Genomic DNA, 57671 nt, shown 5'->3' with positions numbered 1-57671 from the left:
TGCTTTCTCAATAAAGCGGCTTGCATAGCGGATAATGACTTCAAGGGACACCATAACGAGAAGCAAGAGGATGTTTTGTAGCAGGATGTCATATGAAAATAGTCGGTTTGAGAAAAAGGTTTCATCCGGCGCAGTATTTTGGAGAGCAAATATCGTGTATTGACAGGTAAGCGCTAGTATACATAATACCCAATACACATTGAGCATAATGCGATACCAGCTTGATGAATCATGGCGGGGTAATGAAGATAGACTGAACATATTTGCCTCTTTTCCAAAATGGTGCCTTCGTTAGATGGCTAGCTGAATAGCTTCGACAGACCATTCCTGCTATCCTGCAAATTCGACACTTATTCATGCGAAATTTAGAGGATTGCTGTTGAAAAATGCTTATTAAGGTAAAATGAACCTTGTAAACCCGTAAAATGGGCACAACTGTTTTCAAAATAAGGTATTGACAGCATTTACAAGCGGTGTTAAAGTGGCAGAAGATTAAACAACTTGAAAGGAGGATTATGACTCATGCGTAAATTTACTGCACATCTCACAACAGAGTTTGATTTTGTAAATAACAATTTAATGAGCGTAATCCATCCGTGCGTTAATTCTCTTTGATGAATAAGGGAGCTTTCCCATAAATCAAAGGCGTATGGTTGCGTTCGATGCAGCCGTGCGCCTTTTTCAATGCCTTCGACCCGCTAGAGGTCGATGATGCATGCGAAGGAAGCGTATCGTGTAACCGATGCGTTTCCTTTTTTTGTGGGAAAAATAAACGTTTGGATGGATATGGGGAGGTATCAAAGCAGCGCTATGTTTATCGTACTTAAGAAGCTTGGATGGTTTTTCAAAATGGATTGGAAGCGCTACGCGATAGCGGGCGTGCTGCTCATTTTGGTTGGCGTATTGGATATTATTCCGCCTTGGATGACGGGCTATGCCATTGATGGCATTTCGCAGGGATCACTTGCTGACAAAGAGTTTTATTTCATCATTGGCGGCTGGATTGCCATTACAATTGTAGGTTATATCATGTCCTATATTTGGTTTTATCAATTATTCGGCGGTTCCTTCCTTTTGGAGCGCATTATGCGTTCCCAACTGATGAAGCATTTTATGAAAATGTCGCCGACCTTTTTTGAGCGTAATCGTACTGGCGATTTGATGGCTCGGGCAACGAATGACTTGAAGGCTGTCTCTAACACAGCAGGCTTCGGCATATTGACGCTCATTGACTCGACCTTCTTTATGTTCACCATTCTCGCGGTGATGATTGCGACAATCAGCTTCAAGCTGACGCTTGCTGCACTGCTGCCACTGCCGCTTATGGCGCTGGCGATGAGCTATTTCGGCGGCAAAATTCACAGCCGCTTCATGGAGGCGCAGGATTCCTTCGGCGAGCTGAATGACCAGGTGCTGGAGGCGGTGTCTGGCGTGCGCGTCATTCGTGCCTTCGTACAGGAGGAAGCGAGCCAGCAGCAGTTCAGCCGCAAGACGGACGAAGTTTATGAGAAAAATATTGCGGTTGCCCGCATCGATGCGCTGTTCGAGCCGACGATGAAAATTCTTATCGGCCTCAGCTATTTGATCGGCTTATGTTATGGCGGCTACATGGTGTTCAAAAGTGAAATTACACTGGGCGAGCTGGTTTCGTTCAATATTTACTTGGGGATGCTGATCTGGCCGATGCTGGCGATCGGAGAATTGATTAACGTTATGCAGCGGGGCAATGCTTCGCTTGATCGGGTTAACGAATCACTAAACTACAAACCGGATGTAAAGGATGCTTCAGAAGTAGTTGCAGTGGAAGAGCCAGAGACGATTTCATTCCGTAAGGTGACCTTCCGTTATCCTTCGTCGAAGGTCGATAATTTGGTTAATGTCTCCTTTTCGATTCGCAAAGGCCAGACGTTAGGTATTGTTGGCCGCACAGGAAGCGGCAAAACGACATTGCTCAAGCAGCTGCTCCGCGAATATCCAATTGGACACGGAAATATTTCCGTCTCGGATGTTCCCATTGAGAAGCTCGAAATTCAGCGCTTGCTCGGCTGGATCGGCTATGTGCCGCAGCAGCCCGTGCTGTTCTCCCGTTCAATCCGCCACAATATATGGTTTGGGAAGAAGGGCGAGGCGAGCGAAGCGGATTTGCAGCGTGCGCTGGAACGGGCTTCCTTTGCGAAGGATATTCAGTTTTTGCCTGAAGGCTTGGAAACGATGGTCGGTGAGAAGGGGGTTGCCCTTTCAGGCGGGCAGAAGCAGCGTGTGAGTATTGCGCGTGCGCTCATCGCCGATCCGGAAATTTTAATGCTGGATGATGCGCTGTCTGCCGTAGACGGCAAGACGGAGGCGGAAATTATCGAGGGCATCCGCACAGAGCGTGCCGGCAAAACGACGCTTATTACGACGCACCGCCTGTCCGCGATTCAGCATGCGAATTGGATTATTGTGCTCGATGAGGGCCGCATTGTGCAGGAAGGCACTCATGAGGAGCTGCTGCAAGCGGGCGGCTGGTACAAGGAGCAATATGATCGCCAGCAGCTGGAGTCGATTATTGAGTCCTAATATACAACGTAAGAAAAGCAAAGGAAATGGGGGGCGCTAGGGACAATGGGCTTAACAGGTAAACGATTGTTTCAATACGCCATGCTATATAAGAAGCCGATTATTGGAGCTCTTGTGCTGCTGCTGTTAGCGGTAACCGCAGAGCTCGCGGGACCGTTCATTGCCAAGCGCATGATCGATCAAAACATACTTGGCATTGAGAAGACATGGTATGAGACGGCGAAGCAGGACAGCTTCGCGGTTGAGCATAATGGAAAATGGTACAAACGCGTGGATCACCTGTCGGCTGGAGAGCCGCAGGGTGATAGTGTGCGGATATTGCAGTCGGGAAGAACGTTTTATTGGCTTGAAGGGAAGCTGCCCTTCGAGGATGGAAAACGTAAGGTAGAGGGGCAGCAGATGACCCTTACAAGCAAAGCGACAGGAGAGATGGTTACTTTCCCTGTAACCGCCTTGTCCGCAAAAGAGCTGTTCGCCTTCTACAAGCCGGAAACACCGGGCATTATTAAGCTTGCGGCGCTTTATTGCGTGCTGCTGCTCATAGGCGGATTTTTGACTTATGGCCAAAGGCTGCTGCTGCAGACGTCAGCGAACAGCATCGTCCGCCGCATGCGTAATGATGTATTCGAGCATACGCAGCGGCTGCCCGTCAATTATTACGATACACTGGCCGCAGGTCAAGTCGTATCACGCATTACGAATGACACCGAGGCGGTGCGAGAGCTGTATGTTTCGGTATTGGCGAACTTTTTCTCAGCCATCATTTATATGTCGGCGATCTATGTAGCATTGTTCTTTCTCGACTGGCGTCTGGCGCTGTTCGCACTGCCGCTTGTGCCGCTGCTGCTCGTATGGATCAAGGTATATCGCCGCTTTGCGGCGCATTACAATAAGGTAATTCGAGCTAAGCTCAGCGAAATTAACGGCATGATCAATGAGGCCATTCAAGGGATGCCGATCATTCAAGCTTTCCGCCGCCAGAAAGAGACGCTGGAGGAATTTGATGAGCTGAATAATCATTATTTTAAATATCAAAACAAGCTGCTTCATTTAAATTCCATCACCTCGCATAATATGGTTCAGGTCATCCGCAACATTATGTTTTTGGTTGTCATTTGGATGTTCTGGGGCAATTGGTTCGGCACAGTGCTGCTCGTCGGTACGCTGTATGCTTTTATTGATCTCATGAACCGGATGTTCCAGCCGATTGTCGGCGTGGTGAACCAGCTCTCCAATCTGGAGACGGCACGCGTTTCAGCGGAGCGTGTATTCAAGCTGATGGATGAAGAAGGCATTGACGTTGCAAGCGGTAAAATCGAGCGTTACAAGGGCGAAGTGCAGTTCAAGGACGTGACCTTTGCCTATAAAAAAGAAGATTATGTGCTCAAGAACATTTCCTTCGTCGCTCGCCAGGGCGAGACGGTAGCGCTTGTAGGACACACTGGCTCCGGCAAAAGCTCCATTCTCAACCTGCTGTTCCGGTTCTATGACTTAAAGCAAGGCAGCATCTTAATTGATGGACGCGATGTGCGGGATATTCCGAAGCAGCAGCTGCGCCAGCATATGGGCATCGTGCTGCAGGACCCGTTCCTATTCACGGGAACGATCGCGTCAAACGTCAGTCTAGGCAACCCGGAAATTAGCCGGGAGCGGGTAGAGCAGGCGCTGCGCGATGTTGGCGCCTACGAGATGTTTATGCAGTTTCCCGGCGGCATCGATGCGCCGGTTATCGAGAAGGGCAGCACGCTGTCCGCGGGCCAGCGCCAGCTGATTTCTTTTGCCCGGGCGCTCGCGTATGACCCGGCGATTCTGATTTTGGATGAAGCGACTGCGAGCATCGATACCGAGACAGAGGCGATTATTCAGGAGGCGCTTGATGTGCTCAAAAAAGGGCGCACGACGTTCGTTATTGCCCATCGCCTGTCGACGATACGCCAGGCCGATCAAATTTTGGTGCTGGATCATGGCGAGATCGTTGAGCGGGGCAGCCATGATCAGCTGATGGAGCATAGCGGCAAATACTTCGCGATGTATCAATTGCAGCTGGGAGCGCCTGTAACGGCGTAGGGCTGAAAGCTTTATTTTCGAAAATGAGCATGGAGCAGGATCGTATAGGATGCAGGGCGGAGCTGATGAGGCTCCGTCTTTTTTTGTGCTTTTTTCTGAATAAATCCTCATGATTTTCAGGTAATATTCAGCTGGGTTTATAACTGAGCTAAGAATGGATGCCTATGATAGGAAATGTAAGGCAAATTCAACTGAAAGGTGGAATACAGTCATGAAGGGTACGAAAACGATCGTCGCAAGCGCAATTGCATTATCGCTGGTTTTAGGCGGAGGTGCGCTGGCCATACCGGCTATCCATGCTGCTTCAACGGATACAAACACGCAAAGCAATGCGGATGGAAGCGGAAAAACGCGTGAAGCAGGCAAGCACAGGGGCGGATTTTTCGGTTTTGGACAGTGGAAAACGCAGCTTGCTGAATATTTGAAGCTTGATGAAGCGACGCTGGGTGCGCAGCTCCAAACGCAAACGCTTGCCGAGGTCGCTTCCGCTCAGGGCGTAGACCGCGAGACGCTGAAGGCCAAGCTGGTGGAATGGATTGATGCAGCTGCTGCTGCTCGCCAAGAAAAGCTTCAAAGTGAAAATTCAGACAAGACGCTGGGTACGACAAAAGCAGACAAGCAATGGGATAGCTCGGCAATAGCTGATAAAATATTGGATTCGAATGGCCAAGCTGGCCTTGGCGGTGAAGGCGGCCAACGTGGCGGCGGCAAAGGAGGATTCGGCAAAGGCGGCTTCGCAAGCGAGGAAACAGCGGCCGTTATTGGTGTGACAGTCGATGAGCTAAAAGCAGAGCTGAAGGATGGCAAATCGCTGGCGACTATTGCGACTGAAAAAGGCGTAGACGTGCAAAAAGTGATTGACCAAAAGGTAGCGGAGGAAAAGACGCGTCTCGATCAAGCCCTCACGGATGGCAAGCTGACACAGGAGCAATATGATGAGAAAATCGCTGCCCTCACGGAGCGTGTTACCCAGTTTGCTAATGGCGAGTTCAAGAAGCCGGAAGGCGATGGGAAGGGACGTCTAGGCAAGCACGGGAAGCATAATGCGGCAGCAGAATCTACGGATGCAGCCGCAACAGCTTCTGCCGATCAAACAGCTTAATAAGGTAAACAGTGTAGGGCAAAACTTTGATAATAGGCTGTGTGAAGGTTCATAACAGGACCTTCACACAGCCTATTTGTTAATGAGGAATAGAAATTTATTCTTTTTGAATAAGTATTCCAGGGCGTGTATGCAAAAGTAAATGAATCAGATCATGATAGAAGCCAGCGATAAACGTATCGCGTCTCCTACTGGGAATGTCACACCTTCTGATTGAATCCTACGCACCGAAAGGCTACTTCATGCTCTTCGTTTCAAGGATCTACTCCCTGCACAAAGATAGACTTGGTGGACACAGCAGCCGCTATTTCAACCGGATTACGGGTTAAGGCACAGGCATCGGACTCAGGAGCCGCTAACGCGCTGCAAATGACCATTTTGCTGGGATGATAAGGGCAATAACGAATCTCCTGTCCGCTTACAGCTTGAAATCGGATCAAAAGACAAAATAGCGGAATCTCAGTCCTCCAAAAAAGGAATGAGCGTCCCAGGCTGCGGGGTCTCAGCAACAATCGCATGTTGCGGCTCCCCAGCCTTGATTCGTCAAAGGATGGAATGTGTCTTTATTTGATGAAAAGAAAGGATAAAATTGGAATGTGATGGTATAATTGAAAGGGCGTATTTTTCTTGATTTCCAAATCAAGTACTATTATTAATTTGTATGACGGATTGTGAAGCCGAATGCGACATCTTTGCTTTTTCCACTACCAGAAACGGCCGACCTTCTCCGTCGGATAAAAAAGCGGGGGATATATAAATGAAAATGTATAATTTAATATGGATTATATTGTTATGTTTGATAGGCTGTCAAACTGCAAATAAAGGGCCTCAAGAAGAGCAATCCTTAAAGGTGCTTGCCTTTAATAGTCAAGCTTTTAACCAAACCTACGGAAACTTTTTCTTGGCAACCCATCCAAACTACACATTAAATGTTGTGTCGATAATGGAAAGGCTTGAAAATAATAAAAATATAACAGACACTATTCAAGAGCTGATCTCCACAGAAAATCCGGATGTAATAGCAATTGATATGGACTCTTATGCCATTCTCTCTGATCAAGGCGAGCTATCCACTTTGGAAGGTTTTGTTCAAAAAGATAAATTTGATCTTACAACATATACCCCTGCGGTGATTGATTTTTTAACTGATGATCAAAATCAGTTGTATGGGCTTTCAGCAGCTTTTACAGGGAAAGCGTTGTACTATAACAAAAAGCTCTTTGATCAAAATGGCGTCGCTTATCCGAATGATCAAGTAACGTGGGATGATGTTTTTGAGTTGGCACAGCGGTTCCCCGGCGAAGAAGGTCAAGAAGATCGCCAGACGGGCTTATATTATAAAAGCATATCTACACCTTTTATGATGGCGCTAACTATTGGTGAAAGCAGTGGGTTATCCTTTTATAATCAGAATACCTTTACATTGAGCTCCCCTTCTTGGGAGAAAATATTTGACGGGGTCACAAAGTGTTTCAAGAATCAGGTTTGCTATGATGGAAGTCAAAGCGTAAGCAGCAACTCAACGGTAATTAGTGAAATGGAGAAACAGACCTACCCTTTCCTTGTTGGAAACATTGCGATGGCAATTGATGAATCGACCATGCTTCAGACATTAATGAAAAATAAAAATTCTGATAATCAGTTCGAATGGGGGGTTGTACCCTTTCCAGCTAGCCCAGAGAACCCTGGTATGGGGAATGGAATATACATGAATGCGATTTTTTCCATACCTAAAAACTCCAATAAAGTTGATCAGGCATGGGAACTTATAAAATATATTGCCAGCAACGATTATGGGAAGATTCTTCCTCAAATCAATGTTACAGAACTGCCCGCTAGGATTATTGGTGAAGAACAGGATGAAAACATAGCGGCATTTTATAAGCTTACTCGTGTAAATAACACGTTAATTAATCAATTTCGCGAACTTCCACTTCCACTAATATCTAAATTGGATGAAATTGCACCCACATATATGTCTGACATTGTCGCTAGTGACATAAGCGTTCAGGACGCATTAAAAGCATTCGAAGAAGAACTGAATGGGTCGCTAAGACAGGTGGATGCTAAATGAGGGTTTTGAATAAATGAGGATTATAGTAGCAATGTCGAAATCTCTCGGAAATGTCGAGGCCACTGAAAAACCTACCCTTCCCCGAAGATAGGAAGCAAACACATCAATAAAGACGACATTATTCGGAGCTTTGCGAATGAATGTCGTCTTTTTTAGCGTTAGCGTTGCTAGGTTGCAAGCTCCTTTTAGCTTATGAGCTTCAAAATTCGTTTCAGATTCACGGGAAATATCGCTATCGCTCCTTGTATTTCCTTGCCAATCGGATCGGTAGAGGTTTGTAAATGCTCCACACCGTACGTCCTGTTCAAGCACCGCAACTAACTGCTGAGATATGTAAAAGCAAGTCAAGAGCTAAATGGATGAAATTGATTGGTAAAAAATACTCTTGGAATCATTCTTTTTCGGAAAAGTTATAACATTTTTTGTTATAATAAATAATTATAACTAGACAATATTCTGTTTTTTTCGACAGTCATTTGCGAAGAATTTCTATTGGCTCAAACATAGTAATATATAATCTGAGTATTTGGATTTAGACATTAAAAATACTTAATTAAAATTGGAAAAATGGTTGACAGTTCCTTGAATTTGTAATAATCTTAATTATGAAGTTAATGGAAAAAATACTAAAAATATGTGGAGATGACTGATATTTCATTGTTGGTATGGCTCAAGTGGAGGCTGAAAATTCGTTGGAGAAACGAATGGAGTAAAATAACAATTAAATTTGTACTCATTCTATTTTTAGAATTATTTAAAATTTGTTTCAATCTTACTATTTACCTTGCTGTGATATTTATTTTTATTCTTCATAGCGACAATTTAAAAGAAGTAGTTACTTTTTTGAACAATGAAGAAATTGAAAATCTTATTAATGGAATTAGTGCATTAACTGTTCAAGAAAAAACGAACGTAATTTGGACAATTTTTTTCGTTCAATTTTGTATTTTTTCGATTTTTTCAGGTATTCAGGCTTCGAAATGGGAACTCAATAACGGTGATGATTATCTTTTTCAGAATGTCTTCTGGAATAATCAAGATAAGAAATTTATTTTGTTTTATGAACAGATGGTTTGGAATATTAAACGCTTATTTACAAGCCTGGTCCCCTTTTTAATCGCAATAATCGTTGTGACAAGGCCTTCATTTTTACAAGGTTTAGTTACATTTTTGATCATTATAGTTACATATATTATCCAAACACAGCTAATAGCTATCATTCATAATTACTTGACTATCAGGAAAACAAGAAATGAAAGATACTTTAACTATTTAATTATACAATCCTTAATATTGAAAATAGCCATTTTGACAGCTGGTTATTTTTTTGGGAAGGCAGTATCGCCTTGGATAAATACTTTTCCTATTTTAGGAAGAGTAATAAATCAAAAAGCATATGAGGAATGGCTATTCGAAGGGAGACGGATTTTACAACAAGGATTAAATTATATTTTCGACCTATTTCTTTGGAAATATTGGCCGCACAATTTCATGTCTCGAATAGCTGTTGCTAGCAGTGAATTAATCAGCTGGATATATTGGAGCGCATGGATTATTACGTCTATATTTGTTTTATTTCTATTAGCTAGAATGGCTGAAAGGCAAATTTCTACGAGAGTTATTGAAAAACCAATTTGGCTGGAAAAAATGTTTTTGGTTCTTGCAAAAGGACTTGTTCGGTTGAATAAACAAATCATCATTGCACGAGTTAAAGTTTTTTGCCGGGATTCCTATACGCTGCAGCGTGCTTCCGGATTGTTTGGGGGAATGTTGATTTGGGGGTTAATTGGGGTATGTAGTTCCTTAATCAGATATACGGAATCGGATAAAGTCTATTATTTAGTAACAACTATGGTTTCATACATAATCATATTCCAGTTGTCTGCGCTATTGTTCGATTCGTTTCTGGGGCATTTTTCTTTGGACAGTGATGGAAAAAAACTTTCGTTGTACTTATCATCAGGCCAAACCATATGGAACTTGTTTATGCAGAAACTCCAATTATTTTTAATTATTTCTTTACCGCAATTTGTTTTGTGCGAGCTTGTGTTTATTATCCTTGGAGGTCATGCAGGATATTTAATGATGATTTTTGTTCATATCGTTAATTACTTATGCTTCGCGGTCGTCCATCAAATAGCTGGCTTTATCAGTCCGCATTACAATTTCATCAATAAAGAGCAGTTAGATGAGTTTGCAGACAGGACAACAGTGAACACGATAGTTAGAATGTGCATGCTTAGTTTTGTTATTCCTTGTCTATTGCTGCCGTTGGCATTTTATATTGCAGATTATATGGATAAAACGTCTTTTCTCATTATCCAGTTTGTCATTTCTCCAATCACGATACTAGCAGTATTGATAGGAAGCTTGTTTTATGTCAAAAGAAAGCACGACCGTCGGCTTTATATTGATGATTTTAATTTATAAAAAAATAGGTGAGTATCATGAGCTTGCAATTGTCTAATGTTAATAAAGTAATGAATGAGAAGACGATCGTGTCTGATTTGTCTTTAACCGTTCCTAACGGGAAAATAATCGGGTTTCTAGGGCCGAATGGTGCTGGGAAGACGACAACCTTGCATATGGCAGCGGGGCTAATGAAGCCAACGTCAGGAGAAATCTTAATTAATGGAATTTCTATACATGAAAATTGGAAAAAAGCAAAGAGTCAAGTATCAATAATTGCAGATTACCCGCTATTGTATGATGAATTGAGCGGGATGGAATATATTAAATTTTCAATGGAATTATTCGAGTTGAAAATGACAGATAGTCAGCTAGCAGCGGAAATTGAGAGATTTCGGTTTACAGAAGAAATTCCCAAGAGAATCAAACACTATTCGCTTGGCAATAGGAAGAAGCTAGCGTTACTTGTCGCATTATTGAAGCAACCTAAAATATTATTATTGGATGAGTACATATCGGGGTTAGATCCGCATAATTCAATATTGGCCCGTGAAATATTTATTGATTACGCTGCTAAAGGAGGAGCTGTTTTGCTATCAACGCATCAACTTGAGATTGCCGAGAAATTTTGTGACGAAGTAATCTTAATTAAAGAGGGGCGTTTATTAGATAAAAGCAGCTTATCCGAGGTGTTGGAACAAAGCGATTCTTTAGAACAATACTATGTGTCTCAAATCAAGACATAAAGGAGAATTCATATGAGTAAAGCAAAATCGAAAAATACAAAAATACTGATATATATTATGATCTTATTGTTGGGATTACCGCCTCTGGGGCTGCAAATTTACCAAGGCCATTGGTTATATGCATTATTTTTGATTGTTTGTATCGTAGTATTGATGGGTTTGTCCGGAAGGACCTTTAAAGACAAATAAGGATCAGACAGCTAATGGCTATGAAGGGAGGTGAGAAATATGTTGGAATTATTGGTTGCTAACCTGGCTGCTTATGCAGGTATATCTACTGCATGGGCTACAGTTATCGTTACCGCGATAAATGCTGGAGCCACTGTTGTCGCACTAGTTTCGATTTTTGCTTCTGCTGGAATCAGCGCAGGCCTTATTGTTGCTATTAGAACAGCTACGATGAAAATGACGACTAAAGCTGCAGTTGCATGGTAATTAGGGTTACCATGCGCGGCTAACAACCTTTTTCGAGTTGGGGTAAGATAAATGATTTTTTAATTTATCTTACCCCATATTTTTTAGTATGTAAAGTATGGTGAAAAATCTTGAAAATAGAAAATTTGAAATTTCAATATTTTTTTTGGGGTGCTTTTTTCTTTTTTTTAATGGGAGCAGTGAGCGGGAGCATCGTTGTTTATTCTATGCATGATAAAGACTGGTTAGAATCCTCTGAAATTTTAGTGAACCATAAAGAAGGATTTGAAGCTTCTCTTGGTATCTTTATGCGTAATATCGGTGTTGCTGTGATTTTGGCATCCGGTTTATTTCTATTTGGATTGCCTACTCTAATCGTTTTATTCATTAATGGGCTTTGGATAGGGACTGTTATTGCTAGCAGGCTAGCAGAAGGCGTCTCATTAGCCACCCTTCTATTAAAGCTGCTTCCGCATGGTGTGCTTGAACTGCCAGCATTATTACTTGCGGGTGCTATTGGTTTAAAAGGATTTATTTTTTATTATGAATCAAAGAAAGATTGGCGTTTTTACTTTAGGATGACGGGATGGATCATATTGATGTTATCAGTCGCTGCATTAATAGAGGGTTTTGTGACCTCGGCAGTTAGATAAAGGCTATAAGAAAGCATAAATTAGGAGTGAGCGTGGTGAGCATTAATCAAGCTTCAATTACACCGGAAAACGCAACAAAAAAACAAAGCTTATTTGATCTAATTAAAGTTGTATATTCTCCAGCTGAAGTATTAGGTACAATACAGCCTACATATCGCATGAAAGGTATTATATTTGTTTTTTTTATTTTGTATTATGCCTTCAATTATTTTGTATCCAATAAGCTCATAATGACGGACGAAGTACAGAAAATACTTGGAGAAAGTGGCTTGGAAATGCCAGCCTCTGTTATGCAATTGATGCAAATCATTACAACCTTTTTTTCGACCATTATTGCATTCGTGATTCTGTTGGTCACATTTGTTTTATTGCGTATTAGTACGAAACTATTTAAATTATCATTTAGTAAGAAACAGCTTTTTTTGGTTTTATTATATGCGCAGGTACCTATTTTAATTGGCAAGGGATTGAAATTGGCATTTATGAATTGGGGAGATTTAAGTTTGTCTAGTCCTGTTTCTACCGGGACGATTACCAATTTGGGATTGCTTGCGAGTCAGATCACCACCAATGAATTTTTAATCAATTTGTTATCAAGCATAGATTTGTTAGAGGTGTGGAGCTATTTTTTAATTGGATTAGGAATTTCATTTATTGGTCATACGACGATGAAAAAAGGTGTGTTATCATCCTTTGCAATATGGGGATTTTTATTCGTTATTAATGTCGTTGTTGCACTGATTTAGAGGAGGGGATTCGCTACGGCATCATGAAACGAAACAGGATTGTTATAGTCGTAAGCCTTATTATAGCTGGGATTATTGCAGGGAATATCTTTATACTTAATAGAACCGGAACTTCTCATTCTGAAATGATCCATGTGGATACGATAAAGGCGGCCGCGCAACCCATATCAGAGACATTAATGGCTTCGGGTATTGTTATCGCTAATGAAAAAGCGGAAATCTACAAGGACACTACCAAGGGAGAAATTAAAAAATGGCATGTTGAGGAAGGTGCCCAGGTTGAAAAAGGGGATCCTTTATTTGAATATTCCAATGATGAATGGCTCCTAAACCTTGCGCAGCTAGAGAATCTCCAAAGCAGTCTGCGGCTCACTCTGCAAGAGAAGCAAGAAAATTTAAATGAAATAGAAAGCGAGTTTAGGCAGGAGCTAGCAGAAGGAATTGATGTGGAATTAGCTAAAAAAAATGCTGAAAAAAAGATTTCAGCGCGCAAACGTGAAATCCAATTTACAGAGCTGGAAATAGAGAGTAACACGATGAAAATGGCGGCTTTGAAAAAAAAGGAAGCTGTTTTTAAAGTTACAAGCCCAGTGGCAGGCATGGTTAAAATAAATAATCCAAAGAATATTCTTGAATATCATTCTGAAGGACCGCTGATGAAAATTATAACTGCTCAACCGCCGGCAATAAAAGGGATATTAACTGAGTTTGATGCAACCAGTGTTAAAGTTGGTCAAGCGGTTAAAATCCATGCTAAAGCAATGCCTGAAGAAGAATGGTTGGGGGTTGTCGAAACGCTCAGCTTTACTCCCATTCAATCTATGGATGGCCAATCCAGTGCGGTAACCTCTTATCCTTTTCTAGTCTCAATAAAAGACAATGACAAGGATTTGCCAGAGGGTTTTCATGTATCTTTGGAAATTGAGTTAAACACGAAACAAAATGTTGTTGCTATACCTTTTGATGCAGTGCTTGTTGAGAATGATAAGAATTATGTGTATGTTGTCGAACAGAATAGAATCCGTAAGCGAGAAGTAAAACTTGGCCTAATAGATGACAGCTGGGAAGAAGTTGTATCTGGCATTCAAGTAGGGGAAGCAGTGGTTAGAAACCCTCAGGCGGATTGGATCGAAGGAATGGAAGTGAAATGGAATGCTGTCCCTTAACAATGTCCATAAATCCTATTTGTTAAGTTCAAATGAAGTTCCTGTATTAATGGATATTAATCTTTCCATTGAGTCTGGTGAATTTGTAGCGATCATGGGAGCCTCCGGGTCTGGAAAATCAACATTAATGCACTTATGCGGGCTTTTGGATTTGAAATTGATGTCAGGTGACTATCATTTTTTTGGCCATAATGTATTTTCTCTTAGTGAAAATGCACGAGCACGGCTGCGCAATCAGTACATTGGATTTGTATTTCAACAATTCCATCTGCTTTCTAAACTAAGCGCGATTCTTAACGCTGAGCTTCCATTGGTATATTCAGGAGTGAGCAAACGTGTGCGGAAAGAAAAAGCACGGGCAGCTCTGCATAAAGTGGGTTTAGGAAATCGGGAGGATTATTATCCCAACCAGTTATCAGGTGGACAGAAACAAAGAGTAGCTATCGCAAGGGCGATTATCAATGACCCAAAAATTATTTTTGCTGATGAGCCAACAGGAGCATTGGATTCTAAAACGAGTGAGCAAATAATGGAGCTGTTTGCGATGCTGAATAAAGAGGGAAGAACGATAGTGATGGTAACCCACGATAATCATGTAGCAGCATATGCGGATAGAAAGATTGTACTGAAGGACGGGGTAATTATTGATGATAGAAGAATAAAATCATGTTAATAAAGGAAAGTATAATAATGGCTTTCTCTGCCCTATACGCACATAAGTCAAGGTCAGTGCTTACAATGCTTGGAATCATTATAGGTGTAGCTTCCGTTATAGCTATTGTGGCGATTGGTGAGGGAGGAAGTGCATCCCTTAAAACTTTTTTTGTAGGAAACGGAAATAATACATTAGAAATCGTATATCAATCTGTAGATGAAGAAGGAAATATTCTCTCTGAAGAACCGGGTGAACCGGCTTTTAAAGAAAATGACGTGCTAGCTTTGGAAAAAATCCCTGAAATCGAAAGGGTTATCGCTAATAATAGGACCTCTTCTACTTTAAATTACCTTGATAAGACATTAATGGTTCAGTTGAATGGTACATCTGAATCTTATTTTAGTTTAAATCAAACGGAGTTATTATCAGGCCGTAACATTGCAGCCAGAGAGTTTGAAAAGGCCCGCAAGGTAGCGCTTATTGGCGAGGAAACGGTGAAACGCTTAGATCCGAATAACGCTATGGTTGGAAAAATTATTGAACTGGAAGGTACAGCATTTAAAGTGATTGGCACGTTTAAGGAGCAAAAAAGTATTTTTAATATTGGAGCGTATCAGATCCTGATTCCTAATGCCGTTTGGCCATCTTTATTTGGCGAAAGTAAAATAGATTCGCTGACCATTCAGGCTCGAAGTGCAGAGGTTCTGCAATTGGCAGGAGAAGCCTCAGTAGAAGTGCTGAACTCTCTGAATCAGGAAAAGCATGGTCGAGGGGAATATATGGTTTTAGATATGCAGGAAATTCAAGATTCAGTTGCATCTATTACGAGAATTATGACAGCGATTATAGGTTCAGTAGCCAGCATTTCCTTGTTTGTCGGGGGCGTTGGTGTCATGAATATTATGCTCGTTTCGGTGACGGAACGGACAAGGGAAATTGGAATTCGCAAAGCGTTGGGTGCAACAAGAGGGAACATTCTGCTGCAGTTTTTAATTGAATCGGCGGTTTTGACTACCTTTGGTGGAATTATAGGGATAGGATTGGGAGTTGGCGGAGCAAAGCTAATCTCGCTAGTTACGAATTTGCCATTATTCGTTCCCATGTATGTGATCGTTGGCGGTGTTCTATTCTCGATGCTGATTGGCATCGTTTTTGGAATGCTTCCGGCTAATAAGGCGTCGAAGTGGGAGCCTATGGATTCTTTACTGTTTGAATCCTGAAGCAATAATTTTAATCTCTAAACGAAGACCGTACGTTTAAATGATTCCTGAAGCCCATGCGATTGCGCACGGGCTTATTTGATTTAGTGTTTTACTTTTTTTATAAAATCAACTGCTTGACGCTTTCGGGTGGTTTTTGATATAGTTCTATCAGTGAACTATTTCATTGTAGAACCTTTTAAAGAGAGAGCATAAATGGAAAGGAGGAAGTGGGATGGTAGATCAAAAGCTGTTGCTGGACATTATTGCGCGGTATGAGGCGACCTATTTTGCCGTCAATCGTCAAATAAACAGCTTGTTCCGGGAAGCGATGCCGGAGGGGCTTACGGTCGAGCAATATTCGGTGCTTCGTTATTTGCGGACGCAGGGAAAGACGAACTCGTCCGAGCTTGCGGATACATTTTGCGTGGGACGTAGCTCCATTACGGCACTAACGACACGTTTATTCGATAAACAGCTCATTGAACGGCAGCAGGACCCGAAGGACAGGCGAGTTACCTATTTGAAGCTTTTGCCGGCGGGTGAGCAGCTGACCGATCAGTCTGAATTGAAAATTCAAGAGATGCTGGCCTTGCATATCCAGCATTTTGATGAGCAGGAAGCACTGCAGTTTATTACTACCTATGAGAAGCTGGCTAAAGTTATGTCTGGCACGCACGGGATAGAAGGAGGAGAAACAAAGCAATGAAGACGGTAATAAAACTAAGATGGGTACTCATGCTTGTATGGCTGCTTGTCACAGTCGGTTTAATGGTGAGCGCGCCGAATATGGAAGGGCTCGTTCGTGAGAAGGGGCAAGTGTCTGTTCCGCAAGGGTATTCTTCTACGATTGCCGAGAAAATGATCGAGGAGATTGGCGGAAAGGATGCCGGAAATGGCTCTTCCACCGTGCTTGTGTTCCATGATCCGGAAGGCTTATCCGATGCGGACTTGGCAGCCGCCAAGCAAGGTGTGGAGAAGCTGAAGGCTGGAAAGGAACAGTATCATATTACCTCGATTACGACGCATTTTGATACGGAAGAGCTTAAAAAACAAATGCTGTCGGAGGATGGCAAGACGCTGCTTGTGCTTGTGAAGGTAGACACATCCAGTGGTGATTTGTCGGGAATACGAGAGGGGCTGTACAGCGCCGTTTCGGATGTTCCATTGACGCATTACTACACAGGCGGCTGGATTATCGGTGACGATGTCGCGACAAGCGCACAAGAGGGCTTGAAGAAGACGGAGTTTATAACCGTTGGCTTTATTTTGATTATATTATTCCTAGTGTTCCGTTCGGCCGTAGCGCCGATTGTACCATTACTGACGGTGGGCTTTACTTATTTGCTATCCCAATCCATCGTCGCGTTTCTTGTGGAATATTTTGACTTTCCACTTTCGAACTTTACGCAAATTTTCCTAGTTGCTGTTCTATTCGGAATTGGTACGGATTATTGCATTCTGCTGATCAGCCGCTTTAAGGAAGAGCTGGCGCATCGGGGCGGAGATATTCAGGAATCGATTTTGGCAACCTACAAAACAGCGGGCAAGACAGTATTGTTTTCTGGTCTTGCGGTATTTGTTGGTTTTGCCTCTATCGGCTTTTCAACCTTCGTGCTGTATCGTTCGGCGGTTGCAGTAGCGATTGGCATCGCGATTTTGCTGATTGCCTTGTTTACGATTGTTCCGTTTTTCATGTCGGTGCTTGGCGCTAAGCTGTTCTGGCCATCCAAAGGCTCGCTTGAGCATAAGGAGAGCGGGCTCTGGGGAGCTGTTGGCAGCTTCTCGCTGCGCAAGCCGCTGTGGGCACTGGTTGTCGTTATGGTGCTGACGGTTCCTTTTCTAGTGGCGTACAAGGGCAATGTTTCCTTTAACTCGCTCGATGAAATTGGCGACAAATATGATTCGGTTAAAGCATTTAACCTCATTTCGGAAAGCTTCGGGCCTGGTGAATCGCTGCCTTCTACGGTTGTGGTGAAAACAGCGGTACCGATGGATACAACGGATGGACTGGCGGCCATTGAGCAAATTACCCGTGAGCTTTCGAAGGTTGAAGGTGTAGCGCTTGTTCGCAGTGCGACCCGCCCAACAGGCGAAGAGCTTGACGATTTAATGGTATCTGATCAAGTAGGTACGCTGAAGGATGGCCTCGACAAAGGCGAGGAAGGCCTTGGGAAAATAAGCAGCGGCCTTGCTGAAGCCAGCACCAAGCTGAGTGAAAACGGGCCAAAGCTTAATGAAGCGGCGGAAGGCGCAGGCAAGCTCGCTGCGGGAACGAAGGATTTGAAAAGCGGCATTGTGCAGCTTGGAGATGGCTTGAAACGCATTCAGCAAGGGCTGAATGATGGCTCCGCTGGAGCAGGTGAGCTTGCTGAAGGCTTGAAGCAGGCGAAAGCTAGCGCTGATCAATTGGCAGCGGCCAGCAAAGAGCTATTGATGAACTATGAGAAGATGGAAGCGGGCGTCGGCCAGCTGTCACAAGCCTACGGCGGCATTGCGGCTGGGCAGCAGCAGTTGGCAGGCGGACTTGCGGATCTTCACAAAGGCATTAGCGGCTTAGGCGAGAAGTACCCTGAGCTGGCAGGCGATGCTGATTATGCGCAGGTATTAGGCGCAGCTTCCCAAATGGAGCAGTCAGCGAGCATGCTCAGCGAGCAGCTGACGCAAATTAATGGACAACTGGGCGGCATTAATGAAGGGCTGAAGCAGGCGAATGCGGGACTTTCCCAAGCGTCAGCTGGCCAAGGCGAGCTTGCAAAAGGTTTGGAGAAGCTGGCACAAGGCATTTCCCAGCTTCAGCAGGGCATCGCGCAGGCCGCGGCTGGCCAAGGCCAAATTGTAACGAAGGTTCCTGACATAACGAAGGGGGCTGACCAACTGGCAAGCGGGCAATCCGAATTGCAAGCAGGCTTTGCCGATTTGAACGGCCAGCTCAGCCAGCTGACGGACGGACTTGATCAAAGCGTGGATGGCATTACGCAGGTTAGCGACGGGCTTGGGTCAGCGAAAAACTATTTGAGCGAGCTTGGTTCCTCGCCAAACAAACAAATGACGGGCTGGTTTATTCCAGAGGAAGCAATCGTGAAGCCCGAATTCCAGCAGGCTCTGGATGTGTATATGTCCGAAGATCGTATGAGTGCTAAATTCGATGTCATTTTCAGCGGCAATCCGTATGATATGGCGACAATGGAAAAAATCGACGATTTGAAAGCCGCAGTTGGCCGTGCTATTCAAGGCACCGCCTATGCACAGGCGGACTATGAAGTAGGCGGAGTGACGAGCTCCAACCATGATTTGAACAATATTTCGAAAGAGGACTATTCTCGTACAATGATGCTGATGCTGATCGGCATTACGATTATTCTGATCATCTTGTTCCGCTCTATTGTTATGCCGCTTTATTTGATGGCATCACTTTTGTTGACCTTCTATACCTCTATGGCGATAACAGAAGTGATTTTCGTCCGCTTGCTCGGCAACTCGGGCATCAGCTGGGCGGTTCCGTTCTTCGGATTCGTTATGCTGGTCGCGCTGGGCATCGACTATAGCATTTTCCTAATGGACCGTTTCCGGGAATATCGCGATCTTTCGCCGACCCAGGCGATTTTGAAGGCGATGAAGAGCATGGGAGGCGTCATTATGTCGGCAGCCATTATTCTTGGCGGTACTTTTGCAGCGATGCTGCCTTCTGGGGTTATGTCCCTGCTGCAAATTGCGACACTCGTATTGTGTGGACTATTCATGTACGCACTCATTATGCTGCCACTGTTCATTCCAGTCATGGTGCGCATGTTCGGCAAAGCCAACTATTGGCCGTTTATGAATGAGAGCGAGCACGAGGTTCGTTATTCACCGACGAAGGATATTTCGCATCATTCTTAAGATTAAGCTATGAACCATTCACTAAGCCTCCTTATCCATCGGATAAGGAGGTTTTTTTTGTATTGGCGGCAGAGAAATTGCTATTTTGGCAGATGCAGCGGGTGGCTCCTCGTTCAGAATGCGTTCAGAGGCAATTGGTATAATTAGGGTGAAAATAATTGGATTTGGATCGGAAAAAGCATAAGGATAAGGAGAGGAAAGCGTGAAGAAGAAGGGATTCATAGGTTTATTGACTGCTATCGTAGCCATCCATTTTATATTTGGTGGACTATATGGAACTGGAACGGTGCATGCAAGCTCCTTGGCCGGACCGCCGCTGGCGTCTATAGCCGGGCATGATTTTACGTATGGTGCTTATGTAGGAGCTCCTTATTATATTGGTATTCAACATAGCGGAACCAAGGAATATCACGCCTATTTGAGGTTCAACAAAACCGCAAACGTACCTGCAGGGTATAAGGCGTATTTGAAAATCAAAGTAGGCAACGACTATGGCACAGGCCTGGAGGATCGGGCAATTCGCGGTACTCCGATTGCCAAGGTGTGGGCGTACAAGTCAGCTTCTATCCCGACCAGTAACGATCAAATGCATACGGGCTGGCCGACCATGAATCAGGTGCTAAACACCCCAAGCACCTATGAGCTGCTGGATAGCCATCTGGGATCGATTGCTGCCGGTGATCTGCTCTCCCTTGATATTACTGACTATTTCAATCAGGCTTCAAACGGCATGCTTACCTTTTTTCTGACAGGTGCGGAAAGCTTGATTGGTGATATACCGGATGAAGTTCACCGGTACCGGTTTGATGCCAATCCATATATTGTATATGAACAGGCTGTTACGAATGAAGTGCCAACGGTACCTGACTATACAGAATGGGTTAATGAGGATGAATTCGTGACTGGTAACATTGTTGGCTCCGACAATGATGGCGACATGCTGACCTATTCGGTGTCGCAGCAGGCAGCGAACGGGATGGCAACGGTCGATGCGTCAACGGGGGCATGGGAGTATACTCCGAATGCGAATTATTACGGTCAGGATGTATTTAAGGTCTTGGTAAGTGACGGCAAAGGGGGGACGGCAACCAGCACGGTTGCAATCACCGTCGATCCGGTGAATGATCCACCTGTCACGAGCGACGACACCGCGACAACGAATAAAAATGAGACGACGACGGGTCAAATGACGGCAAGCGATGTGGACGGCGATACGCTGACCTATTCCATTTGGCAGCAGGGGGCTTATGGTTCGGCAGCCGTTGATCCGGTGACAGGTGCATGGGAATATTCCCCGATGGACGGTTATTATGGTCAGGACGTATTCAAGATCGAGGTTAGTGATGGCAACGGCGGCACAGCAACGAGCACAATAAGTGTAACGATTGTGAACATAAATGTAGCTCCGACAACGTCGGACGATACGGCAACGACCGATGAGGATACAAGTACGACTGGTCAGGTAACGGCAATGGATATGGATGGCGACATGTTGGAATATTCGGTGTCGCAGCAGGCAACGAACGGGACGGCTACGGTCGATGCGTCAACGGGTGAATGGGAATATACTCCGAATACGAATTATCACGGACAGGACGTATTCAAGATTGAGGTTAGCGATGGCAATGGAGGTACGGCAACCAGCACCATTACCGTAACTGTGACGCCGATGAACGATCCGCCTGTCACGAGCGACGACACCGCGACAACCAATAAAAACGAGAAAACGACGGGCCAGGTGACGGCAAGCGATGTGGAAGGCGGTACGCTGACCTACTCTATTTCGCAGCTGGCAGCTCATGGTTTGGCAACGGTCGATCCGACAACCGGAGCATGGGAATATGACCCGGATGAGGGCTATCATGGTCAAGATGTTTTCAAAATTGAGGTTAGCGACGGCAATGGAGGCACAGCAACGAGTACGATAAGTGTAACGGTTGTGAATATAAATGTAGCTCCGACAACGTCGGACGATACGGCAACGACCGATGAGGATACAAGCACGACCGGCCAGGTGACGGCATCGGACGCGGATGGCGACACGCTGACGTATTCGGTATCGCAGCAGGCAGCCAGCGGAACAGCAACGGTCAATCCATCGACCGGAGCTTGGGAGTATGCTCCTAATGCGGATTATCACGGACAGGACGTATTCAAGATTGAGGTTAGCGACGGCAATGGAGGCATGGCGACCAGTACCATTACCGTGACTGTGACGCCGGTGAATGATCCGCCAACAGCTGTGGATGATTCCGTAACGACTGATGAGGACACAGCGGTTACCGGACAAGTATCGGCAAACGATGTGGAGGGTGACACGCTGACTTATTCCCTTTTGCAGCAGGCTACCCATGGAATTGCAACGGTTAATGCGACGACCGGAGCGTGGGAATACACTCCGGACGCTAATTATTACGGTCAGGATGTATTTAAAGTTGAAGTAAGTGACGGTAACGGAGGCACAGTGGTCAGCACGATATCGGTCACCATCACTTCGGTAAACGATGCTCCTGTAATGACGGGAATTGCCGCCGCTCCATATGAGCTGTTGGATACGGAGACGGAACAGCCCTTTACTGGTGTATCCATAGAGGATGCGGACCCTGGACAGACGCTGACGGTCAGCATTTCACTCGATACTGCGGCAAAAGGCGGATTTACAGCCGTCTCCCTTCAAGCAGCCGGCTTCGGTCTGGTCGGCAGTCAATATAAGGCGAGCGGAACAGCTGATGATTTGACGACAGCCATTCGCCAATTGGTATTTACTCCGGAGGCGAACCGGGTTGCTCCGGGAACGACGGAGACTGTTGTTTTAGCGGTGACGGTAGATGATGGGATAGCTGCACCAGTAGTAGACAGTCAGACGTCCCTGATTGTGACATCGGTGAATGACACCCCTACGGTAAGTGCGATTTCCAATCAAAGCATAGGTAAAAATACAGCTACGCAGGCTCTAAGCTTTACCATTACTGATCCTGACGCAGAGCCGAGCGATTTTGCAGTAACTGCCGAATCGAGCAATACCGCTCTTGTTCCGCTCAGCGGAATTACACTAGCAGGCAGTGGCAAGCAGCGCACGGTTACAGTGGAGCCGGCTCAAGGAATGCAAGGCTCAGCTGCCATTACAATTCATGTATTGGACAGCAGTCTGGCGGAAGGCACATCCAGCTTTACGGTGACTGTGGGGAACAGCAAGCCCGTTGTAACGGCGATTGCTCCTCAGCAAATGGATGAGGACGATGTATTGAGCCTGACGCTGTCGGGTACGGATGAGGATCTGGATACGCTATCCTTTCTGGTCGATGCTCAGGCGGAGCACGGTCAAGCGGTTATTGCCAATGGCAATCAGCTGACATACACGCCTAATCAGGATTTTAACGGAGACGACAGCTTTGCAATAAAGGCCTTTGACGGGGTAGATGAATCCGATCCGATTACAGTCCAAGTGACGGTCACGCCGGTGAATGACCGGCCGATAGCTGAGAATGCAAGCTACGATGTAGAAAGTCTGACATCTTTGACCCAAAAGCTGCATGCAACTGACGTGGACGGAGATTCATTGACCTTCCGTATACTCACAACCGGTGCGAAGTCCTCCAGCGTGACGATTATTAACGGCGATGAGTTTGTTTATGTGCCGAGCCCGGGTCAGCTAGGGACAGACAGCTTCACCTATGCAGCTTCGGATGGACAGGAGGATTCCGATCCAGCCGTTGTTACAGTAAATATTACACCTTATGGAATTAGCGAATTAGGGGCGCTTTCGACCAGCACGGGCAGCCTGTCGCCTGCTTTCAACAAGGAGACGCTGAGCTACGAGCAAAATGTAGCTTACGCAGTTGAAGCAACGACAATTACAGCTGAAGCCTTTGATCCGCTTGCCACGGTGACGATAAACGACCAATCGGCAGACAATCCGGTTACCGTGCAATTAAATGTCGGGCTGAATGAAATTCCGGTCACAGTTGCAGCGGCCGACACCTCCAAGCCGAGTCGTACTTATCTGGTGAAGGTGACCCGCGCCCAGCAAAGTTCAGGTTCAACTCCTTCAACAGGCACTTCCGTTCAAACGGGGACAGTTGCAGCGGGAACCGGAATTTCAGTATATGTAGACGGAGTGAAGCAGGAGCAGACGGCTACGGTGCAGACGTTCACCAGCAATCAGCTGCGTTATGCGACGGTGACGCTTGAGAACGACAAAATCATTAAAAAGCTGGAGTCCGAATCCAATCGCGAAGTCACGATTCCGTATACAGAAGCGGCAGACAGCGTGAACAGCTTGCTAAATGGTCAACTGCTCAAGGTAATGACAGATAAAACGGCGACACTTGAAATACAAACGACCTCGGCCTCCTATGCATTCCCGGCATCGCTTATCCCTGTTGATGCGATTGCCAAGGAGCTAGGAGCGAAGAACAGCTTGAAGGATATTATTTTCAGCATCACGATAGCAAAATCGGCAAAAGCGGAATCCGATAAAGTATACGCCGCGGCATCTGGCCAAGGCATGGAGATCGCTGCTGTGCCGCTGGAATTCCATATTACAGCTTCGTACGGCGGAAAGAAGACGGATGTTTCCGCCTTTAGCGGCTATGTGCAAATGATGATTCCAATGCCGGAGGGCGCTGATGCGAGTCGTATTACGACAGGAGTCGTGCTGCACTCCGATGGAAAGCTCTATCATGTGCCTACCAATATTACGATGCTGAACGGGAAGTATTATGCAGTAATTAACAGTCTGACGAACAGTACGTATTCGGTCATCTGGCATCCACGGGAGATGCAGGACCTGGCGCAGCATTGGAGCCGCGATGAGGTGAACGACCTGGCTTCCCGTATGGTTGTACAAGGGACAAGCGAGACGGCTTTCTCTCCGGATGCTTCTATTACCCGCGCTGAGTTTGCGGCGATTATCGTACGTGGTTTAGGCTTGCGTCCAGTGACTGGACAAGGTCAAAGCAAGTTTGCAGATGTGCAAGCCGAAAGCTGGTATGCCGGTTATACGGAAACAGCGGCGGCTTATGGCCTTATTACCGGTTATGCTGATGGTACATTTGGCGCCTTGAAGACAATTACCCGCGAGGAAGCAATTGCGATTATCGCAAGAGCTGTATCTTATACGAAGCTGAGTGCTTCGGGATCTATGGATAAGCTGTCCGCTTTCGCGGACCAGAATGAAATCAGCAGTTGGGCAAAAGACGCTATGGCCGCTGCGGTTGAGCTTCAAATTGTGACGGGTAATTCCGGACAGCTGCATCCGCAGGACAATATTACCCGTGCGGAGGCTGCTGCACTCATTCGCAGACTGCTGCTGCAGGCTGATTTAATCAACGGGTAGTCTGCTAAACAATCGGCACAGAACAAAAAATCCGAGGAGGAGATTAAAATGGCAGATTCATATTTAGGCGAAATCAGGCTATTTGTCGGCAAGTATGCGCCAGTGGGCTGGGAACTATGCAATGGGCAAGTGCTGAAGGTTCAGGATCATCAGGCGTTATTCACCCTTATCGGCGCAACCTACGGTGGGGACGGGCAAACAACGTTTGCCCTACCTGACTATCGAGGGCGCGTTCCCATTCATATGGGTACCAGCTCAACAGGCAGTACATTTTCCCTAAAAGATAAAGGCGGGGTGGAAATGGTCCAGCTGACGCAGGCACAGTTGCCAGCCCATACGCATATAGCGGCAGCCCAGCAGTCTGCAGGCGATGAGGCTTCGCCGATCGGCCATTTTTGGGCTGCGAGCACGGTCAAGCAATATTATGAAGGAACAGCAGCGCCGAACGCTGCAATGGAACAAGCGGCTTTGTCCTCAGAAGGTGGCAATCAGGCACATAACAATATGATGCCTTTCATGGCGCTAACTTATATTATTTGCATACAAGGCACCTACCCTATGATGGATCATTAAGCAATTCTAAGATCATCGATAATTAAGAGGAGGAAGGAATTATATGGAAGAATGGTTTCTTGGCGAAATACGTTTGTTTGCAATCGGCTACGCTCCCGCAGGCTGGGCTCAATGCAATGGACAAATGCTTAAAGTGAGTGAGCACCAAGCTTTATTCTCGATTATTAGCAATAAATTCGGTGGGGATGGGAAAACCACCTTCCAACTGCCAAATCTGCAGGGAAGGGCTGCCATAAATCCAACAACAGACGAAGTATTCCCTGTATATTCGACCGGCGGAACAGAAACGCATGCCTTGACGATAAATGAAATTCCCCAACACACGCATTCGCTGTCTGCCAGCTCGGCCACAAGTACAAAAGGAGCGGCTGCCTCCAATGTATGGAGTGAAAGCAGCGCAAAGCCCTACAGCAACACGGCGGACGGTTACATGTCGCCTAAGGCAATCGGGATGACGGGCGCCACACAGGCCCATTCCAATATGCAGCCCTACGCGGTCGCAAATTTTTGCATTGCAATTTCAGGTACTTATCCGCCGAAAAATTAATTAGAATCAGAAAGCGAGGCTTGACATGGACGCTTTTATTGGAGAAATTCGTTTATTTACAGGAAACTACGCTCCGGAGGGCTGGGCCTTTTGTCATGGGCAGCAGGTTTCTCTCCCGCACAATCAAGTATTATACTCGGTATTAGGAGGTGCTTTTGGCACGGATAATAAAACGTATTTTACACTGCCTGATTTGCGGGGCCTCGTACCGATACATCAAGGCAGCGGAGCAGGTCTGACTCCGAGGCAGTGCTATGAAAAGGGCGGCAGCATGACAGAAACGATTACCACCTCTGAAATGCCAAATCATACACATCAGCTGAATGCTCATACAACGGGCAATACGATGGATTCATCCAATAATATATGGGCGACTACACCGCGCGGTACTACAGTTAGTGTGTATAATGAGGAACAACCGGATGCGAGCATGCATCCGAACGCTATAACTGCAAGCGGAGGGTCTCAAGCGCACAATAATATGCAGCCATACTTGGCGATCAATTACATTATCTGTATGACTGATGGCATTTATCCGGTTAAAAACCAGTAGTAGCGGAGAATAGAATGGAAAAAGAAGCGGCCCCACACAAACGCGCTGGCGAATGTGCGGACCGCTTCTTTTTCATGATGAATGCCAGAAGGAGTCATGCTGCTTCCCTTAAGCCATTGTCTGCGAAAGCACAATGCCGCCGTAAGCGAAGGCTACGCAGATGACAATCGCTGGATGGATCTTCTTGCGCTCCATCGCCCAATAGGCGACGGCAGCGATGGCGAGTGTCTGCCAGAGGCCGGCGGATTGTACGGCCGTGCTTGCCATTTGCCATGTGAGCAGCAGCATCATGATGGCGACAACGGGCTGAACGAGCAGCGTCATGCCTTTGACGATGGGAGACTGGCGATGCTTTTGCAGCAGCTTGAGCAGAAAAATCAGCGCCACAGCCGAAGGGATAATCGTTGCTGCAAGCGCGATTGCCATGCCCGGAATGCCGAATACATCGTATCCGACAAATGCGGCAATTTTGGTAGCAATCGGCCCGGGAAGGGCATTGCCAAGCGCAAGTATGTTTGAAAATTCAGCATCGGTTGACCACTGGTAACGATCCACAATCTCATGATACATAAGCGGAATGGAAGCAGGGCCGCCGCCATAGCCTAAAATATTTGCCAGAAAAAAACCAATAATTAAATCTAACCAATCCATAGTGTCTGCTCCTTATGCGCTCGCGCTCGTATTATTGCCTTTATCGCGCCGATTGTTTTTCCACTTCTTCACCCATGCGGCAGCTTTGAAATGCATCGCTCCATAGAGGAGGAAGGCGGCAATAACGACCGCGTCCTGAATATTCACAACCTGCAGGAGAAGAAAAGCGAGCGCACAGCTGATTAGTCCAGCTACCCAGCCCAGTCCCTTTACCGCACGGTTGCCGAACTCATAAGCCATCACGCCAAGCATGACCGCAATAACGGGTATGACCGCAGCGATCATGCCCTGCACAACAGCGGAGCCGCTTAGAATTTGTACAGCGGAAAGCAAGGCGATCATCGCGATAGCCGAAGGCAAAATATGAGCAAGTACAGCGGCGAGCGCGCCCAGCCAGCCTTGCAGCCGATAGCCGAGATAAGCAGCCATTTTGGTCGCAATCGGTCCGGGCAAAGCATTGGCCAGCGCCAAAATTTCGCCAAACTCCTCATCGTTAATCCAATCATAGCGAGTCACAGCCTCATGTCGAATTAATGGAATAACGGAAGGGCCGCCGCCAAAGCCGAAAATGCCGGTTTTAAACATCGCCCAGGAAAGCTGTCCATAAGCCTTGGTGCTTGTTGTCGTCTCCATGTTTACAGCCTCATTCCCATTCTACTTTTATAGCGATTGATTAAAACCTGGCAATCGACGCTCATGATGCCGGGCAGCGGATACAGTTTTTCCTTCAAAAATAATTCCATTTCCTGATTGCTGGTGAACAGGCCATGCATATGCAGCTTGCTGGGGCCTGTCATGTGATACAGACTGGTGACGACAGGCTCCTCGGATAAGCGATCTGCTACTTCATGCAGAAATTTAGGCTCCACCTCGACATTGAAAAAAGCCGATACCGTCACGCCAATCTTCTCCGGATTAATGACAGCTGTGAAGCGTTCAATGACGCCATGCTCCAGCAGGGTATTGATTCTGGCTTGCACCGCTACGCGTGATAGGCCGATATCCTTGGCTAAATCGGTGTAAGATATTCTCCCGTTAATATGCAGGGCGGCGATGATTTTACGATCAATATCGTCAATGGCGTGCTCCGCTTGGGCGGGCGGCATTTTGGATTGCATGTGAAAAGCTCCTTTTGCTCTATTGAGCTAAAATGTCAAAACGTATGTTATAAGTTTGATTAGATTACGATACGAATAAATATATAACCAAATTCGTTCCTTATCAATATAAATTTTGCTGATATTGGGCAAAAAGAATTTTCTAGTTGCCACTAGCCGAGCCGCCATGTTACTTTAATACTCAATAGAGTATGTCAGATAACTTGACTCAAAAGGATGAGATCGCATGAACAAGCCGATAACCGGCACGAAGGCCATGGTTGTAAGCCCGCATCATCTTGCTTCGGCAGCAGGGGCGCGAATACTAGAACAGGGCGGCAATGCCTTTGATGCTGCCGTTGCGGTCAGCGCTTGTCTGGCTGTTGTCTACCCGCATATGACAGGACTGGGCGGCGACTCGTTTTGGCTCACTTACGCACATAAGGAGCATCAGGTGAAAGCCTATAATGCCAGCGGCCGATCAGGTAGCCTCGCGACGCGCGAAGCTTATGCTGGCGAAGCTGCGATTCCGGTCCGCGGGCCGCGCAGCGCCATTACGGTTCCGGGCATGGTTGACGGCTGGCATGCCGTGCACAGCCAATATGGACGTCTGCCTTTTGCGCAGGTGCTCGGCATTGCCATTGGTTATGCAGAGGACGGCTTTCCGATGTCGCCGGACCAATATGAAAATACGGTGCAGCATGCGGAGATGCTGGCACAAGTTCCAGCAACAGCAGCGGTATATTTGCCGCAAGGGTACGCAGTGCAGGCGGGGGAGCGCTTTGTGCAGCGCGACCTCGCGGCGAGTCTTCGCGCCATTGCGGAGCATGGGCGCGATGCTTTCTATAAAGGCGATATTGCGGAGCGGATCGCGTCTTATTTACAAGGCAGCGGCGGGCTGCTGACCAAGGAGGATTTTGCCGAGCATTCGGGTGAGTGGGTAACACCGCTTATGGGCTCCTATCGGGGACATGAGGTGTATCAGGTGCCGCCAAACTCACAAGGCTTTGTGGCGCTAATGGCGCTGCAAATGTTGGAGAACTATGATCTGAAAAGCTACGGGCATGGCTCATACACGTATTACCACCTCATGATTGAGGCGCTTAAGCTGGGCTTCCGCGACCGCAATTTATATTTGACGGACCCTGCTTTTGCGGAAATTCCGCTTGAGCGCCTGCTGAGCTCTACCTATGCAAAGGAGCTTGCAGCTTCTATTAAGCTGGATGAGGCCTGCTCTATCGATACGAAGCCTGTCGGCAATGATACGGCCTATGCGGCGGTAGTGGACGAAGAGGGCAACACGGTTTCCTTCATTCAGAGCTTGTATTTTGAGTTTGGCTCGGGTGTTGTAGCGGGGGATACCGGCATCTTGCTGCAAAATAGAGGGTCCTTCTTCTCGCTGGAGCCCCAGCACGTGAACCGTTTGGAGCCGCACAAGCGGACTTTCCATACGCTGATGCCGGCTATGGCATGCCTGAACGGCAAGCCAAGCCATCTGTTCGGCACACAGGGTGGCGAAGGTCAGCCCCAGACGCAGGTGGCAATACTTACGCGGATGATTGATTTTGGCATGAATCCGCAGCAGGCGGTGGATGAGCCCCGCTGGGTATGGGGCCGCACATGGGGGACGCAAACGCAGGAACTGAAAGTAGAAAGTCGCATGGCAGGCGAGGTTATTGCACAGCTTGAGAAAGCTGGACATGATGTTCGCCGCATGAAGGCGTTCGATGGCATTATGGGCCATGCCCATGCCATTACGATTAGTCCGGATGGGGTCATTAGCGGCGGAGCCGATCCACGCAGTGATGGCGCGGCTATCGGCTGGTAGGCAGGTAGTTAATGATACAGAATCAATGATACAGAAATGGGCCGTATCGCTAGAACAGCGGCAGAATCGCGGCAGAACAGGAGAGGCAGCAATCATGCAGCATAAAATAAACGATACGTATCACGCCTTTATAAAGCCGGAGCTCACGCTTCCAGCAACTCATAAGGGCATTCTAGACGGCCTTCGCTTTGCGGTTAAGGATGTGTTCGCGATAAAAGGGCATGCCAGCAGCGCTGGCAACCCTGACTGGCTGCGCACGCACGAAGCAGCGGATTATACCGCCTCATCGATTGAAAGACTGCTTGCTGCCGGAGCGACACTGACCGGAGCAGCCCATACCGATGAGCTGATGTACAGCATCAATGGGCAGAACGCCCATTACGGCACACCGATTAATCCAGCTTCGCCAGACCGCATACCAGGCGGCTCGTCCAGTGGTTCCGCCGTGGCCGTAGCAGCGGGGGCGGTGGATTTTGCGCTCGGAACGGATACGGGCGGTTCGGTTCGCGTGCCCTCTGCCTACTGCGGCGTATATGGCTTTAGGCCGACGCATGGCGCAGTTGCGATGGATGGCGTCATTCCCCTGGCTCCGAGCTTTGATACGGTAGGCTGGATGGCGCAAGGCAGTGCGCTGCTGCTGAAGGTTGGCGAGCTGCTGCTCGCTGCGGACACAACGGAAACAATCGATGCAGCGGACGTATTGCCGTTCAGCCGCTTGCTGATCGGAGAAGACGCATGGAGCAAGGCGGAATCTGCCAGTGCTGTTCAGCTGAGACAGCTCGTTGCTGAACTGGAGCCAGCTATGGCAAGTGCCGAGCGGCTGACGCTAGCCCCTGAAGGACTGGAGCAGTGGCTGGAAGTATTCCGCACCATTCAAGGGCTGGAAATTTGGCAGTCGCATGGCGAGTGGATTACGCGCGAGCAGCCTGCTTTTGGCCCGGGTATAGCGCAGCGATTTCGCTGGGCGAGCACCTTGCAGAGCGAAGATAGCGAGGAAAAGGTAGAGGAGCGGAGCAGTATTCGTACCAAGCTGCATGAGCTGCTCGGTACGGATAGCCTGCTCTTCATCCCAACCATTCCCGGAACGGCGCCAGACCGCGACATTAGCGGAGATGCGGCAGACAAGCAGCGTGCCTTAACGATGCAGCTTTGCTGTATAGCCGGCTTGTCGGGCTTGCCGCAGGTGACGATTCCGGTTGGCGAGGTGGACGGTGCACCCATTGGCTTATCCATTATTGCAGGTGCAGGGCAGGATTTGAAGCTGCTGCGATGGATAGACCAGCATGCGAATTTATGGGAACGAAGCTGGAGACCTAGCAGCGGAAATGAAGGGGAGGTAGCAACATAGATGAAGCTGGTAACGATCCATTACGAGGGTATCGAGCAAGCGTGCATCAACCTTGACGATCGCTATGTGCTGCTCCATACGATTAATCAGTTGGAGCAGACAGAATGGGCCATCAATGTGTTTGATTTGCTGAAAGATGGTCAGCTGGACGAGTTGACGGCATGGTATAGCGGGGTCGGTCGAGAAAAGCTCGGAGCGATGGAGTCTGTGCCCAAAGAAGCGATAATGCCTGCGCCATTATATCGCCATCCCCGCAAAATTTGGGGTATTGGCATGAATTATGTAAAAGAAACGGTTGAGCGCGAGAAATTATTCGCTGAAGCCGATCCCGTCAGTTTTATGAAGCCGGATACGTCGCTTATCGGTCCGAATATGGCGATCGAGCTGCCTGCCCAGCAGACGGAGCATGTAACGGCGGAGGCTGAGCTGGCGCTCATTATTGGACGTACTTGCAAAAACATAACCGAAGCCGAGGCGCTGGACTTCGTAGCAGGTTTTGCCGTATCCGTCGATGTAACGGCTGCGGATATTCATGCCAAGCATCAGCGTTTTCTGACGCGGGCCAAAAGCTTCGATACCTTTTTTGGCTTAGGCTCGGAGCTGATTACGCGTGATGAATTCGCGGATTTGCCTCAGCTGGCAGTGGAAACCTGGCACAATGGCGAGCTTGCCCATCGCAATGTGCTGGCTAATATGATTTACCAGCCAGCCTACCTCATCGCCTTTCATTCGCAGGTGATGACGCTGCTTCCCGGGGATGTCATTTTGACCGGGACGCCTGGCGCAGTCGTCCTTCGCGATGGCGACGTCATCGAGGCGCGAATTCCCGGCTTTGAGCCGCTGCTGCATCCGGTTAAGGCGGGCATGCCGTTTTTTCACCCAGCCCAGCCGATCCCGGTTCGACCCGATCTGGACTGAAGAGGCTTTGGCATTCCTAAAAACATAAGCAGAGCGGCTGCTTGTGTTTTTCTTTTTGTGCACAACCTCTGAAACTTTCAGCAAACCTTCCATTTCATCTAAGATTTACTTAACCTTCGTAATTTAGCCTTAAGGTGGGAGTGAAAATCCGGTTTGAAGGAGGATGAATTGAAATGGGATGCGGCAACAACGACGGTCAGGATTAGCAGTAAGGCATAAGTTAAGAAATAAATGAGCACATCATTCAATAGAAAACAAAGAAGCCGATACCTCTTTTTCAAAAAGAGATATCGGTTTCTTTGCTAAGTAGCTATTTTTAAACACATGGTCTGGTGTTGCGTATTAAGGAGAAATTTATGCCATCTCATCCCGAATCGACTCAATCAAGCCTTTCAGCTTGTTTGCCGACTTCTGGAACAGCGCCGTTTCTTCGTCGGACAGCGTTAGCTCCAGAACGTTGCGGATACCGGTGCGGTCAACGACACATGGAACGCCGATGTACACATCGGATACGCCGAGGTAGTTGTCGAGCAGGGTTGATACGTTCAGCACAGCGCCTTCATCCTGCAGAATAGCGGTGCAGATGCGGTCAAGCGCCAAAGCGATGGCGTAATACGTTGCGCCTTTTGCTTCGATAATTTGGTAAGCGGCATCGCGTGTGCCGGTGAAGATCCGGTCCTTCTGCTCGTCGTTCAGTCCAAGCTCCGTACCCGCAACGTTCGACAGGCTCCATACCGGCAGCTCGGAATCGCCATGCTCCCCGATAATCGGCGCGTGGACGCTGCGCGGATCAATGTTCAGCTCTTCGCCAATCAGATAGCGGAAGCGCGCACTGTCGAGCAGGGTACCCGAACCGATGACGCGGTTAACGGGCCAGCGTGATTTTCGCAGGGAGAAGTAGCTCATGACGTCTACGGGGTTCGAAGCAATCAGCAGAATGCCATCGTCATTATATTTCAAGACTTCATCAATAATTTGGTCGAAAATCGCAACGTTGCGCTTCAGCAGCTGAATGCGCTCTTCGCCCGGACGCTGCGCTACACCCGCTGTAATAATAATGATGTCCGCGCCTTTGCAGTCCTCGTAAGTGCCTGCCCATACCTTCGTGCCGCCAAGGAACGGCATGCCGTGGTTCATGTCGAGCGCATCGCCGATCGCTTTTTTCTCATTGGCATCAATGAGCACCAGCTCATCCATGCGGTTGCGAAGCAGAAGCGTATAGGCGGTTGTCGAGCCTACAGCCCCAGCGCCAATGACAACAATTCTTGATTTTTTCATATCCGATCTCTCCCCGTCTAATGGTGTGCTTACTCTTGCGTGTGATCCTCTTTGTCGAAATAAGGCTTGTTAACGAAATAATACATATATGCCATTAAAACGCCGCCGCCAATCAGATTGCCGAGTGTGACAGGCACAAGATTGTGAATGACGCCGCCGTAAGTAATCGTGTCTGGGTGGTCGACGACTAGTGCGATGGCGAAGGTGCACATGTTGGCAATGCTATGCTCGTAGCCCGAAATAAAGAAGCAGAAGACGAACAGCATCATCGAAAACATTTTTGCCCCGTCATGCTTCATGCCCATCGGAATGAAAAAGGCGAGACAGACAAGCCAGTTACATAAAATCGCCCGGAAAAACAGCTCCATTGACGACGTATGCATTTTTGCTTCGACCACGCTGAGCAGGAACGTATTGACCTTCTCGCTGTCGAACAGTCCGGTTGTCATAATGAGCAGCGCGAACACGGCTGCGCCTAGCAGGTTGCCACCGTAGCTTGTCAGCCACATTTTGATAGCGTCGGTCCATTTGAGCTTACGCCGGAGAGCGGTAAACGAATAATAAAACGTATTGCCGGTAAACAAGTCGCCGCCACCGTATGCGATGAGAATAATAGCAGCTCCGAACGTAAGCGCGGCCATCGGATAAGCGAGTGGAGAATGCTCGGCGTAAAAAAAGTTACCCGTCTTGAAGGCGACGATAACGCCAAAGCCGATGAACATGCTGGCGAGCATGGACCTGGAAATATAGCGAATGCGGCTTTGCTTAAAAATCATATGCTTCTTCTGTGCGAGCTGCTCGACTTTGCGTAGCGCTTCTGTTTCCATGAGCCATCACTCCTCTTGCTGCTTACTGAGGTTAGAATAACACAGAGAGGCGCAATCGATTGTGACATTCATCACAGGTTACTGCGCAAATTGTTACAGAATAAGGGATTTTGGGCCATTTGGACAACTACTGAGCTAATGATTATTCCTGTAATGGCAAAAATTAGGTAGTCTTTTGGTAGATGCAAACGGAGGTGCACATCTATTTGCATAAAAGTAGAGGCATTTAAGGATGAGGCTTCACCACAACCAAATTAAATGGAATAAAGGAGAGTTTATTCGATGAAAAAATGGATCGGTGCTCTATTGTCTGTGGCCCTTATTATTGCAATTGCTGGTGTGCAGCCTGCCCCTGTAGCGGCGGCTGAAGTTGTAAACGCTACCATTATTGTACCTAAAAATACAACCTACAATGGTCAAGGCAAAGTTTTTGTAGCGAACCCGAGCACGCTCGGTGATGGCAGCCAGGCTGAGGGCCAGAAGCCAGTATTCCGTCTGGAAGCAGGAGCAACGCTGAAAAATGTGATTATCGGCGCACCAGCTGCAGACGGTGTTCACTGCTATGGCAGCTGTAATATTGAGAATGTGACTTGGCAGGATGTAGGCGAGGACGCTTTGACGCTAAAATCTTCCGGTACGGTTAATATTACAGGCGGCGGCGCATACAAAGCCTATGACAAGGTGTTTCAAATGAATGCATCCGGCACAATTAATATTAAAAATTTCAAGGCCAATGACATCGGCAAGCTCGTTCGTCAAAATGGCGGCACATCCTATGCGGTATCCATGAATGTATCAAATAGCGATATTTCCAAGGTAAAGGATTCAATTTTGCGCACCGACAGCAGCTCGACAACGGGCAAAATCACTAATACGCGTTATTCCAACGTACCAACGCTGTTCAAAGGCTTTGCTTCCGGCAAAACCAGCCAATCTGGAAACACGGCTTATTAGGAACTCCTTTCAGCTGGAGCGTTGTTGCAGCCGGCTTAAGGCTGCTGCAACGCTCCATCAGCTCGAAAAGATGACCGCCCCCCGTAAGTAAGCCTGTTTATACATCTTTAACAGGGTCTGTGCCGAGATTAGGCGGCATGGGCTCTGTTTCCCATTTAGCAACAATTAACATATCTATATGCCGGGCGGAGCGCAGCATATCATGCACAATCGTTTGGCGGAAGAGCATCTGCCACGGCTTCCTGCGCGACTGCCCAATAATGAGCTGAGTTGCTTGCAGGGCGTTCATTTTTTGCAGCAAAATCCCGCTAATCTCTTGGCGTTTGTTCGCAACACTTACGGCTAGTTGACCTCCAAGCCGCTCGCATAGCTGCCGTAGTGTTTGGAGCCGCTTTTGCTGCGTCTCGGTTTGCTGGATCTTCCTGCTGTGCACATAGTGGACATGCCATTCTGCCTTCAAGCGGTGAGCGATGCGAAAGCCGCGGCGAATAAGCCTTTCCGCCTGATCACCCAAATCGATGCATACAAAAATCACCTCGCGCTTGCGCCAAGGTCCTCGAAGCGAAGGTCCGCGTTTCCATGACTCCAGCCGTTCATCAACATCATCTGCAATTTCGCGCAGTGCCAGCTCCCGCAAGGCAATCAAATTTCCGATTTTGAAAAAAGAGCCCAGCGCCTGCTCAACCTTTTCCAGCCTGTAAATTTTACCTTCACGCATGCGCTGCGCCAGCATTTGGGGCGTAACGTCAATTAGCTCAATTTCAGTAGCCATTTGTAAAATCGCATCCGGCACCGTTTCTCTCACCCGTACACCAGTCAGCTGCTCAACCGCATCATTCAAGCTTTCAACATGCTGCACGTTGACGGTGGAAATAACGGAAATCCCGTTTTCCAGCAGCAGCAAAATATCTTCGTACCTTTTCTTAAGCCTACTTCCCGGCACATTCGTATGGGCAAGCTCATCGACAAGCACAACCTCGGGGCGGCGAGCGATAAGAGCCGCTGTGTCCATTTCCTCAAGCCTGACTGTCCCGTAGGGAATAGCTGCTCGGGGCAAAATCGACAAGCCGCCGACCTGCTCCGCCGTTTCCTTGCGTCCATGCGTTTCCAGCCAGCCGATGACGACATCCACGCCTTTGCGCTTAAGAATGTTGCCTTCCTGGAGCATTTTGTACGTTTTCCCGACGCCGGGAGCGGCACCGATATAAATTTTGAACGTACCCTGGCGCATGAGCTGCGCTTGTTCCTCTATTTCGCGGGTATTCAGCCGGTGAAAAAGCGCCTCCTGCCCGCCCCAGCGGGTTTTAACGGGCAAAATTCGTTCTCCCTCATGCTCCGCCCGATCCGTCATCACAAACACGTCGATGTTCCGTATTTTTCGGAGCACGCGGTTGACGATGGAGCCTTGCAAACGCTCCTGCCGTGCTTTTTTCTTGGAATGGCCCATCACAATGCGCGTTGCATGCTGCCGCGTTGCATATTCTACAAGTGCGGAGGGTAGCTTGCGCGCATGCGTTAGAGGGAGCTCCTCGAACGTGCCGCCGACTTTCGCCACCAGCTTTTGCATCGAGCGTTTGATCGTTTGCTGCTCCCTCAGCAGGCTGCGGCCCGGCAGCCGAAAGGTGACGACGGCGAGCTCGCCGTGCAGCCGCTTGGCAATTTGCTGGCCTCGGCGCACATATAGGGAGCCATTGAAGTGATATTGCGCCGAAACGACAATCCGCTCGGCAACTCCTGACGGGCCGCTTAAGCCCAGCGCTTCGCGATGTTTTTCCAGCGTTTCGTGAACACCATCTGCCATGAGGCAGAGCGCGACTTCGCGCAGGACAGCCAGATTGCCGCGCAGCCGCATAGCCGGATGGAGAGGGCTGCCGAGCAGCCCCTCTTCCATCCGGCTCAGCATCGTCTCAGGAGATACATCAATGAGGCGAACCTCATCGGCCCATTCCAGCGTATCCGCCGGGACCGTCTCCTCCGCGCGAATGCCCGTCATTTTGAAAATAACCCCGTCCTCGCCCTCAAGCTCGTACACGTTAATCGTCGTAATGATGCTGATGCCATGCTCCAGCAAATATTGAATGTCCTCCAGTCGCGTCTGGAAGCGGGCGCACATACGGTTGCGATGGGCGAGGCCATCGACGAGCACGACCTCCGGGTTGCGGGCAAGCAGCGCCTCCAGCGGCAAATCCTGCTGCTCCTTGCCATCGCGCTGCCACTTAATGCTGGGGACCTGCTCCAGCTCGGACTCAAGCACCGTTTGATTCCTATCCGTAAGCGGATTCGGCGTTAATACGCAAAGGACGACATCAATGCCCTGCTGCTTCAGCAGCCTGCCTTCCTGCAGCAGATGATACGTTTTTCCGGAGCCCGCGACCGAGCCGATGATGATTTTCAGGCGTCCTTTATGCAGCCGGGAGATAGAAGCCAATATCTCCTCCGGCGTCTTGCGTTGATACGGTGGCATCCTGCTCCCGCCTTCTCTTTTATTTGCCGATTCGTGTGGATAAAGCCAAATTCAACTCCAACACATTGATGCGTTGGTCACCGAAGAGGCCGAGCGCGCGGCCTTTCGTATGCTTTTTAACAAGTGCTTCCAGCTCGGAAGTGGGCAGGCCTGTCAGCCTGCTGATCCTTGGCACCTGCACGAGCGCCGACTGCGGGGTAATATCCGGGTCAAGCCCAGAGCCGGAGTTGCTGATTAACGCTACGGGCAGCTGCTCCAGCGGAACGCCCGGATTATCCTGCTGCCACTGGGCGATAGATGCTTTCATGCGCTCTAGCAGCTCCGGATTGGAGGGGGCATAGTTATTAGAGCCGGAGGCTTCCGCCTTATAATCTATGCTCGATACCCGCCCCTGAAAATAGCGCTGATCGCTGAAAGGCTGACCGATCAGCGACGAACCAACGACGCTGCCTGTGCTATCCTTGAGCAGGCTGCCATTTGCCTGAGCTGGGAACAGCAGCTGCGCGGCTCCCGTGCTCACAAGCGGATACACGACACCGCAAAGAAGCAGGAAAAGCAGGCTGGCGCGCAGCGATACCCCGATTACGGAGAAGGAAGAGGGCCCCGCTGATAAAGAAGAAGCAGATGACATAGATGGCAATGGACGTTTTCTTTTTAAAATAGCATGCATAGCACAATTCCCTTCTTTCTAATTAGCAGTTCGTTTCATTAAAATGCCGCAGCCCATTTGGGCACCATTAAATCCAAATATGAACCATCATGTCGATGAGCTTGATGCCGATGAACGGCGCGATCATGCCGCCGAGTCCGTAAATGAGCAGATTGCGGCTGAGTAGGCGGGCGGCGCTGAGCGGACGGTAGGTGACGCCCTTCAACGCTAGCGGAATGAGCAGCGGAATAATGATCGCATTAAAGATGAGCGCGGACAAAATCGCCGACAGCGGCGAGCCGAGCTGCATCACATTCAGCGCCTGCATTTGCGGAATCGCCAGCATAAACATCGCTGGAATGATGGCGAAATATTTGGCAACGTCATTGGCAATGCTGAAGGTCGTGAGCGCACCGCGCGTCATAAGCAGCTGCTTGCCGATCGATACGACCTCAATAATTTTAGATGGATCGGAATCCAAATCAACCATATTGGCAGCTTCCTTGGCGGCCGTCGTGCCGCTGTTCATCGCCAGGCCGACATCGGCCTGCGCGAGTGCGGGCGCATCATTCGTTCCGTCTCCCGTCATGGCGACCAGCTTGCCTTCCGCCTGCTCGCGGCGGATGACAGCGATTTTATCCTCCGGCTTGCTTTCGGCAATAAAATCGTCAACGCCTGCTTCTCTAGCGATAGTTGCCGCTGTAAACGGATTGTCGCCCGTACACATAATGGTTTTGATGCCCATCGCTCGCAGTTGGTCGAACCGTTCCTTCATGCCCGGCTTGACCGTATCCTTCAAATAAATCAAGCCGAATATGTGCTGATCGACGGCGATGGCAAGTGGAGTGCCGCCTTCCTTGGCGATCCGTTCGGTCTCCTGAGCCAGATCAGCGGGTATTTCTCCTCCTTGGGCAAGCACCCACCCGCGAATCGCTTCAACGGCTCCTTTGCGCACGAGCCGTCCATCGGCCAAATCGATGCCGCTCATGCGCGTCTCGGCCTGAAAAGGAACGAATTGTCCGTTTTCGCCAAGCGCGCCATCATAGGTTTTGTTGTGCTTTTTCATCCATTCCAGCACCGAGCGTCCTTCTGGCGTTTCATCTTGCAGGGAGGAAATAGCGGCCCATGCCGCTGCTTCATCTGCTCCAGCGGCGCCCACCGGATTAATTTCGCTAGCCATCCGATTGCCGAAGGTGATCGTCCCGGTTTTATCCAAAATCATCGTATTGATGTCGCCAGCTGCTTCGACCGCCTTTCCGGACATCGCCAGCACATTGAACTGGGTGACCCGGTCCATGCCCGCAATGCCGATGGCGGACAGCAGGCCGCCAATCGTCGTCGGAATGAGGCAGACGAGCAGGGCGATTAGAACGGGAATTTCTAGATTGATTCCCACATAAGCGACAATTGGACCAAGCGTGACGACGACGATGAGGAAAATAATTGTCAGGCTGATGAGCAGCGTGTTCAGGGCGATTTCATTCGGCGTTTTTTGCCGCTTTGCCCCTTCGACGAGAGCGATCATCCGATCGATAAACGTTTCGCCAGGCTCACTCGTGATTCGCATTTTGATGCGATCGCTGATCACCCGCGTCCCGCCCGTCACGGAGTCGAAATCGCCGCCGGCCTCCTTGATGACGGGTGCTGATTCGCCGGTAATAGCCGATTCATCGACGGAAGCAAGGCCTTCAATGACCTCGCCGTCTCCGGGAATCATTTCCCCTTGCGAGACGATGACGATATCCCCTTTGCGCAGCTCCGTAGAAGGGACAATTTGAATGCTGTCGCCCAGCAGCTTATTCGCCATCATTTCCTGCTTTGATTTTTTCAACGAGCCGGCCTGCGCTTTGCCGCGGCCTTCTGCTAACGCCTCGGCAAAATTGGCGAACAGCACCGTAAACAGCAAAATAATGAAGACAGTCAAATTGAAGCCGATGCGTTCCTGCGAGTCGAAGTAGCCTGGAAATACGGTCATGAGCAGAACGATCAGCGTTCCAATCTCCACAACGAACATGACCGGATTTTTTATCATATGAACCGGATTCAGCTTGAGGAGGCTCATCTTCAGCGCCTCGGTCAGAAGCGGTCTTGTGAATCGTTTTTTAGCACGGTGGTCATTCATAACGCTTACCCCTCATTTCCCTTTAACGGATCGTTAAAAACTCGGCAATTGGCCCTGTGACAATAACGGGCAGAAACGTGAGCGCACCGATCAAAATAACGACGCCCATTAGCATAACCGCAAATAGCGAATTGTCCGTGCGGAACGTGCCAATCGTTTCTGGTACCCACTGCTTGCGGCTAAGTGAGCCGGCTACAGCCAGCAGCGCAATCATCGACATATATCTGCCGAAAAACATCACGAGTCCGGTCGTTATATTCCAGAAAGGCGTATTGTCGGCAAGCCCCTCAAACCCGGAGCCATTGTTGGCGGCCGAGGACGTATATTCATACAGCACCTGAGTAATGCCATGAAATCCGGAATTGGATATAGCGCCTTGCCCCAGATCGGTCAGGAAAGCTGCCGCCGTTGGCGCGAGAATAATAAACGGATGCACGAGAATGGCGATGGCAATCAGCTTCATTTCTCGCGGCTCTATTTTTCGCCCCAGAAACTCTGGTGTCCGTCCGACCATGAGCCCGCAAATGAACACCGTCAGCATCGCATACATCAGCATATTGACGAGCCCGACACCTTTGCCGCCAAAGACGACGTTCAGCATCATCTGTGCAAGGGGAACGAGTCCGCCAAGCGGAGTGAGCGTATCGTGCATTGAATTGACCGAGCCGGTCGTGGCCGCCGTTGTTACCGTTGTGAACAGCGCGGATTGGGCGATGCCGAAGCGTACCTCCTTGCCCTCCATGCTGCCTTGCGAAGCGTCGATGCCGAGCGTGGCGATCAGCGGGTTGCCGCTTTTTTCAGCGGTATAGGAAATCGTAAGAAAGATCAGAAACAGCGCCATCATCGCCGAAAAAATAACCCAGCCCTGCTTGCTGCTTTTCGCAAACCGGCCGTACATGAAGGGCAGCGCGGCAGGCAGCGCCCACATGGACAAAATCTCAATGACATTCGTCAATGGGCTAGGATTTTCGAACGGATGGGCGGAGTTGGCTCCGAAAAAACCGCCGCCATTCGTGCCAAGATGCTTAATCGACTCCAGCGACGCAACTGGCCCGATGGCGATATGCTGAACCGCGCCCGTTAGCGTCGTAACGGTCAAGGTGGGGCTAAGCGTTTGAGGCACTTGCAGCGCCACAAGCAGCAGCGTAATGACAATTGCCAGCGGGAAGAAAATCCGCGTATGCGCTTTGACGAAATCCTCGAAAAAGTTGCCGAGCGTTCCGCCCTTGCTCGTAATGCCGCGCACGAAAGCGACGGCAACGGAAAAGCCGGTGGCGGCTGATGTAAACATCATCATCGTAATGACCGCCGTTTGCGCAAAATACGTCAGCCCCGTCTCACCGCTGTAATGCTGGAGATTCGTATTGGTCATAAAGCTGATGACCGTATTTAGGACGAGCGTAGGCTCCATGCTGCTGATCCCGTTCGGATTAAGCGGCAGGCCGCTTTGCAGTCGCAGCAGCACGTAGCTAATAGCTACGAGTATGAAATTGAGTGTAATAAAGCTGAGTGCATATTTTTTCCAGGTCATGCCTTGGCGATTTTTGAGTCCGATCACGGAATAAATGACCGCTTCGACTCGTCCAAACAGCTTGTCGGTACGATTCGGAACGTTTGAAAACACGGAATATAAATAATGCCCAAGCGGCTTTGCGATCAGCATGATCATACCGATGACTACCGCCATTTGCAGGACGTCCACAGCTGTTCCTCCCTTGCTATCAATGAATGATGAAACGTTATTTGCTAAAATTTCTCCGGATGAAGCAAGGCGTAGACAAGATACACCAGCAAAGCTCCTGTAACGAGCAATATGACAATCATCCCCGTTCCTCCGTTTCGCTAATGGACCGATCGCACCAGCGTATAAATCCGGCAATCAGCCCGAAAGCTGCGATTAAGGTCAAAGCCATTCCGATATCCAGCATAGCTGCAGCGCTCCTTATTTCGTTTTGTTCCTAGTTATTTTGGAAAAAAGGCAACAAAAAAGAAGCCTTGGGCAAAGAGGACTCTTCACCCGCAGCTTCCTTCATCCGGGCATCATACGCCCCTGATTCGCCTGCGATTAGTGTAAGTGTGGCCTCTCCCGTTGACGCTTGCGAGGTTAGCTGTCGGATTCGGGCGCGAGAGACGCCCTACGCTTGGCACTTATCGTGCCCTTGCGATTCACCCCGTGACGCTTCCTGCCATCGTCCATTGGACAACGACAGAGAGCCGTCGATGGTTCCCCCGTTTCTGCGGCAGTGCAGAACTCAGCGATTGAAACAAAATATCTGCCGATGTTGCGAGTGCTATTTTCATAAAAAGACAACAAAAAACCACAGAGGCGTATGACGCTCTGTGGCCTAATTTACAAGGTCACAATCGTTCACCATTCCTCTCTACACCTGCGCTTACGAGGTTAGCTGTCGGATTCGGGCGGTGAGAGTCGCCCTACATTTGCCTGGAGTTTCATGATACTCCTGCAAACGATTCACCCCTGCGCTGCCGGCCTCCGACTCTCACATCGGACACTTGCAGTGCGTTTGGTTCCCCCGCTCTTCGCCTAATGCGCGAAGACTCAGCGATCAAAAAAGGTTCAATCATGTTATGAATCATACTCCCCCGCCGCGAGTGCTGTAAAGGAAGCTTACGCCGCAAAAGAGAGCGAATGCAGCGGATTAGACTGATTTTAAACGCTTACAGTGAGAGTTATCTTTAGCAGGGTCGGTTTATCTCGTGATTTCTTTTAAAATATAGGAAAGCATATGATTTTTCCATCCTTTCTCTACATTTCAACGCGAAACGGTAGCTTTGCCGCCAGGAGGACGGCTTAAGCCGTTTACGCTTGTTTACTAAAAGCACCCCCTCTTTCCAGAAAACACGGAAACGAATATGATAAATAGCATGCTGACAGAATCAGGTCTTTGCGGCTGCTCGGCCGCGTATTTAAATAGCGGGGGGATAAACGATGTATAAAGTGCTGCTGGTGGATGATGAAGAAGAGACGCGCAGCGGACTGCTGCAGGAAATTGCATGGGAGCGCCATGGCTTTGAAATCGTAGATACGGCGGCGAACGGCCGGGAAGCGATGGAGCTGATCGAGCGTTTGGAGCCGGACATCGTCGTGACGGATATTAGCATGCCGTATATGAATGGCTTGGAGCTGGCGGAATGGACGAGGAAGACGTATCCGCTGACACGCATCGTTATTTTTTCCGGCTATGATGAATTTGAATATGCCAAGCAGGCAATCGGCCTACAGGTGGATGAGTATATTTTAAAGCCTTTTTCCGCGCAGCAGCTGCTTGAGGTGATGGACAAGGTGAAGGAGCGGCTGAATGATGAGCGCGAGAAACGGGAAAATATGCAGCTGCTGCAGGAGCATTATCGTACAAGCCTGCCGGTCGTAAAAGAGCTGTTCCTGTCGTCACTCCTCTCCCGCAAGCTTCCGCTGCGGCAGATAGAGGAGAAGGCGGCGAAATATGAGCTCGATTTGGCGGGGGAGGCGTACATTGTGTCCGTGCTGCACACGCATGTATTGGAAGCGCTTCCCGGCGTTCCGCTGCGGACGGCTGAAAGCTCGCTTGCGGCCTCCAGCGATCTCGACCTCAAGCTGTTTGCCCTTCGCAATGTGGCGGAAGAGGTGTGGGGCCGGCTCGGGCTGGGCAAGGTTTTTCTGCATCAGGATCAGGTGGCGCTGCTTGCAGTTGGACAGGGAGGAGGCGCCCCGGAGCTAATGGAGCGGACGCTGGGCGGCCTCGCTGAAATGCTGCAAAATATCCGGAAATACTTGCGTTTTCCAGTGACAATTGGGGTCAGTTCGACGCTTCCTGATGTCGCGCAGCTGAAGCAGGGCTACGGGGAGGCGCAGCAGGCGCTGGATTATCATAATTTGGTGGGCAGCAACCGGATCATTTGCATTGACGATGTGGAAACGCGCTACGTCGAGGAGCTGCAATTCGACGAGCTCAAGGAGCAGGCGCTCGTCCGGTGCCTGCGCGTAGGTACGCATGAGGAGCTGGAGCAACTGGTGGCCGCGCTTTTTGATGAGATTGAAGGCGTTAATGCCGCTTACCGGGAGTACCAGCTGTACATGCTGGAGATGATGACGGCGATTATGAAGCTGGTGAAGGAAGCGGGGCTGAGCCTGTACGAAATAGCGGGCTACGAGCTGCAAATTTATGCGGAGCTGCAGCAGCTTAGCGGGCTTGAGGAGACGAGAAGCTGGTATATGTCGCTCTGCGAGAAAATTCGCCATCATATCGCCAGCCGCAGGCAAAGCTCCTACAAGCAGCTGGTTGAGGAAGCGGTGCATTATACAAAGGCAAACTTCCATGACAGCGAGCTGTCGATTGCCCGGCTGTGCAGCCATCTGCATATTAGCGCGGGCTACTTCAGCAGCCTGTTCAAGAAGGAAGTGAAGCTGACCTTCGGCGGTTATTTGCTTCAGCTGCGGATGGAGGCGGCGAAGGAGCTGCTGCGGGCAACAGAGCTGAAGACGTTTGAAATTGCCGAGAAGGTCGGCTTCTCGGACCCAAATTATTTTTCCCTATGCTTTAAGAAAAATGTCGGCGTCTCCGCCAAGGATTACCGCAATCAGGCGATGAATGCGGAAGCGCCATGAGAAAGCGCAGCATCCAGTTTCTCATTTCAGTGGCGCTGTCGGTTTTTTCGGCGGCAGCGATTATGATGGTCAGCGTGCTGCTGTACAACAAGTTCTCACAGACCGCGGAGACGAATGCGCTGCGCAATACCCAGCAGGTCGTCGATCAGGTCAGCTACAACTTGGAGGATTATATCCAGGGCATGTCGGAAATTTACGGCGTTATCCACGATACGATCAGCCGCAGCGGCGATGTGAACGAAGAGGAGCTGCGCAGCCAGCTAAATACGATTATCGGCATTCGGGGAGAAATTGTATCGCTGGCGGTCATTGGGCATGACGGCGAGGTCATGATGAGCATTCCGGGCGTTGCGCTCAAGGAAAATCTGAGTCTTTACAATCAGCGCTGGTTCCAAAGCGCGCTGCAAACGCCGAATCATCTCAGCTACTCGCTGCCTCATGTGCAGAATATGTACAAAATGCAGTACAAATGGGTCGTCTCGCTTAGCAAGGGCATTACCGTAGCGCGGAGCGGGAAAACGGAGCATGGCGTGCTGCTGCTGGACGTCAATTTTAACAAAATCAATCAGCTGTCCTCGCGGGTCGTGCTGGGGAAGAAGGGCTACGTCTACATTGTGGATGAGAGCGCGGGCAATATGGTGTATCATCCGCAGCAGCAGCTCATCTATGCCGGTCTGAAAAACGAAAATGTCGAGCAGGCGCTGAAATATACGTTTGGCAGCTTTCATGACGAATCTGGAGACGAGGATAAAATGATTACGGTGCAGACGATCGGCAACATCGGCTGGAAGGTGGTCGGGGTGTCCTTCACCGACGAAATGATTACGACAAAGCGCGAGCTGAACGACTATTTGCTGAATCTGCTGCTGCTTTTGCTCGTATTTGTCATTGCGATGTCGTGGCTCATTTCGCGCATTATTGCCCGTCCGATCCGGCAGCTGGAGAAGTCGATGAAAAATGTCGAGCGCGGCGACTTCCATACGATGACCGCCATTCGCGGTCCGCTGGAGGTGGAGCAGCTATCCACACGCTTTAATCTGATGGTAGCGCGAATTCGCGAGCTGATGCAGCAAATTGTCGTGGAGCAGGAGGCGAAGCGCAAATATGAGTTTGAGGCGCTGCAATCGCAAATAAATCCGCATTTTCTATACAATACGCTCAATACGGTCGTACGCATGGTCGGCATGAACCGCAATGAGGAGGTGGTGACGACGATTACATCCTTGTCCAAGCTGTTCCGCATCAGCCTTAGCAAAGGCAAGCCAATGATTCCGCTGGCGAGCGAGCTGGAGCATGCGAGGAACTACCTCATCATTCAGAATATCCGCTTCAAAAATAAATTCGATTATTTGTTTGACGTGGAAGAGGCTGCGCTGCCTAGCTTGTCGCTCAAGCTGATTTTGCAGCCGCTGCTGGAAAATGCCATTATGCACGGCATTGAGCCATCCGTCGATAAAGGGTTAATTACGGTGCGGGCATGGATCGAAGCCGGGCAAGTTTGCCTGCAGGTAAGCGACAATGGGCTCGGGATGAGTGGCGAGCAGCTGGCTGCGCTGCTCACGGCAGAGGCTGGCGGGACAACCAAGCCGAGTCCTGCATCCAGCGTGGCATCCGGCGCAGGCTCCGGCGTTGGTGTGCGCAACGTGCATGAGCGGATTCGGTTATTTTACGGCGAGCCGTATGGCCTGCAGTTTGAGAGCGAGCTGGAGGAGGGAACGACGGTGACGATCCGGTTTCCATTCAAGCCGGCGGATGTTGAGGCTGAAGGAAGGGGGGAGGAAGGATGAGCGTAAACCGCAGGTTGGGAAGGATCGCAATGCTGTGCATTGCGGCTATAGTTGCTTCTCTGCTGCTGGGCTCTTGCACCATGCATCGGGCAGAGGACAGCGCCATTCAGCGTGAAAATATCGACATCAGCCTGCTGCTCAAGCGGCTGGACGGCGACTACTGGAACTCCGTCGTCATGGGCGCCGAAGCCGCATCGAAGGAGTTCAATGTGACGCTGCATATTTCCGCACCGGAGCAGCTGGGCAGCCCGGAGCAGCAGCTTGAGACGGCGAAGCTGGCGATGGTACATCATCCCGACGCAGTCGTGTTCGCCGCAGGCAATGATGAGGTCATTGCGGGCATTGTACAGGCGGGGGGAGCGGCGAGACTGCCTCTAGTCGCCATTGATACGGAGACGGATACCGGCGGTATTAGCTCCATCATTACGATTGACCATCATCAGGCTGGACGCGCTGCCGCGCTCAAAATGGTTGAACTGCTTGCCGGCAAGGGCAGCGTAGCTCTGTTGACGGATGGCTCGGATGATAACAATCAGAAGAGCCGCGAGGCGGGCATTCGGGAGGCGCTGGCTGAGGAGAGCGGGATGACGGTAATTGGCAGTGAGCCATGCGTGGAGCGGAATAAAGACTGCCGGAGCGTTGTCAGCAGTTTGCTGAACAAGCAGCAGGTGGATGGTTTTTTGGCGCTTAATGTGCAGGCGGCTGTTGCTGCCGCGCTGGAAATCAAGCAGCAGGGACTTGGCGGCGGTAAAGTGAAAATTATCGCCTTCGACAGCTCGATGGAGCTGCTTGAACTGCTGCAGGAGGATCAGTTGCAGGTGGTTCTAGTGCAAAATCCATTCAGCATCGGTTATCTGGGCATCAAAAATGCCGTGTTGGCGCTCAGAGGCGAGGAAGTGCCGTCCCACGTTGCAATGGAGACCAAGCTGATCAATGGCGCCAATTTATTTTGGCCTGAAAATCAGCGGGTGCTGTTTCCCTTTATCCAGAAGTAAGGAGGATTTTAATAAAAATGATGAGGATTTTACATTCGTTTCCGGCCCCGTTTCAGCCATAATGAGGACACGAAAGAGAAACAGAGCTGCACAGGCTCATCAGCATGAACCAAAAATCGGGGAGGTCATGATGAAATGAAAAAGGTAACAGCTGCGCTGCTGATCGGCGCATTGACGGTAGCGGCAGGCTGCTCGGCATCAAACGGTAACACAGGGGGAACTGGCGGCGACCAGCCGAAGGTTGGGGTGGCGATTTACAAGTTCGACGATACGTTCATGACGGGCGTCCGCAACGCGATTACGGAAGCGGCGGCAGGCAAAGTGCAGGTGGATATCGTAGACAGCCAAAACTCACAGCCGACGCAAAATGACAAGGTTGACCTATTTATCACCAAGAAGGTCAAATCGATGATCATTAACCCGGTAGACCGCACAGCAGCCGGCGTCATTATTGATAAAGGCAAAGCCGCGGATATTCCGGTCGTGTTCGTTAACCGCGAGCCGCTGGCGGATGATATGGCGAAATGGGATAAGGTGTATTTTGTTGGAGCGAAGGCAGAGGAATCGGGCACGATGTCCGGGGATCTCATCGTTGATTACTGGAAAGCGCATCCGGAAGCGGATAAGAACGGCGACGGCGTGCTGCAATACGTCATGCTCAAAGGCGAGCCGGGCCATCAGGATGCCGAGCTGCGGACGAAGTTTTCCGTGCAGGCGATTGAGGATGCAGGCATTAAGGTCGAGAAGCTGGCGGAGGATACAGCGATGTGGGACCGCGTAAAAGGCCAGGAAAAAATGGCCGCGTTCATCGCTTCCCATGGCGATAAAATCGAAGCCGTCCTCGCCAACAACGATGATATGGCGCTCGGTGCAATTGAAGCGCTGAAGGCAGCGGGCTATTTTACAGGCGATAAATATATTCCGGTTGTCGGCGTAGATGCTACCGCTCCTGCCATTCAGGCGTTGGATGAAGGTACGCTGCTCGGCACAGTGCTCAACGATGCGGTTAACCAAGGCAAGGCGACGGTGGAGCTGTCAAGCGTACTGGCTGCTGGCGAGACGCCAAGCAAGGATAACACAGGCTTCGAAATTACCGACGGGAAATACGTGTGGATTCCGTACCAGAAGGTAACGAGCGCGAACAAGGATGAAGTGCTGAAATAATCGCTAAGCCGGCTGCCTGCGGGGGTGGCGGTGGTTAGCGGATAAGGAGAGCAAGGGAATCATTTAGGCTGGCGCTGCCCTTGCTCTTTTTCTGACTAATAACTTGATAATTTTAACTTAATTGTATGTAAAGGGGTGTTGCATAAATGCCAGAGCATCCGGCTTATGTGCTAGAGATGAATAACATCTCCAAATCTTTTCCCGGCGTGAAGGCGCTCGACGATGTGACGCTGAAGCTGCGCCCCGGTACGGTACATGCCTTAATGGGTGAAAATGGTGCAGGGAAATCGACGCTGATGAAATGTCTGTTCGGCATTTACAAGCCCGATGGCGGCGAGATTATGCTCGGTGGGAAGCTCGTGCAAATCAACAGCTCGAAGGACGCATTGGCCCTCGGGGTGTCGATGATTCATCAGGAGCTGAACCCGGTGCCGCAGCGCGATGTCATGGAAAATATCTGGCTCGGGCGATTCCCGACCAGAGGTCTGGGGCCCTTGCAATTCATCGACCACCGCAAAATGCAGGAGGATACGGTGAAGCTGCTCAAAGATCTGGAGATGGATATTCATCCGAAACAAAAGGTAGGCGACCTGTCCGTATCGAAAATTCAATCGCTGGAAATCGCCAAAGCGGTATCGTTTCACTCGAAGGTTATCGTCATGGACGAACCGACCTCCTCGCTCACGGGCAATGAAGTGGAGCAGCTGTTCCGCATTATTAATGAGCTGCGGCGGCGCGGTGTATCGATCATTTATATATCCCACAAAATGGAAGAGATACTGCGTATTTCAGATGATGTAACGATTATGCGCGATGGCAAGCATGTCGGCACTTGGGAAGCGAAGGAGCTGACGATCGATAAAATCATTACCCGTATGGTGGGCAGGGACTTATCGAATCGTTACCCGGAGCGGACGAACGTGCCGGGCGAGGTGCTGCTGCGGGCAGAGGGCCTAACTTCGGTGCATCCGCATTCGTTTAAGGATGTTTCGTTCGAGCTGCGCAAGGGCGAAATTTTGGGGTTAGGCGGGCTTGTAGGAGCACAGCGGACCGAGGTCATTGAGGCGCTGTTTGGCATGCGGGCGCTTAAGCAGGGCAGCATCCATCTGCGTGGCAAAAAAATCAAAGTGAAGGCGCCGTCTGACGCCATTCGCCAAGGCATCGCGCTTCTCACGGAGGAGCGGCGGGTTACCGGGATTTTTCCTGTGCTGACGATTGCGGAAAATACGGTTATTGCGAATTTAAGCAGGTTCAAGACGCCTTATGGCTTAATCAGCAATGGTCGGATTGGCGAAGTGTCGCAGCAAAGCGTAGAGAAGTTTCGGGTCAAAACGCCATCGACCAAGCAGCTGATTCGCAACCTGTCCGGCGGCAACCAGCAGAAGGTGCTGCTCGCCAGATGGCTGCTGACCGATCCGGAGGTGCTGCTGCTGGACGAACCGACGCGCGGCATTGATATTGGAGCGAAATACGAAATTTATTCGTTCATGATCGAGCTTGCAAGGCAGGGCAAAAGCATTATTATGATATCCTCCGAAATGCCGGAGCTGATCGGCATGTCCGACCGCATCATCGTCATGCGGGAGGGACGCATATCTGGCATCGTGGACGGCAAAGCGGCGACGGAAGAAGAAATTATGCGGCTTGCCGCACAATAATGGCGGGCAGGACAACTTGGAGGAGTGAATACGATGAATGCACTGGAGGCAAAGGGAGTTAAGCATTTTTTCTCCCAAAATGCGATCTATATTATATTGGTTTTGCTTATCGTCGGCATAGCTGTAGCCGACCCTAATTTTATCGGCATTACGACGCTGCGGGATATTTTACTGCAATCGTCAACGCGGGTCATTATCGCTTTAGGCGTAGCGTTCGTGCTCATTACGGGAGGAACGGATTTATCGGCTGGGCGGATTGTTGGCTTGAGCGCCGTTGTCTCGGCATCGATGCTGCAAATGTCGGATTATCCGCGCAAGTTTTTCCCTAATCTGCCGGAGCTGCCAATTATTGTGCCGATTATACTGGCGATTGTCGTCGGTTTGATTTTTGGCTTGATTAACGGCATTATTGTTGCAAAATTTCATGTTCCGCCGTTCATTGCAACGCTCGGCTCAATGGTTATCGTATACGGCGTAAACTCATTTTACTTCGATATGAAGCCGAATCAGTCGCAGCCAATTGGAGGCTTAAGCAAGGAATTCAGCAAGCTGGGGACCGGGTATATCGGGCCGAACGGCACCTATTCGATCCCGTATATCGTCATTATAGCGATTGTCGTCTCGTTTATCGTCTGGGTTATTTTCAACAACACACGTCTGGGCAAAAATATGTACGCCATCGGCGGCAATATCCAAGCGGCTAATGTATCGGGTATTAATGTATCGCGGAATTTGATTTATATTTATGCGATTGCGGGCGCGCTTTATGGACTGGCAGGCGTGCTGGAGGCTGCCCGCACTGGGGGAGCTACGAACAACTACGGAAATATGTACGAGCTGGATGCGATTGCGGCCTGCGTCGTCGGTGGCGTATCGACGGCGGGTGGTGTCGGGCGCGTGCGAGGTATTCTCGCTGGAGTGCTCATTTTCAGCGTCATCAACTACGGTCTGACCTTTGTCGGCGTAAGCCCGTACTGGCAGCTCATTATTAAAGGGATGATTATTGTCGCTGCGGTTGCTTTCGATATTCGCAAGTATGTGGCGAAGAAATAGAGGCAGGTAAAGAATGTGGTCCTAGGGCCGCATTCTTTTCTGTTATATACAGGTGAAGTAGGCATCGTAGAGTAGGGCTTCTTTTAGCATTTCTTCAGATTCGTTTAACACTGCCTTCATCTTGCCTCCCTATACTTAGCTAAACTACAACGAGTAGGGTAGGTGGAGCAGGATGAGTGGAAATTCGAAATGGTTAAAATGGCAGCTTGGTGCCGCAAGTGCGGCGGGCATTTTTATATTATTCAGTACGGTGCAAAATACAGCAGCTTTTCAGGCAGCGCAAACGGCGGCGGCTGGAGGCAGCGCGGCCTCTGGAACGGAGCAGCAGGGCGATCAGCAGGATAAGGTGGACCAATGGTTGTCCACGGGGCCCGGCGAGAGCGGCAGCTCGGATTGGAATGATGGAAGCAGCGGCAGCAGCTGGTCAGACAGCTCCAGCGAAAGTGGAGCGGATAGTTCCCGCTCAGAAAGCCGCGGCAGCGTAGACAGCCGGAGCAGCAGTGGAAGCGGCAGCTCCAGCAGCTCGGGCAGCATGCGCTCGCAGTCAGGCAGGTCCTAATCATGAGCGGGCGGGGGACGATACGGTTTCGGGCGATGAACACGAATGTCGAAATTTTGCTGGATTATGCTGCGGATGATCGCCGCACAACGGCCTTTTATGCCGACCGCGCTCGCGACTGGTTCGAAGTGGTAGAGCAGCGATTTAGCCGCTTCCGCCCGGATAGCGAATGGCGCAGGCTTGGCCGCTCGGCAGGCAGCTGGGTTGTCGTGTCGGACTGGCTGTTTGAGGTTATTGTAGCGGCGGAGCACTATCGCGCTCTAACGGAGGGGGTGTTCGACCTGCGAATACTGCCGGGGCTGGAGGCGTCCGGTTATTCGCAGTCCTTCGAGCACGCGGAGACGTTTCAGGCGAATGCGGGCGGTGCGGAGCGTCGGAAGCTGAGCCCGGCTGGCGAGCTGGAGCTGGACTATGGCATGAAGGCGGTGAAGCTCGCCGAAGGAACAGGGCTCGATGCGGGCGGCATCGCGAAGAGCTGGGCGGTGCAGAAGCTCGCCGATTGGCTGAGGCGCAGCAGAAGGGTTCCGGCAGGCATCGTCAATGCGGGCGGCGATCTGTATGCGTGGAACAGCGGGAACGAAGCCGCGCAGCCAGCGATTATTGAGCTCCAGCATCCATGGGAAGCTGGAGCTGCAATCGGGGAGCTGCTGCTGGCTAACGGCGCAGTTGCGACCTCGGGCACTCTGGGCAGACGCTGGGAGGCGGGTGGCAGAAGCGCCCATCATTTGATCGATCCGCTGACGATGCAGCCAAGCGTCAGTAACGTTGTTCAGGCAGCAGTTGCGGGCCCTGATGCCGTCGCCTGTGAAATATGGGCGAAATCGCTGTGCATCGGCGGCCTTGACAAGGGTATCCGGCTGATGGACGAGCATGCGCGAGACTTTGAAGCCGTTATTTTTATGAGCAATGGAGAGATTGTGAAGCATGGAAAAAGCCGCAAGCTTGGCTTGGAGTGGCATATCCCGCAGCAGCTGCATAGAGCAGCAACCGCGAAGGAGACAGCTGAGACCAGAAACGGCAGCGAAAGCAGGATTAAAAGCGAGCTTGAAAGCATGATCGAACGCGAAAAGGAGGAATCAGCATGACAGAATGGATTTTAAGCTGGCCGACATGGCAAATGACACGGGTGCTGGGTATTGGCTCTTATTTAATGCTGTTCGTCGGCATGTCGCTGGGCATGCTGTACAGCTATCCGTTTGTGAAAGGGCCAAGCAAAGCCCGCGTCTACAATTGGCATATCCGCTTCACGAATGGAGGAACGCTGCTGGCGCTGCTGCACATGGCAGTGCTCGTCATCGATACGTATACGCCATTTACATGGAGCGAGCTGCTGATTCCTTTTACCGCACACGATCATCCGGTCGTCTATGGCATAGGCACACTTGCGCTTTACGGCATGCTGATACTCATTTTGACCTCGGATCTAAGGCCGAAGCTGAAACGCAAAGTGTGGCTCGTTATTCATATGCTAGCTTATCCGATCTATTTGCTGGCCCTGTTTCATGGCATTCTGGCTGGGACGGATACACAGCTTGGCCTCGTGCAATTCATGTATGGCGCGACGTTAATCGTAACCGTTGGCCTGCTTCTGGGTCGGGCAATCGTCAAGAAAAAGCCAGGCGCTGTGAAAAATCGGGGTGTCGCGGCGAAGGGCGGGTAATTTTTCTAGCAGCCCCGTATAGGTTTAGACAGCTTGCGGAGAAGATAGTAGAATGAATGGGAATTGGTATGAACAGGCGGCTGGTGCGAAGGGTGTTCTTCAAAGCCGCTGGATATGGAGGAAACCAAGTGAGCAATCTTCTTGTTATTTTCACGGGAGGGACGATTGGCAGCAAATCTGGCGCGGGAGCGATTAGCGTGCGCGAAGCAGGCTCCTATGCAATCATAGAAGGCTATCAATCGGGCCCCCGTTACCGCAAGTCTGTAAAGCTGGAATGCGTTCAGCCGCTAAATATTCTTAGCGAAAACGTAGTGCCGGATGATTGGAATGTGTTGATTGAAACGATCCGCAGCACAGACCTATCCCGCTATGACGGCATTATCGTCACCCATGGCTCGGATACGCTGGCTTATTCGGCTGCAATGCTGAGCTATATTTTTTGTGATAGTTCCATTCCGATTGTGCTGGTGGCGAGCAACTACCCGCTTGGCGATCCGCGCAGCAATGGACTGCGGAACTTTGCCTCAGCCGTTGAATTTATAGATGGCGAGAAGCTGAAGGGGGTCTACGTCGTCTATGAAAACAGTGCAGGCGAGGCTATCGTGTATTTGGGTACACGCGTAACGCAGGCGGTGTCATTCACTGACCAATTGGAATGCCCGTATGACGTGCATTACGGCATGATGAGCGAGGGCAAGCTGATCGTAAATGAGCATCCCTACAACCCATCTCCGCAGGAGCTTCGCTCTCGCAAGCCTGCTCCGAGCCCGTTCACCGCTGGGAAGGATAAGCTGCAATCGGGTCTGCTGTATGTGAAGCCGTTTTTGGGCATGACCTATGACTATTTTGATTTTGGGCAAAAAGCGCCGAAGGCCGTCGTTCACGATCTGTTCCACTCCGGCACGGCGAACACGAGTGGGAGCGAGCGCCATTCCCTGCTTGCTTTTGCCGGCTATTGCGCCAAGCATAGCGTAGACTTGTATTTGTGTCCGCTCAAGGACAGCTCGGAGACGCTTTACGCGTCGTCGGTTGCCCTGCAGCAGGCGGGAGTAGCCTTTATCGAAAATATGTCGGTGGATGCAGCGCTTATGAAGCTGACGCTTGCTTATTCCATTTATAATGATAAGCATCAAATTCACGAGTTTGTCATGAACACCCCGCTTTTCTATGAGTTTGTGGCATCCCGCTGATGGACATGCTATCGTTGTTTGAGTAAGCAAGGTGCAATATCCATTACAAAGGAGCTGATTGGACATGACGCAAGTGCAAATTGGACAACAGGTTGAGAATTTTACATTGCCAGCCTCGAATGGTACGGACGTATCGCTGCAGGACTATAAAGGCAAGAAGCTGGTCATATATTTTTACCCGCGGGATATGACGCCGGGCTGTACGACGGAATCCTGCGATTTTAGAGATTACAATGGTCAATTCAAAACGTTCAATACCGAAGTCATTGGCATCAGCCCAGATGATCTGGCGTCGCATGATCAGTTTATAGCGGCTCATGAGCTGCCATTCTTGCTGCTCTCGGATACCGCTAATCAGGTTGCTGAGCAGTTTGGCGTATGGAAGCTGCGCAGCCGCAATGGCGAGGAGTCTATGGGCATTGAGCGTTCAACCTTTCTGATCGACGAAGAGGGCAAGCTGGCGAAAGAATGGCGCAGCGTCGTCGTTGAAGGCCATGTGCAAGAAGTGCTGGAGGCAGCGAAGCAGGCCTAATAGGTGCAGTAGGCAGACAGCATGATAGATGACAAGCGATTTTGTGAAAAATAAAGCGGCAGGCAGGACCCGAGCATTACGCTTGGGCCTTGCCTGCCGCTTGTTTGCGTCAGTTCTGCGGTTCGCGGTCTGGCAGCTGGCTAACGTAGCTGTCGGAGAGCTGGAGCAGTTCCAGCGCGCGGTTGTATTCATCCTCGGTTGCTTCCTTGGCGCTTTCCATGCCATCGCCTGCCAGCGGGTGATGGGTGCCATCATCGTAGCCGCTGCCGGAAAGGAACAGCTCCTTGCTGCTGACGAAGGAGCCCGTCGGCAAATAGTAGCGCTGTGGCAGCAGGTTATATGAGGTGCTGTTCAACAAATCTTGGCCAAAATGAATTTGTTTATCCAGCGAAACGCCAAGCAAGTTCGAAATCGTCGGCAGCAAATCAACCTGCCCGCCTAGCTGATCAAACTCTTTAGGCGAGGTAATGCCAGGTGAAGCAATAACAAGCGGAATATTAATCATATCGGTATAGCTGTACTCATAGCCGTAAATTTCCGCCATTAACTCTTTATCATCGCGATCCAGCGAATAAATTGGCAAGCCCAGATGATCGCCGTATAGCACGATTAGGCTGTCATCCCAGAGGCCGCGCTGCTTGAGATCGTCAATAAACTCACCAAGCACGTAATCCGCATAGTTCTGGGCGCGAATGTAGTCGCCGACGAACGTGCCCTCGTAGCGCTCAGGCAGCTCCATTTGATACTTCGTATCCGGTATCGTGAAGGGGTGGTGAGCGGTCATCGAAATGACTTGGGCATAAAAGGGCTGGTCCTTGCTGTCCATTTTCGCAAGCTCTGCCGCTGTTTTCTTATAAAGCACCTCATCGGAAGCGCCAAAAAATACCGTATCATCCTCACCGAAAAACGCTTTATCATAATAGCGATTGAAGCCAAGCGCCTGATAAAGCTCGCCGCGGTTCCAAAACTCCACGACATTCGTATGGAACGTCGCTGTATCATAGCCGTTTTCCGTCAAAACGCGCGGCAGGCTCGGCAGTACCTTGCCAGCATAGACTTGGGTAGCGGCGCCATTTGGCGGAATATAATAGGACGTGTTTACAATGAATTCAGCATCGGACGTATTGCCTTGTCCCACGCCTTGGTAGAAATGCTTGAAATAATAGTTGTCCTTCGCCAGCTTATTCATGTTCGGCGTAATTTCCTTGCCGTCAATATGAAGGCCAATGAGGAAGTTTTGGAATGATTCCAGCTGGATAATAATCAGGTTTTTGCCCTTGGCGGCGCCTTGCAGCTGCGGCGTGGCGACCGGCTCCAGCGTCTTGAGGCTGTTGATCTTCTCCTGCGTAATCGTGGAGGAATCGACAAGCTCCGGTTCTTTTTTGCCAAAAATCGTATAGGCCTCATAATTCAGAATGCCCATTTGCTCGGCTTTCACAATCTCGTTCATGCTGGCACTATTCGGCAAAATGTTAAACAAGCACAGGCCGAGCGATACCGCGAAAACGCTTGTTAACATCCTTTTGCTTAAGCGAGTCTGGCTGGCGGTTTTCCAATACTGCGCCTTCTGCTTGCGCATGAGAAAATAAAACATAAGGATCACATCGATAAAGACGAGTAAATAATACGGGTCCATCAGTGAAAATAC

45 protein-coding genes and 2 riboswitches (2 of these 47 only partly in view) are annotated in these 57671 nt (G+C 49.5%); of the genes, 33 read left to right on the top strand and 12 right to left on the bottom strand.

Annotated elements, in window-relative coordinates; all coding sequences use genetic code 11:
• Positions 1–261 carry the 5' end (the start) of a GGDEF domain-containing protein gene (locus AC50YG_RS18190; RefSeq protein WP_494828381.1) on the bottom strand. Its footprint begins 843 nt before the window's first position, so the window shows 261 of its 1104 coding nt (coding positions 1–261); it begins with the start codon at positions 259–261; its stop codon lies beyond the left edge, outside the window.
• Between the two features lie 549 nt (positions 262–810).
• On the opposite strand from AC50YG_RS18190, the gene AC50YG_RS18185 reads away from it, so the two are divergent.
• From AC50YG_RS18185 to AC50YG_RS18100, 18 genes are all read left to right on the top strand, one after another.
• A complete protein-coding gene (locus AC50YG_RS18185) occupies positions 811–2559 on the top strand; it encodes an ABC transporter ATP-binding protein (protein ID WP_473757288.1) in 1749 nt (582 codons plus the stop codon).
• Positions 2560–2604: 45 nt separating this feature from the next.
• Positions 2605–4626 (top strand): ABC transporter ATP-binding protein, encoded by a 2022-nt coding sequence (locus AC50YG_RS18180; protein WP_494828379.1) that lies wholly within the window; start codon positions 2605–2607, stop codon positions 4624–4626.
• Between the two features lie 211 nt (positions 4627–4837).
• Positions 4838–5728 (top strand): hypothetical protein, encoded by an 891-nt coding sequence (locus tag AC50YG_RS18175; RefSeq protein WP_494828377.1) that lies wholly within the window; start codon positions 4838–4840, stop codon positions 5726–5728.
• A gap of 757 nt (positions 5729–6485) precedes the next feature.
• Entirely contained in the window at positions 6486–7802 is a 1317-nt protein-coding gene (locus tag AC50YG_RS18170) for an ABC transporter substrate-binding protein (protein ID WP_494828375.1), read from the top strand.
• A gap of 843 nt (positions 7803–8645) precedes the next feature.
• Complete coding sequence (locus tag AC50YG_RS18165) at positions 8646–10232, top strand: hypothetical protein (RefSeq protein ID WP_494828373.1); 1587 nt, start codon at positions 8646–8648, stop codon at positions 10230–10232.
• A 17-nt stretch (positions 10233–10249) separates the two neighbouring features.
• Positions 10250–10957 carry an ABC transporter ATP-binding protein gene (locus AC50YG_RS18160; protein WP_494828371.1) on the top strand — a complete coding sequence of 236 codons (708 nt, stop codon included), beginning with the start codon at positions 10250–10252 and terminating at the stop codon, positions 10955–10957.
• 228 nt (positions 10958–11185) lie between these two features.
• Positions 11186–11392, top strand: a complete 207-nt coding sequence (locus tag AC50YG_RS18155) for an uberolysin/carnocyclin family circular bacteriocin (RefSeq protein WP_473757250.1) — start codon at positions 11186–11188, stop codon at positions 11390–11392.
• A 110-nt stretch (positions 11393–11502) separates the two neighbouring features.
• Positions 11503–12024 (top strand): stage II sporulation protein M, encoded by a 522-nt coding sequence (locus tag AC50YG_RS18150; protein ID WP_494828368.1) that lies wholly within the window; start codon positions 11503–11505, stop codon positions 12022–12024.
• A gap of 35 nt (positions 12025–12059) precedes the next feature.
• Positions 12060–12770, top strand: a complete 711-nt coding sequence (locus AC50YG_RS18145) for a hypothetical protein (protein WP_494828366.1) — start codon at positions 12060–12062, stop codon at positions 12768–12770.
• A 23-nt stretch (positions 12771–12793) separates the two neighbouring features.
• Positions 12794–13936, top strand: a complete 1143-nt coding sequence (locus AC50YG_RS18140; protein ID WP_494828364.1) for an efflux RND transporter periplasmic adaptor subunit — start codon at positions 12794–12796, stop codon at positions 13934–13936.
• Positions 13923–14609 carry an ABC transporter ATP-binding protein gene (locus AC50YG_RS18135; RefSeq protein WP_494828362.1) on the top strand — a complete coding sequence of 229 codons (687 nt, stop codon included), beginning with the start codon at positions 13923–13925 and terminating at the stop codon, positions 14607–14609. Before AC50YG_RS18140 ends, AC50YG_RS18135 begins: the two co-directional genes overlap by 14 nt.
• Positions 14603–15811 carry an ABC transporter permease gene (locus tag AC50YG_RS18130; protein ID WP_494828360.1) on the top strand — a complete coding sequence of 403 codons (1209 nt, stop codon included), beginning with the start codon at positions 14603–14605 and terminating at the stop codon, positions 15809–15811. Before AC50YG_RS18135 ends, AC50YG_RS18130 begins: the two co-directional genes overlap by 7 nt.
• Before the next feature lie 214 nt (positions 15812–16025).
• Positions 16026–16499 carry a MarR family winged helix-turn-helix transcriptional regulator gene (locus tag AC50YG_RS18125; protein WP_473757244.1) on the top strand — a complete coding sequence of 158 codons (474 nt, stop codon included), beginning with the start codon at positions 16026–16028 and terminating at the stop codon, positions 16497–16499.
• Complete coding sequence (locus AC50YG_RS18120; protein WP_494828354.1) at positions 16496–19672, top strand: MMPL family transporter; 3177 nt, start codon at positions 16496–16498, stop codon at positions 19670–19672. Before AC50YG_RS18125 ends, AC50YG_RS18120 begins: the two co-directional genes overlap by 4 nt.
• Before the next feature lie 202 nt (positions 19673–19874).
• Complete coding sequence (locus AC50YG_RS18115) at positions 19875–25010, top strand: Ig-like domain-containing protein (protein WP_494828350.1); 5136 nt, start codon at positions 19875–19877, stop codon at positions 25008–25010.
• A 48-nt stretch (positions 25011–25058) separates the two neighbouring features.
• Positions 25059–25583 (top strand): phage tail protein, encoded by a 525-nt coding sequence (locus AC50YG_RS18110; protein WP_494828348.1) that lies wholly within the window; start codon positions 25059–25061, stop codon positions 25581–25583.
• A 43-nt stretch (positions 25584–25626) separates the two neighbouring features.
• Positions 25627–26130, top strand: coding sequence for a phage tail protein (locus AC50YG_RS18105; protein WP_494828346.1), 504 nt, complete (start codon positions 25627–25629; stop codon positions 26128–26130).
• A gap of 25 nt (positions 26131–26155) precedes the next feature.
• On the top strand, positions 26156–26683 hold the full coding sequence (locus tag AC50YG_RS18100; RefSeq protein ID WP_494828344.1) for a phage tail protein: 528 nt from the start codon (positions 26156–26158) through the stop codon (positions 26681–26683).
• A 108-nt stretch (positions 26684–26791) separates the two neighbouring features.
• Here the strand turns inward: AC50YG_RS18100 and chrA are convergent, their stop codons facing one another.
• Genes chrA through chrS form a run of 3 tightly spaced genes read right to left on the bottom strand, consistent with a single transcriptional unit; the run spans position 26792 to position 28452 of the window.
• Entirely contained in the window at positions 26792–27334 is a 543-nt protein-coding gene (chrA, locus tag AC50YG_RS18095) for a chromate efflux transporter ChrA (RefSeq protein ID WP_473757237.1), read from the bottom strand.
• A 12-nt stretch (positions 27335–27346) separates the two neighbouring features.
• On the bottom strand, positions 27347–27967 hold the full coding sequence (gene chrB / locus AC50YG_RS18090) for a chromate efflux transporter ChrB (RefSeq protein WP_341280020.1): 621 nt from the start codon (positions 27965–27967) through the stop codon (positions 27347–27349).
• A 2-nt stretch (positions 27968–27969) separates the two neighbouring features.
• Positions 27970–28452, bottom strand: a complete 483-nt coding sequence (chrS, locus tag AC50YG_RS18085; RefSeq protein WP_473757233.1) for a chromate efflux transcriptional regulator ChrS — start codon at positions 28450–28452, stop codon at positions 27970–27972.
• A 226-nt stretch (positions 28453–28678) separates the two neighbouring features.
• On the opposite strand from chrS, the gene ggt reads away from it, so the two are divergent.
• Genes ggt through AC50YG_RS18070 form a run of 3 tightly spaced genes read left to right on the top strand, consistent with a single transcriptional unit; the run spans position 28679 to position 32525 of the window.
• Complete coding sequence (gene ggt, locus AC50YG_RS18080; RefSeq protein ID WP_494828341.1) at positions 28679–30259, top strand: gamma-glutamyltransferase; 1581 nt, start codon at positions 28679–28681, stop codon at positions 30257–30259.
• On the top strand, positions 30180–31607 hold the full coding sequence (locus AC50YG_RS18075) for an amidase (RefSeq protein ID WP_494828339.1): 1428 nt from the start codon (positions 30180–30182) through the stop codon (positions 31605–31607). The genes ggt and AC50YG_RS18075 overlap by 80 nt, the downstream gene beginning before the upstream one ends.
• Positions 31608–32525 carry a fumarylacetoacetate hydrolase family protein gene (locus tag AC50YG_RS18070; RefSeq protein WP_494828337.1) on the top strand — a complete coding sequence of 306 codons (918 nt, stop codon included), beginning with the start codon at positions 31608–31610 and terminating at the stop codon, positions 32523–32525. It begins immediately after the preceding gene.
• Between the two features lie 354 nt (positions 32526–32879).
• Here the strand turns inward: AC50YG_RS18070 and AC50YG_RS18065 are convergent, their stop codons facing one another.
• Positions 32880–33803, bottom strand: a complete 924-nt coding sequence (locus AC50YG_RS18065) for an L-lactate dehydrogenase (protein ID WP_341280015.1) — start codon at positions 33801–33803, stop codon at positions 32880–32882.
• 29 nt (positions 33804–33832) lie between these two features.
• The gene (locus AC50YG_RS18060; RefSeq protein ID WP_341280014.1) at positions 33833–34630 is read right to left on the bottom strand and encodes a formate/nitrite transporter family protein; all 798 of its coding nucleotides are present in this window, start codon (positions 34628–34630) and stop codon (positions 33833–33835) included.
• A gap of 282 nt (positions 34631–34912) precedes the next feature.
• On the opposite strand from AC50YG_RS18060, the gene AC50YG_RS18055 reads away from it, so the two are divergent.
• Complete coding sequence (locus tag AC50YG_RS18055) at positions 34913–35584, top strand: pectate lyase (RefSeq protein ID WP_494828334.1); 672 nt, start codon at positions 34913–34915, stop codon at positions 35582–35584.
• Between the two features lie 97 nt (positions 35585–35681).
• Here the strand turns inward: AC50YG_RS18055 and AC50YG_RS18050 are convergent, their stop codons facing one another.
• The 5 genes from AC50YG_RS18050 to kdpF form a co-directional block, all read right to left on the bottom strand.
• Positions 35682–38048: a histidine kinase gene (locus tag AC50YG_RS18050; protein WP_494828332.1), complete on the bottom strand. Its 2367-nt coding sequence runs from the start codon at positions 38046–38048 to the stop codon at positions 35682–35684.
• Positions 38049–38067: 19 nt separating this feature from the next.
• The gene (gene kdpC / locus AC50YG_RS18045) at positions 38068–38679 is read right to left on the bottom strand and encodes a potassium-transporting ATPase subunit KdpC (protein ID WP_494828790.1); all 612 of its coding nucleotides are present in this window, start codon (positions 38677–38679) and stop codon (positions 38068–38070) included.
• 106 nt (positions 38680–38785) lie between these two features.
• Positions 38786–40819, bottom strand: coding sequence for a potassium-transporting ATPase subunit KdpB (gene kdpB, locus AC50YG_RS18040; protein ID WP_494828330.1), 2034 nt, complete (start codon positions 40817–40819; stop codon positions 38786–38788).
• Between the two features lie 22 nt (positions 40820–40841).
• The gene (gene kdpA, locus AC50YG_RS18035) at positions 40842–42521 is read right to left on the bottom strand and encodes a potassium-transporting ATPase subunit KdpA (RefSeq protein WP_494828328.1); all 1680 of its coding nucleotides are present in this window, start codon (positions 42519–42521) and stop codon (positions 40842–40844) included.
• Between the two features lie 44 nt (positions 42522–42565).
• Positions 42566–42643, bottom strand: coding sequence for a K(+)-transporting ATPase subunit F (gene kdpF / locus AC50YG_RS18030; RefSeq protein WP_081418871.1), 78 nt, complete (start codon positions 42641–42643; stop codon positions 42566–42568).
• Positions 42644–42897: 254 nt separating this feature from the next.
• A riboswitch (cyclic di-AMP (ydaO/yuaA leader) is annotated at positions 42898–43087 on the bottom strand.
• Between the two features lie 107 nt (positions 43088–43194).
• Positions 43195–43395: riboswitch (cyclic di-AMP (ydaO/yuaA leader) on the bottom strand.
• A 374-nt stretch (positions 43396–43769) separates the two neighbouring features.
• On the opposite strand from kdpF, the gene AC50YG_RS18025 reads away from it, so the two are divergent.
• From AC50YG_RS18025 to bcp, 11 genes are all read left to right on the top strand, one after another.
• The gene (locus AC50YG_RS18025; protein WP_494828326.1) at positions 43770–45425 is read left to right on the top strand and encodes a response regulator; all 1656 of its coding nucleotides are present in this window, start codon (positions 43770–43772) and stop codon (positions 45423–45425) included.
• Positions 45422–47212: a cache domain-containing sensor histidine kinase gene (locus AC50YG_RS18020; RefSeq protein ID WP_494828324.1), complete on the top strand. Its 1791-nt coding sequence runs from the start codon at positions 45422–45424 to the stop codon at positions 47210–47212. Before AC50YG_RS18025 ends, AC50YG_RS18020 begins: the two co-directional genes overlap by 4 nt.
• Positions 47209–48207 (top strand): substrate-binding domain-containing protein, encoded by a 999-nt coding sequence (locus AC50YG_RS18015; RefSeq protein ID WP_494828322.1) that lies wholly within the window; start codon positions 47209–47211, stop codon positions 48205–48207. Before AC50YG_RS18020 ends, AC50YG_RS18015 begins: the two co-directional genes overlap by 4 nt.
• Positions 48208–48342: 135 nt before the next feature.
• Positions 48343–49371: a galactose ABC transporter substrate-binding protein gene (locus AC50YG_RS18010; protein WP_494828320.1), complete on the top strand. Its 1029-nt coding sequence runs from the start codon at positions 48343–48345 to the stop codon at positions 49369–49371.
• 146 nt (positions 49372–49517) lie between these two features.
• Positions 49518–51029 carry a sugar ABC transporter ATP-binding protein gene (locus AC50YG_RS18005; protein WP_494828318.1) on the top strand — a complete coding sequence of 504 codons (1512 nt, stop codon included), beginning with the start codon at positions 49518–49520 and terminating at the stop codon, positions 51027–51029.
• A 33-nt stretch (positions 51030–51062) separates the two neighbouring features.
• Positions 51063–52082, top strand: a complete 1020-nt coding sequence (mglC, locus tag AC50YG_RS18000) for a galactose/methyl galactoside ABC transporter permease MglC (RefSeq protein WP_338553525.1) — start codon at positions 51063–51065, stop codon at positions 52080–52082.
• A gap of 172 nt (positions 52083–52254) precedes the next feature.
• Positions 52255–52641 carry a hypothetical protein gene (locus tag AC50YG_RS17995; protein ID WP_494828316.1) on the top strand — a complete coding sequence of 129 codons (387 nt, stop codon included), beginning with the start codon at positions 52255–52257 and terminating at the stop codon, positions 52639–52641.
• 2 nt (positions 52642–52643) lie between these two features.
• Positions 52644–53726, top strand: a complete 1083-nt coding sequence (locus tag AC50YG_RS17990) for an FAD:protein FMN transferase (RefSeq protein ID WP_494828314.1) — start codon at positions 52644–52646, stop codon at positions 53724–53726.
• Positions 53723–54301, top strand: coding sequence for a ferric reductase-like transmembrane domain-containing protein (locus AC50YG_RS17985; RefSeq protein WP_494828312.1), 579 nt, complete (start codon positions 53723–53725; stop codon positions 54299–54301). Before AC50YG_RS17990 ends, AC50YG_RS17985 begins: the two co-directional genes overlap by 4 nt.
• 128 nt (positions 54302–54429) lie before the next feature.
• Positions 54430–55491, top strand: a complete 1062-nt coding sequence (locus AC50YG_RS17980) for an asparaginase (protein ID WP_494828310.1) — start codon at positions 54430–54432, stop codon at positions 55489–55491.
• Positions 55492–55555: 64 nt separating this feature from the next.
• Positions 55556–56023, top strand: coding sequence for a thioredoxin-dependent thiol peroxidase (bcp, locus tag AC50YG_RS17975; protein ID WP_494828308.1), 468 nt, complete (start codon positions 55556–55558; stop codon positions 56021–56023).
• 109 nt (positions 56024–56132) lie between these two features.
• On the opposite strand, the gene AC50YG_RS17970 is transcribed toward bcp, so the two are convergent.
• On the bottom strand, positions 56133–57671 hold the 3' portion of the coding sequence (locus AC50YG_RS17970; RefSeq protein ID WP_494828306.1) for an LTA synthase family protein. 330 nt of this gene lie beyond the right edge of the window; 1539 of the gene's 1869 nt are visible here — the last part of the coding sequence; the start codon falls outside the window, past its right edge — the gene reads right to left on this strand; the stop codon is at positions 56133–56135.

The organism is Paenibacillus sp. J31R34, from assembly GCF_059383715.1.
This window is presented reverse-complemented; position numbering and strand designations above follow the sequence as displayed.

Bases quoted from the DNA above. Each gene is read 5' to 3' on its own strand.
- AC50YG_RS18160 (WP_494828371.1), top strand. From the start codon at position 10,250: ATGAGCTTGCAATTGTCTAATGTTAATAAAGTAATGAATGAGAAGACG.
- AC50YG_RS18155 (WP_473757250.1), top strand. From the start codon at position 11,186: ATGTTGGAATTATTGGTTGCTAACCTGGCTGCTTATGCAGGTATATCT.
- AC50YG_RS18180 (WP_494828379.1), top strand. From the start codon at position 2,605: ATGGGCTTAACAGGTAAACGATTGTTTCAATACGCCATGCTATATAAG.
- chrS (WP_473757233.1), bottom strand. From the start codon at position 28,452: ATGCAATCCAAAATGCCGCCCGCCCAAGCGGAGCACGCCATTGACGAT.
- chrA (WP_473757237.1), bottom strand. From the start codon at position 27,334: ATGGATTGGTTAGATTTAATTATTGGTTTTTTTCTGGCAAATATTTTA.
- kdpC (WP_494828790.1), bottom strand. From the start codon at position 38,679: ATGTCATCTGCTTCTTCTTTATCAGCGGGGCCCTCTTCCTTCTCCGTA.
- AC50YG_RS18055 (WP_494828334.1), top strand. From the start codon at position 34,913: ATGAAAAAATGGATCGGTGCTCTATTGTCTGTGGCCCTTATTATTGCA.
- AC50YG_RS18065 (WP_341280015.1), bottom strand. From the start codon at position 33,803: ATGAAAAAATCAAGAATTGTTGTCATTGGCGCTGGGGCTGTAGGCTCG.
- AC50YG_RS18110 (WP_494828348.1), top strand. From the start codon at position 25,059: ATGGCAGATTCATATTTAGGCGAAATCAGGCTATTTGTCGGCAAGTAT.
- AC50YG_RS18015 (WP_494828322.1), top strand. From the start codon at position 47,209: ATGAGCGTAAACCGCAGGTTGGGAAGGATCGCAATGCTGTGCATTGCG.
- AC50YG_RS18075 (WP_494828339.1), top strand. From the start codon at position 30,180: ATGCCATTACGATTAGTCCGGATGGGGTCATTAGCGGCGGAGCCGATC.
- AC50YG_RS17990 (WP_494828314.1), top strand. From the start codon at position 52,644: ATGAGCGGGCGGGGGACGATACGGTTTCGGGCGATGAACACGAATGTC.
- AC50YG_RS18070 (WP_494828337.1), top strand. From the start codon at position 31,608: ATGAAGCTGGTAACGATCCATTACGAGGGTATCGAGCAAGCGTGCATC.
- ggt (WP_494828341.1), top strand. From the start codon at position 28,679: ATGAACAAGCCGATAACCGGCACGAAGGCCATGGTTGTAAGCCCGCAT.
- AC50YG_RS18175 (WP_494828377.1), top strand. From the start codon at position 4,838: ATGAAGGGTACGAAAACGATCGTCGCAAGCGCAATTGCATTATCGCTG.
- AC50YG_RS18170 (WP_494828375.1), top strand. From the start codon at position 6,486: ATGAAAATGTATAATTTAATATGGATTATATTGTTATGTTTGATAGGC.
- AC50YG_RS18105 (WP_494828346.1), top strand. From the start codon at position 25,627: ATGGAAGAATGGTTTCTTGGCGAAATACGTTTGTTTGCAATCGGCTAC.
- AC50YG_RS18130 (WP_494828360.1), top strand. From the start codon at position 14,603: ATGTTAATAAAGGAAAGTATAATAATGGCTTTCTCTGCCCTATACGCA.
- AC50YG_RS18005 (WP_494828318.1), top strand. From the start codon at position 49,518: ATGCCAGAGCATCCGGCTTATGTGCTAGAGATGAATAACATCTCCAAA.
- AC50YG_RS17995 (WP_494828316.1), top strand. From the start codon at position 52,255: ATGAGTGGAAATTCGAAATGGTTAAAATGGCAGCTTGGTGCCGCAAGT.
- bcp (WP_494828308.1), top strand. From the start codon at position 55,556: ATGACGCAAGTGCAAATTGGACAACAGGTTGAGAATTTTACATTGCCA.
- AC50YG_RS18060 (WP_341280014.1), bottom strand. From the start codon at position 34,630: ATGGAAACAGAAGCGCTACGCAAAGTCGAGCAGCTCGCACAGAAGAAG.
- AC50YG_RS18050 (WP_494828332.1), bottom strand. From the start codon at position 38,048: ATGCCACCGTATCAACGCAAGACGCCGGAGGAGATATTGGCTTCTATC.
- AC50YG_RS18185 (WP_473757288.1), top strand. From the start codon at position 811: ATGTTTATCGTACTTAAGAAGCTTGGATGGTTTTTCAAAATGGATTGG.
- AC50YG_RS18025 (WP_494828326.1), top strand. From the start codon at position 43,770: ATGTATAAAGTGCTGCTGGTGGATGATGAAGAAGAGACGCGCAGCGGA.
- AC50YG_RS18020 (WP_494828324.1), top strand. From the start codon at position 45,422: ATGAGAAAGCGCAGCATCCAGTTTCTCATTTCAGTGGCGCTGTCGGTT.
- AC50YG_RS18120 (WP_494828354.1), top strand. From the start codon at position 16,496: ATGAAGACGGTAATAAAACTAAGATGGGTACTCATGCTTGTATGGCTG.
- AC50YG_RS18140 (WP_494828364.1), top strand. From the start codon at position 12,794: ATGAAACGAAACAGGATTGTTATAGTCGTAAGCCTTATTATAGCTGGG.
- AC50YG_RS18010 (WP_494828320.1), top strand. From the start codon at position 48,343: ATGAAAAAGGTAACAGCTGCGCTGCTGATCGGCGCATTGACGGTAGCG.
- AC50YG_RS17985 (WP_494828312.1), top strand. From the start codon at position 53,723: ATGACAGAATGGATTTTAAGCTGGCCGACATGGCAAATGACACGGGTG.
- AC50YG_RS18100 (WP_494828344.1), top strand. From the start codon at position 26,156: ATGGACGCTTTTATTGGAGAAATTCGTTTATTTACAGGAAACTACGCT.
- mglC (WP_338553525.1), top strand. From the start codon at position 51,063: ATGAATGCACTGGAGGCAAAGGGAGTTAAGCATTTTTTCTCCCAAAAT.
- AC50YG_RS18125 (WP_473757244.1), top strand. From the start codon at position 16,026: ATGGTAGATCAAAAGCTGTTGCTGGACATTATTGCGCGGTATGAGGCG.
- AC50YG_RS18135 (WP_494828362.1), top strand. From the start codon at position 13,923: ATGCTGTCCCTTAACAATGTCCATAAATCCTATTTGTTAAGTTCAAAT.
- chrB (WP_341280020.1), bottom strand. From the start codon at position 27,967: ATGGAGACGACAACAAGCACCAAGGCTTATGGACAGCTTTCCTGGGCG.
- kdpF (WP_081418871.1), bottom strand. From the start codon at position 42,643: ATGATTGTCATATTGCTCGTTACAGGAGCTTTGCTGGTGTATCTTGTC.
- kdpB (WP_494828330.1), bottom strand. From the start codon at position 40,819: ATGAATGACCACCGTGCTAAAAAACGATTCACAAGACCGCTTCTGACC.